Genomic DNA, 52,526 nt, shown 5'->3' with positions numbered 1-52,526 from the left:
CGTCCATAGAACCTCCGTTCTGTGTCGCGCATAAAATAGCGGTCCAAGCACGGAGGTCTCTCAACTACGATGTAGAACACGTCCAGTCCTCCACCGTAGGTGGAGGTTTACTTACTTCATAAGCAAAGGCCCAGCTGGCAACAGCCGGGCCTTTTCGCGTCTGGGGGTTGCACTCTGTCCAGGCTAACCGAACCAAGAAGCTGGAAATTGTCATACGAATTGGTTATGCCGTCGCGACATGTTTGTGGAGGGTACCGATATGAAAAAGCGTATTTTGTTTACAGGTGGCTCAGGTAAGGCAGGGCGGCATGTTGTGCCCTGGCTGATCAATGCCGGATACGACGTGCACAATATCGATCTCGTGCCGCTCGACAGCCCAGGCGTGACCAATCTGATCGTCGACATCACCGATGCGGGACAGGTTTACAACTCGCTCTCCATGCACCGGGACTTTCCGGACCTCGACCACGGCAAAGGCCCACAGCCTTTCGACGCCGTCGTGCACTTTGCCGCCGTACCACGCATCCTGATCAAGCCTGACAACGAGACCTTCCGCATTAATACGATGGGAACCTACAACGTCATTGAGGCAGCGGTGAAACTCGGCGTGCGCAAGATCATCGTAGCATCGAGCGAAACGACCTATGGCGTCTGCTTTGCCGAGGGGCATCGTGATTTCCACCAGTTCCCGCTGGAGGAAGACTATGATGTCAATCCGATGGACTCCTATGGCTTGTCCAAGGTTCTGAACGAGAAAACTGCACGGGCTTTCGCGGAACGCTCCGGTGCGGACATCTATGCGTTGCGTATTGGTAATGTCATCGAACCGCACGAATACGCGGAGTTTCCCCGTTTCTTTGCCGATCCTGCGATCCGCAAGCGGATCGCCTGGTCCTATATCGACGCGCGCGATCTAGGACAGATCGTCCATCTCTGCATCGAAAAGGACGGCATGGGTTACCAAGTATTCAACGCCTGCAACGACACCGTTTCGGCCAACACGCCATCCCGAGAACTGGCTGCGCGCTTCTACCCGAATGTCCGTTTTGCCCGCGAGATCGGTGAGTTCGAAGGGTTGCTTTCCAACCGAAAGATCCGCGAGGTTCTGGGCTTCAAGGAAGAGCACGACTGGCGGAAATACGTAGCGGCCGGCTAGGGCGTATTGAAGTCCGTCGTCTTGTGGTCGCAATATAGCCGACCCCAGCGTCGGAACTGAGCAATGCGCGGCTGGTACAGGATGCAATCTCAAATAGCCCGGTGATGGTCAGCGGGCTATTGGTTGAGGGAAAATCGTGATCGCCGTCCTTGCGGTCTACCCTGATGGCTCTCGAGGGCAAGCCGGGGCAACACGCACGATCTCCTCGCGGCTTGCCTCCGGCGTCCACACGCCGCGGGCGCCGCCAAGCAGAGCGCACCCGGGGACAATGCGCTCAGGTGATCGTCTTCACGATCCGGAATTTCCGCTTTTCCAGCTCTGGAAAATAGGTCTCGACATCGAAGTAGCCCTCCGGCGCATAGACACCCGGTTTCTTCGGATATTTGAGGATCAGTTGCGCTGCGATGGAAGCGTTCATCGAGGTGCAGGCGTCGAGATAGCCGTCATACATCGGATCGGGCGTGACGATCACGTCGCAGCGGACGGTACATGGCTTGCCGTTCTTGCGGCCGTGTCCGATGGCGAAATGGATTTCATGGCTCTGCTGTTCGGGGATCCGCTCGCCGCTTTTCTCGATGTTGCGCTGTATGATCTTGGCGAGAACATCCAGCGGCTTGACCGCAACGCCATTGATCTCGATCGGGTCATTGAAATCGCCAAATCCGGCTTTGACCAGTCCGACCCAGGCTTCATGCTCCCGATGCGGAAGGTGCAGTTTCCAGGTGAATTCCTGGATGCCCTTTTCCGAAATGCCTTCGGCAAGCGGTACCGTAAGCTGTTCGGAATGCGGCGAATACATGAATTCGCAGCGGCCCCACGGCTCGGGCAGGTCGATGACTTCGACGCCGGTCATCGGTTCGCAGGTGACATGCTTTCCATCGAGGAATTGCGTCGAGGGATGGGCATATTCGGCAAGCACGGTGGAGACGGAATAGGGCGGTACCAGCACAGGGTTCTCGTCGCCGACCAGTTCGGCGGCCCAGTAGAGGTTGATCCGGTCAATTTCGTCGAGTTCGTCGGCGACCGCCCGGCAGATGACGTTGGACATGCCGGGATCTGCTCCAATGCCGGTGACGGCAGTCATGCCGGCGGCCTTGAAGCGCTCGTGCTCGGCAATCTGCTTGACAGTGAAGGTGCCGAGCCCGCCGAGGTCGACATAAGGCACCCGCGCCGCAAATGCCGCTTCGAAAATCACCATCTGGTGACCGGCCAGCGTCGGTACGCAGTTGATGCAGATGTCGGCACCGGAGATGGCCGCAGCTAGCCGCGCAGGATCCGTGACATCGAGGTCGAAAAGCTCGAGCCTGGCATCGCCGAGATCGGCGACCAATGCCTCCATGCGCGGCCGCGACGTATCGCAGATGCGGATTTTCGTGATGTCGATGATGGCGCGATCCGAAATCAGGTCGCGGACGATGCCTGCCCCCATGAAGCCAGCGCCGCCGAGGATGGTGATGATCATTTGCTTGTCTTCCCTAATTTTACAACTGCTGGCGCTTGACCTCCATATGCTCCTACGGAGCATATGGAGGTCAATTCAGCAAAATTAGGTATGCTTGCGCCCGCCGGTTTCGTAGAACCACTCATCCGGGTAAGGATACCACCAGCCCTGCCGCACCGGCTTGTGGTCGATGATCACCATTTTCGTTCGGCGGAATGTGTCCAGGCCAAGCCGGGAGAGTTCGCGGCCCAATCCGGACATTTTCCAGCCGCCGAAGGGCAGGGCGTCGTTGTCGATCAACGGATTGTTGACCCAGACCATGCCGGCCTCGAGCCGCTCGGCGGCTTCCATGGCCTCTTCGAGCGAGGTGGTGAACACCGAGGCGCCGAGACCGAATTCGCTGTCGTTGGCGCGCTCGATCGCTTCATCGAAATCACGCACCTTGCAGATCGCGGCGACCGGGCCGAAGCACTCTTCGCGCATGATGGCCATGTCCGGGGTCACGTCGATGAGGATGGTGGGCTCATAAAACCATCCGACAGGTTGATCGGCGGGTATCTTTCCACCAATAACAGCCTTGGCTCCGGCCGCTATCGCTGCATCCACGAGCCGGATGACTTTTGCGCGCGCGGCCTCGCTGACCAAGGGGCCGATTTCGGCTTTTTCGAGCCCATTGCCGACGCGTAAACGTTGCGCCTCTTTCACAAAATTACGCACGAATTCGTCGTGGACTTCATCCACGACGAAAAAACGTTCGGCAGATGTGCACACTTGGCCGGAAAGATGGAACGCCGCCGTTACTGCTCCGGCAGCCGCAATTTCGATGGGCGCGTGCCGGGTGACGATCAACGGATCGGAGCCGCCGGCCTCGATAACCGCCGGTTTCATCTGCACCGCAGCGGCGGATGCGACAGCCTTGCCGGCTGCCACCGAGCCGGTGAAGGCGACTGCGTGGGTAAGGGGGGAGGCGATCAGCATCTGCGCCACATCCGCCCCTCCGGGGACGCAGGCGATCAGCCCCTCTGGAAGCGCCTCGAACACTTCCATGAACTTCAAGGTCGACAAGGTTGTCGCCAGAGCCGGCTTGATGATGCAACCGTTGCCGGAGGCAAGTGAAGCGGCAACCGTCCAGCACATCAACAGGATGGGGAAATTGAACGGCATGATGTGGACGGAGACGCCGACCGGCTCATAGCGCGCATATTGAAACGAGCCGGTCTGGGTCGTTCCCGCGATTTTTCCCGCCTCATCACGCGCCATTTCGGCAAAATATCGAAAAGCACCGGCGCAGTTGGCGACTTCACCGATGGCTTCGGGATAGGGCTTGCCCATTTCGCGAACCATCAGTTCAGCGCAGATACGCATGTCGGTGGCTTCAATCTTGTTGGCGACGCGATGCAGGATAGTGGCCCGCGTCTTGGCATCCATCGCCTTCCACTGCTTCTGGGCGGCTTTGGTTGCCTTCAGTACTGCCTGGAGCTCATCGCCGGTTGTTTCAGCGATCCTTCCTTCATGCGCAAGAGTGGCGGGATTGGTGATGTCGATAACCTTGCCCGTTGCGTCCACGTAGTTCGGGTGCTGGTAGAAGACAGGCTTTTGCGGATCGAACATTGGATTTTCTTTCGGGTAACGGACAGGGTTCTCACCCCGCTTTGACGGGGCGAGTTTATTTGCGCCAAGATCGTGATCAGCGGATCATGTAGACTTTCTTGATCGTCTCATGGACGGTGCAGACACCCTTCCAGTCCTTGGGGAAGAAGGCGGCAGTATCCGGCGTGATCTCGATCACCTCGCCGCTCTCGTGCACATAGGTGCTGCGACCTTCGAGGAAATGGCAGAACTCGTCGCGTGTGACGTGGCAATCCCACTTGCCCGGCGTGCAGATCCAGAGGCCGCACTCGCTTTCGCCATTCGGACCCTTGTGGATGAATTTGCCGGAGACATGGGAAACGCCCTCGATCATCGTCGGGATGGTGCCCCAATCAACGAGTTCGGCCTGTTCGAGCGGCTTGCGCATCAGCGGGGTGGCAGTCATTGGTGTTTCCTTGTTTTCATGAGCGGGCCATGAAGGCCTTGGACAGTGTTTTGGTGATGATCGAACGACCGGTCCAACCATTCGGGAAATAGACCATCGATCCGGCTTTGACCGGAATTTCCTCGCCGTTGTCCCTGACATAGACGCCTTCGCCGCCCAGGAAGTGGCAGAACTCGTCATGGTCGAAGACGATTGTGCGTTCGCCGGGCGTGCAGGACCAAATTCCGCACTCGCCCTTGCCGTTGTCCATCGCCGCCAGCACTTTCAGATGAACGCGCGGCGTCCCGGATATGGTGGCAGGGCTGACGCCCAGGTCTTCCATTTCGACTGCATCGTAATCGGCCCAGTTCGGTGTCTTCATGTGTAAGCTCCTCAAGCAAGCATGTAGATGTTGCGCATGGTCTCGTGGACCGTGCACTCGCCGGTCCACCCGGCCGGAAACATCACCGCTGTACCAGCTTCGACGTCGATGGTCTCGCCGCTTTCCGACCTGTATGTCGCGCGACCCGCTACGAAATGGCAGAACTCGTCACGCGGAATAGAGAGCTTCCAGCGTCCGGGTGTACAGACCCATATGCCGGTCTCAGGCTGGTTGTTCGGTCCCTTGAACAGGAGGCGGCCGGTCGAATGCGATTGGCCTTCCGCGCAGTCGGGTTGAGCGCCCCAATCGACGAGGTCATCGAAGGTGGTGGCATCATGAATGTGCGGAGCGGAGGATTTTAGTGTTTCAACCATCATACTTCCCCGTCTTTACGAGTTCATCGAGAATGCCCGCAGCCTTTTCGGGGCCGTTACGTCCCTGCATGTGGGCCGAAGTCGCGGCGAGCCTGGCCTTCATCTTGGGGTCGTTGATGCAGGCATCGAGCTTGGCCGCCAGATCGGCGTCGGTCCATTCGTAGCGCGGCATCTTGAAACCGTGGCCGGTCTCGTCGACGCGGGTCGCATTGTCGTGGCCGTCCCAGACATAAGGCATGATGATCGCCGGCTTGCCGAAATAGAGGCACTCAGTGAACGAGTTGTTGCCGCCATGGTGGATGGCCGCATCGATCTGCGGGATGACCGATGGTTGCGGAAACCAGCTGTCGATTTTCACATTGCCCGGAAGATTGTCATACTGGTCCTTGTAGTCTCCGACATTGACGAGTGCCCGGTAGGGCAGCTTGCCGATCGTCTCAATGAGGCGCTTCAGCAGGTCAGTATCGCCGGCACCCAGCGAACCGAAGGAGATGTAGATGAGCGGCTTGTCGTTGTTGGCGGCGAAGGTCGGTACCTCGTAGGGTTTTTCCTTGCGGACGCAGCCTTCGAGATACTGGAACTGGTTGGGATCGAGCGGATGTCCGCGTTCGAATTTTACCGGTTCGGGATAAAGAAGCAGGTTCATGAAGGGAGAGGCTTCGAAGAACTGGCCGATGGGATAGGCTGCCTCGCCCGTTCCCTCGAGGAAGGTATTGAAGTCCTCATGGATGGGCCGAATGACTTCGTTAAAACGGGCGCGATAGGCCTCGTGGCCGGCGTGATCGTCCTGACGGCAACCCGACAGATGCGGCGGGATCTTGTCGTCTTCGATTTCATTCTCCGAACAGGAGATAATGCGAACCCACGGCTTGCCGTATTGCTTGATCGCCGGAAATAGGATGACGTTGTCGACGCAGATCAGGTCCGGCTGGATTTTTGCCAAGACGCCCGGCAGGTCCTTCTCGGCCCATTTGGCGCTGTCAACGATGGCGGTCCAGCAGTCCTTCACATAGTTGTCGATCTGCTCGTAAGGGCTCTTGCGGAAGTTCGGGATGTGGCCGTTGATGAAGTCTTCCCAGAACTTGGCCATTTGTTCGGCCGGCATCGGTGCCGAGAGATTGACCGGATGAGCCTCGAATCCATAGCCCTCATAGACAGACACGAAGCCCGGATCAGAGAGAAATACCGCCTTGTGGCCGAGTGCCTCAACGGCCTGGGCGATGCCGACGGAATTCAGCGCCGGGCCGAATGCTGCCTCCGGGAAGAATGCGATGGTTTTTGACATTATGGTCCTTCCTCAAATCAGTAAAGTCGGCCCTTGGCCGTGTTGAATGCGAGCGCCACCGGCTGACCTGGCGCATAATTCTGCCCCTCGGATGCGGGGATGCGGAGCTGGACGGGTTGAGCGGATGCCGGGCTGGCGATGTGCAGCACGCGGTCGAGCCCGTGATAGGCAATGTCGGAGATCTTGCCGCGCAGGCCGTCGCCGGATGACGAAATCGACATGTGTTCAGGTCGCATGGCAAGCGTTGCCTTACCTTTGGGATGAATGCCGGGCATCGGAAATGTTGTGCCATCGGCGGTGAATCGGCCCTCGCCATCCACTTCGCCATCGATAAAGTTCATGATGCCGATGAAGTTTGCCACGAAACGATCGGATGGCGTTTCGTAGATTTCTTCCGGAGTGCCGACCTGCAAGAGCTTGCCATCCCTCAGGATCGCCATGCGATCGGCCATCACCAGCGCCTCTTCCTGGTCGTGGGTGACGATGATGAAGGTGATGCCGGCTTCATGCTGCAGGCGCTTGAGTTCGAGTTGCATGCGTTCGCGCAGCTTCTTGTCCAGCGCGCCGAGCGGCTCGTCCAGCAGTAGTACCTTGGGTCGCTTGACAAGCGCACGAGCGAGCGCCACGCGCTGCTTCTGGCCTCCGGAGAGTTGCTCCGGTTTGCGATCGGCGAAGTTCGTCAGATCGGTTGAGGCAAGCGTTTCGTCAACGCGGCGTTTGATTTCGGCCTTCGCCAGGCCTTCCATCTCCAGCCCGTAGTTGAGGTTCTGGCGAACCGTCATATGCGGAAACAGGGCGTAAGACTGGAACATCAGGTTGAGTGGCCGCTTTTCCGGGGGCAGCGGCGAGATATCCTTGCCTGACAGCAGGATACGGCCAGAGTTGGGGCTCTCGAAGCCAGCCAGCATTCTCAGAAGGGTGGTCTTGCCGCAACCGGAAGGGCCGAGCAGGGCGAAGAACTCGTTTTCCTTGATATCGATGCTGACATTGTCGACTGCGGTCACCGGTCCGAAGTTCTTGGCGACGGCATCGATCTTCAGCAATGGCTGGGGATTGGTGGTGGTATTCATGAAAACTGTTCCCGGTTCAGCCATTGGGAAATGAGCAGAGCGGTGGCGCTGACGCCCATGACGAGGGTTGCAAGTGCGTTGATCTCCGGCGTCACGCCGAAGCGGATCATCGAATAGATCTGCATCGGCAGCGTGATCGAGGAGCGGCCGGCACCGGCGGTGAAGAAGGCGATGATGAACTCGTCGACCGAGAGCGTGAAGGACAGCAGCGCCCCTGCAATGATTGCCGGCAGAATGACCGGAAAAGTCACTCGCCAGAATGTCGTCCAGGCCGAGCCGCCGAGATCGCGCGAGGCCTCGACGATCGAATAGTCGAAGTTCTTGAGCCGCGCGCGGACGACCGAGCAGACGAAGGCGAGATCGAAGACCACATGGCTTATGACGATCGTATGCAACCCGAGCGTCAGATTCAGCCGCGACAAGAAACTGAGCAACGCAACTGCCAACACAATGTCCGGGATGACCATCGGGGCGAAGGCAAGTGCTTCCAACGAATTGGATTTCCGCCGCCTTGCTTCCATTCCTAGCGCCAGCATCGTTCCCAGCACTGTCGAGATGAGGGTGGCGAATATGGCGACGACAAGCGTGTTCCAGGCGGCGCGCAGGATTTCGCTATTGCCGAACAGTGATACATACCATTTGGTAGAGAAACCGGACCAAGTGGTCGGCAGGCCCGATGCATTGAATGAAAGCAGCACGAGTACCGCAATCGGCAGGTAGAGGAAGCCGAAGACCAGCACCAGCGTCAGCCGGCCGTAGAGTTTTTCACGGGTCTTACGCATCTTCGCGTGCTCCCTTGGTCTCGCCCGAGGCATGCGACGTCGCGCGCGCCTGCAGGAGAAGCAGCACGATCATGATGGCGATCAGCGTCATGCCAAGTGCTGCGCCGAACGGCCAGTCATTGGCCGTAAGGAACTGATCGTAGACGAGGTTGCCGATCATCTGGAACCGCCCACCGCCGAGAAGCGCCGGAGTGACGAAATTGCCGATCGACAGCACGAAGACGAAGACGCCTCCAGCTGCGACGCCGGGCAGTGTCAGTGGCAAGGTGACCCGCCAGAAGGTCCGCATCGGGCCGGCGCCGAGGTCGCGTGAGGCTTCCATCAGTTCCGGATTGAGGCGGCTGAGCGTCGAATAGATCGCCAGGATCACGAAGGGCAGGTAGTTATAGACGAGGCCGGTGATGACGGCGCCCTCTGTGTAAAGCAGCGAAAGGGGTTCGCCGGTATAACCCAGCCATTTCAGCAGATTGTTGAACAGGCCCTCCCGATTGAGCAGCACGATCCAGGCGTAGGTGCGGATCAGGTAGTTGCTCCAGAACGGCAGGACGGCGAAGAACAGCAGGATCGGCTGCCAAGTTCGCGGCGCCCGCGCAATCGCATAGGCGGCGGGATAGGCAATAAGAATGGCAATCAGCGTGGTGGTCAGCGCAATCCGCGCGGAGTTCAGAAAGATCTTCGCATAAAGCGGATCGACGACGCGCTGGAAGTTCTCGAACGTCAAGACATAGTCGATGCCCCCGAACATACCGCGCTGGAAAAATGCATAGGCCAGCACCAATATGCAGGGCAGCACCATGAAGATGATGAGCCAGGCGATGGCCGGGGCGGCAAGCCAGTTCGGTTTGGTGGCGTTAAAGGACATGCTTTGCTGGGTTCTGTTTGTTGGCGCATCTCCACGAGTCATCCTCGGGCTTGACCCGAGGATCCAAGGTCTAATGATGCGTTGGGTGTGTGTGGTTCCTAGGGTCAAGCCCGAGGATGACTCGTTGATTGTTTTGTGCGGTGTCCTGACCCCGCGGTTGCGGGGCCGGCTAGATCGCCAAGGACGCTTAGTTGGCAGCCTTGATTTCGCTGACGGCGCGGGAGTAGTCCTTCATGCTCGCGCCGAGATCGCGCAGCAGTTCGTACTTCGCCAATTCCGCCGGGCTCATCGCCATGTTCGGATATTGCTTGGCAAGCGCCGGATCGAGGCTTTCCATCGCCGGCTTGTTCGGAACCTTGTAGAGGATGTTCTGGGCGGCCCAGGCATGGTTCTTGGCGTCGAGAATGAAGTCGACGAACTTCATTGCGGCGTCCTTGTGCTCGGAATTCTTCATCACCACGATCGTATCGACCCAGAGATCCGAACCTTCCTTGGGCACTACGTACTTGATGTCCTTGTTCTCGGTGATGCCGTAGTTGCACCAGCCATCCCAAGCCTGAACGAGCTGTGCTTCACCGGAAACGAGCTTCGAAAAGAAGGTCGTATCGTCATAGGCGAGCAGTGTCTTCTTGGCTTCGATCAGGACGTTCTTGGCTTGCTCGATCTTGGCCGGATCTTTTTCGTTGACGGAATAGCCGAGCGACAGAAGGCCTGCGGCCATCAGCCAACGGTCGGTCGCCAGCATGGTTGTCTTGCCCTTGAGCGCAGCATCAGGTTTCAGGAGGCTGTTCCAGCTGTCGACCGGCGTCTTGACGAGGTCCGACCGATAGCAGAGGCCGGTGCTACCCCAGGTATAGGGAACCGAATAAGCATTGCCGGGATCGTAAGCCAGCGCGGCAGCTTCCGGATAAAGGTTCTTGATGTTCGGGATTGCCGCGTGGTCGAGCGGCTCGACCATGCCCTGACCGTTCAGGATCTCGGCGAAGGGCGAGGAAACGAACACCACGTCGTAGCCCTTGCCCTGGCTGGCCATGAGCTTGCCCATGATTTCTTCGTTGGTGGCGTGATTGACAACCTCGATGGTCAACCCTGTCGCTGCCTTGAAGCTGTCGGCGATGTCCTTCGCCATGTAGCCGTCCCAGTTAGAAATGACGAGGTCGGCGGCGTTGGATGCGGCTGCGCTCAGCGACAGGCCTGCAACCGCAGTTGCTAGGGCAAGAGCGCGCGCGGTACTGCGGCACAAGGAAATGGTCACGAAAATTCTCCCATGGCTGTCGCCGTCGACCGGGAGGTCGCGGCGGTGCAAAACCTTTATTGCCAGCGGCATGCCTAAGAGCAGCCGGCCGTCTGGCCTATATTTCTTGTTCCCAAGCGGTTTGCCGGTGTTCGGTCTTTGTGATCCGCTTCTGGATGACAGTATTATTTATAAAAAAAATACGTCAACTGTGAATCTGCATGAACCAAGTTTTTTTCTCGTTGGTCTTGCGTTGGGACTATGAAGAAGGCAGCATGAGCGTGAGTTCTAAGCTTGGGAATGTTTGTCCGAAATGGAAGAAATCACCAGCAAGGTTCGGCAGAGGCATGTCGAACTCGCGCAAAAAATACTGGACTATGCTATTGAGCGGGGGGTCCCACTGGGTGGCCGCCTGACTGAACAAACGCTCGCATCCCATTGCAATGTATCGCGAACTCCGATCAGGAAAGCGCTTCAGTTTCTTGCTGAACGGCAGATCGTGGCGCCGGAGCCTGAGGGTGGGTTTCAATTGGCGATCGAGCCGGCGTCTTTCCCGGGGCTGGAGGACGAGGCTGCACCAGCGGAAGAAACTGAGCTTTACAACGCCATTCTTCGCGATATTTCGGCCGGTCGCATCGGCGATTCACAGACAGTCGCCAGTCTGCAGCGCCGCTATGCTGCTTCCCGCAGCGCCGTACAAAATGCGCTGATGAAACTGGCCGAGGAGAATCTGGCCGAGCGTGCACCGGGCCAGCAATGGCTGATCAAGCAATTTGCCATATCGGGCGATGCGGTCGCCAAAAGCTACGAATTCCGACTGGCCTGCGAACCGCTGGCATTGACCATGCCCGGTTTCCGGCGCGATGCAGCCGCGCTGATGTCGTTGCGGCAATCGATGGAGATCCTGCGCAGCATGAATGAGTCCGACTTTGACCAAAAGCTGTTCGAGCGGACCGATTACGATTTCCACATGTTGATTGCGCGAGGGTCCGGAAACCCATTCATGTCCGAAGCGCTGGTGACGCATCATCGTCGGCGCAAGAGTTCACAACCCGCAATGCATATCAACGCGTTCCGGCTGATGCAGTCCAATCTTGAGCATATCCAGATCCTCGAGCAGATCGAGCGCGAGCAGTTCGATCTTGCCGCCGACCTGCTGCGTGTGCATATCCAGATGTCCCATTTCGAGCGACCGCGCCTGGCCGGGCGTGGCGTGCCGATTGCATTCCGTATCGCCGGTTAGAAAGTTCATGACCTGAATGACCAAGCAGAAAGTCATAGCCCTGTTTCCCGAGGCCAGTTACGGCGCGGCGCTGAACTGCATCGGTATTGCGCAGCAGTTGCGCGGGCAGGGCGCCCGGCCAGTGTTCATCTGCCATGAGAATTTTCGCGGTGTCTTCAGCGAGTACGGTTTTGCTGAATACAGCCTTGCTTCCGGCGCAGGCGACGGTCAAGTTGACTGGAACGCCTTCATCAACCGCCACAAGGGTGCTTTCCAGCAGTCGCCGCTCGAGCAGATTTCGAGCTATGTCGCGCCTACCTGGGATGCGATCGTCGACACCGCAATCCGTGCGGAAGAGCCGCTCAAACGGTTGATCGCACAGATCCGCCCGGACGCGATCGTGCTCGACAACGTCGTGATGTTTCCGGCAGTCGCCAATGCGGGTGTTCCGTGGGTGAGGGTGGTTTCCTGTGCCGAAACGGAGATACCGGATCCGTTGGTGCCGCCTTACCTATCGGGTTGCGGTGCGAAGAAGGGTGCGGACTGGGACGTTTTCGAGGCGCGCTATGCTCGGGAAGTCGCGCCCGCGCACCGGCGGTTCAACGGTTTCCTCGCGGAATGTAGCCTCAAGCCATATCCAGCCGGGCAATTTCTGGAAGCGTCCAGCCATCTCAATTTGTTGCTATCTCCGGAAATCGTCCGCTTCGAGCGCAAGCAACCGCTTGATCCCCAGAAGTTCGTCTATCTCGACGGCTGCGTACGCAACGAAGCCCCCTATCCAATGCCGGTATTCGCCGCCGGCAATGACAAGCCGCTGGTGCTCACCAGTTTCGGCAGCCTGGGTGCCATGGATGTGGCGATGATCAGGCGAATGATCTCGGTTTTTGCCACGCTGCCCTTCCGTTTCATCGTCAACGCGGGGCCGTGGCGTGATGACTACAGCCATATTCCTGATAATGTTCTGCTGGAGAGCTGGTTTCCCCAGCCGTCCGTGGTGGAGAAGTCCACCGTCTTCATCCATCACGGCGGCAACAACTCTTTTTGCGAGGCACTCTACTACGGCGTGCCGTCACTGGTGATGCCCTATTGCTGGGATGGTCACGACAATGCCCGGCGTGCGGAGGAGACCGGCACCGGCCTCAAGCTCGACCGCTATCGCTGGATGGAAACAGAGCTTGCGGATGCAATTGCGTCTTTGGCCGGTGATAAGGCGATGCATACGCGTCTGAAGGACAACAGTCTTCGAATGCAGGCCGCTGCCGGTGTTTCGAAGGCGGCAAAGACCATTCTCGACCTTCTCTGAAAGGGTATTCAATATGCAGGACAAGCTTTTCATCGACGGCAAGTGGGTTGCTCCGGTCGCTGGGGGTGTACTTGATGTCACCGATCCTGCGACTGAAGAAGTGTTCCACAAGATCCCGGCGGCGACTGTGCCCGACGTAGACAAGGCGGTGAAGGCTGCCCGCGAGGCGTTCGACAACGGACCATGGCCGAAGATGAAGGGTTCGGAACGGGCACGTATTCTGCGCGCGATTGCCGACAAGATCGTCGAAAAGAAGGATTTCCTTGCGCGGCTCGAAGTGCGTGATAATGGCAAGCCGCTGCCTGAAGCAGCTTGGGACATGGATGACGTTGCCGGCTGCTTTCGGTTCTATGCCGAGCTGGCTGAAGAATCCGATGGAAAGCCGGACGAGGTAATTCCGCTTGGCGATGCACGGTTCAATTCCAGGGTGATCCGCGAACCGCTTGGTGTGGTCGGCGCGATCACGCCCTGGAACTATCCGCTGCTGATGGTTTCCTGGAAGGTTGCACCTGCGCTCGCCGCAGGCTGCACGGTGGTGCTGAAACCCTCGGAACTCGCCTCGCTGACCACTCTGGAACTCGGTGCCATTGCTGAGGAAGTCGGTCTGCCGAACGGCGTTCTCAATATTGTCACCGGATTGGGACAGGATGCGGGGGCAGCGATTACCGAACATCCGCTGATTGACAAGCTGGCTTTCACCGGCTCAGTCGCGACTGGCCGCAAGGTGATGATCGCGGGCGCTCAGGATATCAAGAATGTCAGCCTCGAGCTTGGCGGCAAGTCGCCCTTCGTGGTGTTTGCCGACAGCGATATCGAGGAAGCCGTTGAATGGATCATGTTCGGCATCTTCTGGAACCAGGGGCAGGTCTGTTCGGCAACTTCCAGAGTGCTGATTGAAGAGCCAATTTACGGCAAGGTGCTGGCCCGGCTTGTCGAGGAAGCGAAAAAGATCAGGATCGGCAACGGCTTGGATGACGGCACGTTGCTTGGCCCGATCATTTCGCGCGGCCAGTACGACAAGATTCTTGCCGCCATCGAGCGTGGCAAGGCTGAAGGCGCCAAGGTCGCCGCCGGCGGCCAGCGCCCGGCAGAGCTCAATACAGGCTACTTTATCGAACCCACGGTGCTGACCGACATGAGCGAGGACGCCTGGGTCTGGAAGGAAGAGATCTTCGGGCCAGTGGTTTGCGTCAAGCCGTTCAAGAACGAAGCGGACGCAATCCGAATGGCCAATGACAGCAAGTACGGCCTCGCGGCCGCAGTCATGTCGAAGGACCTGGCACGCGCAGAGCGTGTTGCCCGTGCGTTTCGAGCCGGCATCGTCTGGATCAATTGCTCGCAGCCGACCTTCACCGATGCGCCATGGGGTGGCTACAAGCAGTCGGGCACCGGTCGTGAACTCGGCCGCTGGGGATTCGAAAACTATCTGGAGGTCAAGCAGATCACCGGGTTTGCGAGCGACGAGCCTTGGGGCTGGTACATCAAGTAGCTAGATCGCAACCTTGTCAAAAGCCATACGCGCCTCGCGGATCTGATCGTGATGCCTTGCCGACCAGTCGACCAGTGCCACGAGCGGTTTCATGAAGGAGTGGCCGAGATCAGTGAGTGCATATTCTACGGCAGGCGGCTGGGTCGGGTAGACGGTGCGGTTGACATAACCATCGCGCTGCAGGTCCCGTAGTGTCTGGGTCAACATGCGCTGGGAAATATCAGGAACGCGTCGGCGCAGTTCACCGAAGCGCTGCGGTCCATCCATCAGTTCCAGCATCATCAAGATGCTCCATTTGCCGCTTATCTGATCCATGACGTCGCGCACTGGGCAATTGGCGGCGGTGAAGCCGTATTTCTCGAACGCTTCAGTACGTGATTTCGGCATGCCGATCTTCTGCATTTCATTCATGGGTGGTTCCTTCGAGGTAACCAGGCAACAAAAAACTGCCGTCTTTACAAACGTTATTCCGTCTCTAGATAAGAGTAGGTCTCGAAAAGAGACCATATCTCAATTGTCGAATTTCGCAAGGCGATCGCCTGCTCGAAAGGAACGGAACCATGTCCCAGAAACTTCTCGTCACCGGTGCTTCAGGCCACCTTGGTCGCCTCGTTCTCGATGATCTGCTTGCTCGTGGCGTTGCGGCAGGCGACATTATCGCGACCACCCGCGAGGTCTCGAAACTTGCCGACTATGCCGCCAAAGGCATCGACGTGCGGAAGGCGGACTACAACGATCCTGCAAGCCTTCAAGTGGCCTTCAAGAGCGCTGACCGACTCGTATTGATTTCCACGGATGCGCTCGACGACAAGGGAACCCGCATCAAGCAGCATCGGGACGCCGTAGCTGCGGCGAAGACTGCAGGTGTCAAGCACATCATCTACACGTCACTGCCGAATGTGGAGACGTCAAAGGTGATTTTCGCAGCCGACCACCGGCTTACGGAAGAGGCAATTGAAGCGACCGGGCTCGGCTACACCTTCCTGCGCAACACCTGGTATCAGGAAAATCTCTTGAGGAACCTGCCGCAGGTGCTTGCCACAGGACAGTGGTACACATCCGCCGCCGATGGCAGGATCGCCCATGTGGCGCGGGCAGACTGCGCCGCAGCGATTGGGGCAGTGCTCGCTTCGGGCGTCTCGGAGAAAGCGACCTATACCCTGACGGGCAGTGAGGCTCGCACGACTGCGGAAATTGCGGCGCTGGTGACCGAAGTAACTGGCCGGAAGATCGACGTGATCCAGTTGACGGATGAGCAGCTTGCCGATGGCATGAAGGCCGCAGGCGTCCCAGGCTTTCTCATTCCGACCCTTGTCAGCTTCGAAGTGGCTGCTCGTGCCGGCGATCTATCCGCCCGGACGGAAGACGTGGAAAAGCTGACTGGCAAGAGGCCCACGCCGTTGCGAGCATTCCTCGAAGCCAACAAATCCGCCTTGCTTAGCTAGTTTTCCGTCGAAGTAAGGGCACGACTGTAAGCAGCGCAAGAACACCTGAGATGGACGTCAGCGCATAAAGCCAGAAGGCGGCGGTCATGCCGCCTTCAATGCCGCCCGGCGTGACCAGGCCGGCCGAATTTGCAATTACGCCGGCGATGGCCGAACCGAAGGCGGCTGCGAGCGACGGGACCAGATTTATGGCTGCCGTCGCCTTGTCAGCCTCCGGTCCTTCGGAGAGGGTCATCACCATGGATACAAGATGTGCCCAGCCAAGGCCGATACCGACACCCATGCCGAAGAGCAGTATGCAAACAGCTGTCAGGATGCCGATGTCGGCGTGAGGGTTGTCACGACTGATTGCAAATGCCAGGCAGGTCATCGAGGCAAAGAGCACGATCGGGCCGAACAGAATGGCGCGCCGGGCGCGCTCCCCCTGCCATGATGCTGTCCACATGCCGGCGACGGCCCAACCTGTCGCTACCAGCGCCACAATATAGCCGGCGACCAGTGGCGGTGTGGCGTGCATGGTCTGCAGGAAGTAAGGGATGTAGATATCCGAATTCAGCCCAATGATCAGCAGGAACATTGCCAGATAGGCCTGGGCCAACGGATGGGTGAAGACCGTCGCCAGTCGGGGCAGTAACCTCGATTCGGACCGTCTCTCGCAGAGCACGAGCGCGACCAGCGATGCAATGCCGCCCATCACGAGCGCAATGCGCATTACCGTGCCCTCGACATTGCCAGCATAGGACATAGTCAGGATGCCGGCGAGGATGAGCAGGATCTGGATGCCGGGCAGGGCCTGCTTTTCCCGCTCGTCCTCTCCAGGCGGCAAGAAGTATGGCGCGAGCAGGGCCATCAGCACCGCCAATGGAATGAGAATGAAGAAGGCCCAGCGCCACGCGCTGTCATGGGCAAACCAGCCGCCCAGCGTCGGCCCCAACAGGGTCGAAACGCCCCAAAGTGCGCTATAGAAGGCCGAAGCAGCATTCTGCATACCTTCCGGATAGACGAAGCGGATGAAGGAATAGGCGAGCGTGACCAGCAATCCGGCGCCAAAACCCTGTACGAAACGTCCGATCAGCACGACGACCATCGATGGCGCCAACCCGACGATCAGGCAGCCGAGCGCGAAGATCAGGGTGCCGATGACATAGACCTGCCGAAGGGTAACGCCTGCCGGCCGAATGACTATGGCGACGCCGCCGAGCACAAGAGCGGCAACGAACAGCGATGTGGTCCAGGCCAACAGGCCAAGACCACCAATATCGCGTACCATGGACGGCATCAGGCTGGCGGTGACGTAGAACTCCAGCGCCTCCAAACCGACGCCCGCGCCCAATAGCAGCGTCGCACCAAGCCATTTGCGGTGAAAGAGTGAACGTATTCCGTAGGCGGGCTGCTGGTCTGTCGTGCTCATGTGTCACATTCGGCTGACTTTTCTGTCGCACTGTTAGGAACTATTTCGGCGTCCGACGCAATGCCCTCAATGCGTGTTGACGTCGATCAGTTCGCTATTCGTATTCGGCTCCGTCGCTCTCGGGCTCACGCCTCCTGGCTCAAGCCGTGAGCGGCTTATCCTTCAGGCGGTTTGCAAGGCGGCAGATATGTGCAGCTCCTATGCCACAGCAGCCACCGATCACAGTTGCACCCGCCCGGGCCCAGCGGGCGGCAAAATCGGTATAGGCGTCCGCAGTGAGATCATCCCGCGTTGAATGCAAAGTCTCGTTTGCGGCGCCGTCGTCGCTTTCGGTTTCGAACGCATTGGCGTAGACGCCCAGTTCAAGCCGGGACTTCGCCGCATCGCGAATACGTGCTGCCGTAGCGATGGCGGCTTCCATAACCTCCGGCTTGCTGCAGTTGAACAGCAATACAGCCACGCCCGCGCGCACCGCCCATTCGGCGGCGTCTGCGACCAGTTCGCCCGAGCGCAGCCGGGAGGTTTGGTTTTCGATCCCTTCGTCGCTGTCATCGAGCGTAAAGGAAATCCAGAGCGGCTTCCGAGTGTCTGATACCGCCGTCCGGACGGCTTCCGCTTCTGCTATGAGGCTCAGCGTTTCGCCAAGCCAGACATCGATATGCGGCTGAAGTCCAGCCACGAGCACGCTCAAATAGTCCTGAACCCGATTAGGATCAAACAGCTCCGGCTCATAGGAGCCGAAGATCGGGGGCAGGGAACCAGCGACCGTTGCTTTGCGATCGGAAACGGCATCGGCGGCTTGACGTGCCAGCTTGCCGGACAGGTCGATCAGGGCAGGCCCTTCAGTGCGGAAACGCTCTTCGCCAATGTGGAACGGCACCAATGCATAGCTGTTGGTGGTGACGATATCAGCGCCCGCTGCGATGAATTCGGTATGGACCTGCCTGACAATGTCGGGAGAGTTCACCAGTGCCAGCGCCGACCATTCGGGCTGTCTGAGTTCTGCACCCAGACGCACGAGTTCGCGGCTCATGCCGCCATCAAGTATTCGGATATCTGCCATGATCATCCCTCCAGAGCCGTGTCGGTTTATCAAGGCTGATCGCGGCCTACAACCTTCAGTTATGGTTGTGTTTGCTTTTTGCGCAAGTAAACGGATAAGTATATGCAATATAAGTAAATATAGACGGTATGAATAAAATATGCTGTTATCGCCGAAAGGCTTGGCGATGACCTTAAGCGCTGGCCCCATATGAGCAGCACTGGGTACAAGCAGCGGTTTTATGCTGCCAAACAGGCAGCATTTGGTTGTGTGGTAACTCCGCTCCGATGACGTTCAGCAAACCCACGCAAGATCTTCACCAATATTGCGCACAGAGATCGAGGGGACAAATATATGCCGACACATAGGTTTTCTTCCAATACAACAGTGGGCCAGGATACTGTCGCAGATGATGAAAAATGGATCGTGGATCCCGGTGTGACGATCGATGTAGCCGACGACAATGCATTCTTCGGGGGTAAGGAATTCACCAACAATACTTTTAAAATTGAAGGCACTGTGCAGACGACCGGTGCCTTCAATACGTTTTACCTTCTCGCGAGCCGCAGTTGGGTCACTGTTGTTGCAGGTGGTGAAATCGACTCGATCAAAAGTGCAGTGTACACGCGCGGCGACAAGGCAACGCTGATCAACAACGGTGTGATCGATGCGGTCGAGTTCGGAGCGAGGTTCCTGGGCGATGACGGACACATCAACAACTCTGGCTCGATTACGTCAGTTGGAACTGCGGTCGGCATCAACGGTGTGAATGGCGAAGTCGAGAACTCTGGAACATTGAGCGGTCGGGTCGGCGTCTCCAACAATGCCCCGTCGGGTGTGTTTGATCTCCTCAATAGCGGTACTATCGAAGGCACGAAATACGCCGTTGTCGGCGGCAATGCGCGCGAAACACTGGTCAATGAGGGGCAGATCATTGGCGACGTTTATCTGCGCAATGACAACGATACGTTTATTTCCCGTGGGGGAACCGTGACCGGTAGTATTTCCGGAGGCAATGGGGACGACACCTATCGTATCGACCAGGCTGGGTTCACGCTCGTCGAACTGGATGGAGGTGGCACCGATAATGTCGTCAGCTCGGTGACATATACACTGGCGGCCTTTTTCGAGGAACTGACACTCTCAGGCACCGATGTTATCGACGGCACAGGCAACGAGTTGCGCAACGTCATCACCGGCAATGAAGCCAGGAATATCCTGAATGGCCTCGGCGGTGGGGACAGAATCTCAGGCGACAAGGGTAACGACAAGCTCATCGGCGACGTCGGCAACGACAGACTAGACGGTGGAGAGGGTGGCGACCGGCTCAGCGGCGGCGTGGGTAGAGATATGCTGTTGGGAGGAAGCGGAATTGATCGAATATTCGGTGGAGTTGGTAACGACAGGATTACCGGCGGTACCGGAGACGATGTGCAGACTGGTGGAGCGGGGGGCGATACTTTCATATTCGCCGATGGTTTCGGCAAGGACACGATCAATGACTTCGCCGCGAGGGGCGCGAACCACGATCGGATCGACTTCCGCGCGGTGAGCGCCTTCTCGGATTATGCCGATGTCAGACACAACATGCACCGCGTTGGCGCCGACGTCGTCATTTCAGACGGTCTAAACGAGATCGTCCTGAAAGATACCAAGGTGTCCGAGCTCTTCGCCGGTGACTTTCTGTTCTGACGTGCTTGAAGTGCACGAGCGACCAATCTCCGATTGCGGCATGCTCATGCTGCGGCAAAAAAGTCGAGGAGTTCGAACGGATGGAATAGCCCGCTTCGTTGAACTTTTGACGTGATCATGTGTTCCTATGAGAGGTGACAACTGAAGGAGGCGTTCGTCATGGAAAGGATCAATACGGTAAGTGGGACAGGGCCCGTTTACGTGGACAATCAACCCATCGGTCACTGTGCGTTCGAGATCAATGTTTACAAGGACAGCACCGGTCGGATCACCGGCCGTGGGCATGTGATGGGCGAATCCGGTCTTCTCGGCAAGATCTACTATGGCCAGAACGTGGAGATCTCGAAGAGCGAGGAAGGGGAGCGTTTCAGGCTGTCGACAGGAGACTGGTCGCAGGGCGACAGAAAAATCGAGGTCGAAACGGGGCCGGATATTCACAACTGACATCCTTTCCCCGCCGAGGGCACTTCCAGCCTTGATCTTCCCTGACAGGTTGAGAGGCGGGTCGGTTTGCTTGCTTCTCACTTGCCGAAGCGCGATGTGGAGTGGACTCTGGAAGTGATCGAAAAAATGGTCGCTGCAAAAACTCGACGACCCTTTCTGTGATGCAATACTTCTTGCGGTTGATCCAAATAGTGCCCATCTGGGGAAGACCTGCAGCGCGATCTCTGCTAGTTAGGGGCGCCGCGACAACGGTTTCCGTCGATCGTTTTGCCAGAGGATGAAGGTATTTTCAGCGTTTTGAAGACAATCCGGTTCAGGAAATCGCGTATCGATGCTCTCGAGCTCGGTGCGATGCAGGCCGTGTTTGTTTTCCTTTTTGCACTGGTCTGTGCCGGTGTAGGTCTGGCGGACAATCGCGCCGCCTCGAGTTCTAGCGGTATCTCGGCCGCCATCCAGCCGGCCCATTCCGCAATGCCTTCAAACAACGACGCTACGCGGGCGGTTCTTGTTGGGGATCGGCGTCAAGGGGCGAAACTGCGTTGGAGCGGCCCGCTGGATGCATTCTTGCCGGCGCGGTTCGAAGCTTCCAAAGACGTAGCCGGAGGGCTACCCGTCCGAATTGGATTGATTTCAGAAATACATTTTGCAAGTTCTTCTGATTTTCAGGCGCGCGCGCCGCCTCGCTTGACCAGCTGACTCTCATCACTCGGAGCATCTCTCCGAGATTGGTCAACGCGTACTCGCCAGCTGTCGCAGCAGTGCGGGCATGCCGTGCATCTAGGAATATGTTGGTATGAAAAACTCCCGTTGGACGGTGGGTGCTTATCTCGTCGTCATTCTGATCGGATTGCTCGTCGCACTTCCGAACATCGTCTCGAATTCAACGCTTGAACGCTGGCCGTCTTGGCTGCCTGACAAGAAAGTGTCGCTCGGTCTGGACCTCAGGGGTGGATCGCACCTCGTGCTTGAGGTCGACCGTGCCGAGCTCGAAAAGGAATGGCTGCAAAACCTGATTCAGGAAGCGCGCGGCGCAATGCGCTCAGCCGGGGTCGAAACAACCTCCATTCGCCGCGACAACAATGTCGTGGTCGTGACGCTGAAGAACGCGGCGAAGCGCGACCAGGCAATTACAGAACTTGGTAAGCTCTCCACCCAGGTCACATCAGGCGTGGCAACGCCGGCAGCCGACCTAGATATAGCGGCAAGAGGCGCAAATACCGTATCCATCAAACCGTCTGAGGCCGGCATCGCGCACCGCATGAGCGGTGCGGTGGATCAGAGCCTCGAAATCATTCGCCAGCGCGTCGATCAGGTCGGCGTTGCCGAACCGACAATCCAGCGCGTCGGTGCAGATCGCGTCCTGGTGCAGTTGCCGGGCGAACAGGATCCGTCAAACCTTCGGGCGCTGCTTGGCTCGACGGCGAAAATGAGCTTTCACATGCTCGGGCAGGAGGGTGCGCGCGGCGTGTCCATGCTCAAGGACGAGGAGGGCCGTACATATCCCATCGAGGATCGTGCCCAGCTTTCCGGCGATCGCCTTACCGATGCCCGTGTTTCCTTCGATCCGAACAACAACCAGCCGGTCGTGAGCTTTCGCTTCGATCAGGCCGGCGCGTCGCGGTTCGCGGAAATCACCCGCCAGAATGTCGGAAATCCCTTTGCGATCGTCCTTGATGGCAAGGTGCTGAGCGCTCCCGTTATCCAGGAACCTATCACTGCTGGCTCAGGACAGATCTCCGGTTCGTTCTCGGTTACCGAGGCCAACACTTTGGCAGCACTTCTTCGTGCTGGCGCTCTGCCTGCCAAACTGACAGTCATAGAGGAACGCACCGTTGGCGCCGACCTCGGCAGCGATGCGATCGAAATGGGCATCTATACCGGCCTTGCAGGCTTCGGCCTCGTTGTTGCCTTCATCCTGGCGCTTTACGGGGCGTGGGGACTGCTGGCCGTTCTGGCGCTTGCGCTCAACGTCGTGCTCACATTCGCTGGCCTCACATTGGTGGGCGCAACGCTGACATTGCCGGGCATCGCCGGGATCGTGCTCGGCATTGGCCTAGCGGTCGATGCAAACGTGCTGATCAATGAACGCATTCGAGAGGAAGTTCGCAAGGGCAGAAGTGCGTTTGCTGCCATCGATGTCGGTTTCAGCAAGGCCTATTCCACCATCATCGACAGCAATGTAACGGCGTTGATCGCCACAGTGCTGCTCTTCTGGTTCGGCTCCGGACCCGTGCGCGGATTTGCAGTTACCATGGGGTTGGGCATCGCGATTTCGATGTTTACAGCCGTATCGGTGGTTCGCGTCGTGATGATCTTCATCGCGGGCCGCTACAAGCTGAAAAGCATCAACATCAAACCGTTGTTGCCGTTGCGGCTGATCCCGGATGGTACGACGATCGACTTCATGAAGGCGCGCCTGTTCGGTATCGGCATCTCGGCCTTCCTGTCGATTTCCTCGGTCGTTCTCTTCTTCACGCCCGGCCTGAACTACGGCGTCGATTTTCGCGGCGGCATCCAGATCGAGGTGTCGACCGAGAAAGCAGCCGACCTTGCCGCATTCCGAACCGGATTGGACGGTCTTGGCCTGGGTGAGGTGGCGCTGCAGGAGTTCGGCGATCAGAACCACATTCTGCTGCGCGTAGAACGTCAGCCGGGACCAGAGACTGCCCAAACGGAAGCAGTGCAGAAGCTCAAGACCGAAATCGCCAAGATCGACGCGACATCAAAGATTGAACGCACCGAGGTGGTTGGGCCGAAGGTGAGTGGCGAACTGGCCACGGCAGGCATTCTGTCCGTGATCCTCGCCAGTCTCGCGATGCTGATCTACATCTGGGCGCGTTTCGAATGGCCGTTTGCGGTTGGCGCCATAGCCACGCTAATTCTCGACGTGACAAAAACGGTTGGCTTCTTTGCTCTCACCGGGCTGGATTTCAACCTCACGGCCATTGCCGCACTGCTGACGCTGGTGGGATACTCCGTCAACGACAAGGTCGTGGTCTATGACCGGATGCGGGAGAACATGAGACTGTACAAGGCCATGCCGTTCCGCGATCTGATCAATCTCTCTATCAACGAAACTCTGGCGCGCAGTCTCTACACGTCGGGCACAGCGTTCCTGGCCTTGTTGCCAATGGCAATCTGGGGCGGCAGCGCTGTCGAGAGTTTTGCTGTGCCGATGGTGTTCGGTATCTTCATCGCGGCTTCGTCGTCGGTGTTCATCGCCGCTCCCATCTTGCTGTTCCTTGGCGATTGGCGGACACGCCGCCGGAAGGCAGCCGAGCTCAGGGCCGAAGCCCAGCCAGAACCGGCGTAAGCGGACTTCGGATAAACTCACATGCAGGCGACGCCCGTCGAATTCATTTCCCGGGCGTTGCCGCCATTGTCGACCGCGGCAACCACTTTGGTTTGCCAGGAGTCGAGATCGATCTGGAGTTGTGGGTCAGGCCAGCGATACTGATGACCCAGAACAGACGGCGCAAGATGCGAATTTCCCCCTGTGTTGCCGTAACGCCCTTGATTGCAAGTTTTTTTTGATATTCTAATATTGAGCGCATACGCTTGATTGGCTTGAGATTCGGAGCCAGAGTGCGGATGTCGGCGATTTCTGCATCGGATGTCGTTCTACCATTGGTTCGAGTACGAGGAACAAACATCAGCGAACGATTTGGAATTGAGCAGTAGTTTTAAGGGGGAAACGAATGACCAATTACCGTGAATTTGCATGCGTGACCGCGGTCGCGCTTCTACTTGGAACAAACACAATGGCTGCAGACGTTTCTCCGCTGCTGGTGCCCAGCCAGGAGCCGGCGGAAGTGCAAGACGCCTGGTCGTTTGCGGTCTCGCCCTACTTCTGGGCTGCAGGCATGTCGGGAAAGACCAAACAGTTCGGCCTGCCCACCGTCAAAATCGACGCAGATTTTGGTGATATCTTCAACAATCTGGATTTTGCTTTCATGGCCGCTGCTGAGGCGCGCTACGACCGCTACAGCGTCATCGGCGATTTCATGTATGTGAAACTGTCTGCGGACGGCCATACTCCATTCGGAGTTGTTGCGAACGATGTTGATGTCGACAGCACAACATTCGCGGGACTGCTCGGCGCAGGCTATGCAATTGTCGACGACCCTTCCGCGCGCCTCGATATTGTCGGCGGTGTCAAAGTGTGGTCGGTCGACACATCACTTTCGTTCAACGGTGGCCTTCTCAATGGACGCCAGGCTGACGACAGCGCCACTTGGGTGGATGCGATGGTCGGCTTGCGCGGCAAGTATAATATAACGCCAGAGTGGTTCCTGTCGGGTTGGGGGCTGGTCGGTGCTGGTGGTGCAGATATCGATTGGGATGTCGCTGCGGCCGTAGGCTACCAGTTCAACGATACGGTTTCAGCAATTGCTGGATATCGAGCTGTCGGCGTTGACTATCGCAACGACGGCTTCGTCTTTGACGCCGTGCAACAGGGACCGATCTTGGGTGTAACCATGAGGTTCTAAGTTGAATTCATACTCTGCCGGCACGTGCACTTTGCGCTCGGGCCAAGGAGTAAATCCGCTCTCTTCATCAAGGCGGATTTTTGTGATCGCTTAGGAATTTTGTGCAGGTCAATTGTAAAGAGCCGTTCGGTCGCCACCAAGCGGCTCTTTTGTTTGGTATCTTGTTAACGCGATGAATGCCCCAGCCTTAGCCAGGCCTGTCCTTCAACCAACGTCCGATGGTCGTTCCCAGCCCATCGTGATAAGCGGCCGGACGTTCAGAGCGTCTCCGGTCAAAACTCTCTCTTTGGCTTTCAACGCGCGTCATGTAATGATCAAGGTCGCTGATCTCGATGAAAGTCGCGGAATTTGGCCTCTCCGCATTGACTACCTCGGCAATTGCGAGATGTTCCTCCGCACTGGTGAGATAATCCGCGCTCCCGTATATAAGCAAAGTGTCGATTTTCAATTTGGCCCATAGTGCGGGCAAATCGAGCGCGGCAATTTGTTGCAGATAGACATCCGCGGTGGGAATTTGCATTTCTTCTTTACATTCCGGCCGAAGCTGAACGATATCTTCTCTCGCGTCTCTTTCAATTAGAAGACGATGCATACACCACTGCTTGACCTGCATTTGGCGACCCAACGCCTCCGGTGCGGTGCCGGCAAGTTTCAGCTGACGTCTGCGGTTGATCAATTCGTATTCGAACCATGTCGTCCCGACGGTCTCCATCGCCACGATTGCTCTGACCGGGGCTTGTGCTGCTACGAGAGGTCCCACAATTCCACCAATGCTGTGTCCGACGATAAAAACCCTGTCGGGATCAACATAGGGCTTGCTCTTCAATTCGTTCAGGCCTCCGATATAACCGCGCTTTTCTGCATCCAGATCAATCGTCGCGCAGGGCGGGCCTTCACTGTCGCCCATGCCGCTCTTTTCAACCCGCATGGTCACAAAGCCCTGTCGCGTCAACGATGAAAGCAGTTGACGATAGACTTCTTGGTCGTCGAGCGGAGACTCCATGCTGTAACAGCCGATGCCCCCGACGAACAGGACAGCGGGAAACCGTGTCGCCTCTCTCGGACGTGTCGTGATGGTGCGCCTCTTGGTGCCGTCTACTACGACTGCCTCATAGATCGTTTCAAAATCGCTCGACTTCTCCAGGGGCAGTCCAATCAAAGGGACGTCTTTCGAAATTGGATGACCGTCGCGCAGGAGGCTTATCTTGAGAACATCCCCCTCGCGTTTCGGCTTTATCGCCGCAATAACGTCTTCTTGCGAGCTGATCTCTTTACCATCCACTGAGACAACCATATCGCCGGAACGCAAGTCCGCGTCAGACGCGCTCGAGTTCTCGATCACATGATCCACGCGCACGGCGGGCCCACCGCTGGTTTCTTTGCTTTCGACAGTCTTCATAGCGATGCCCAAAAAGGGGCGGCGTGCCAACTCCTTGGCTTCCGCCGGCAATGCATAAGTCAGGCACGAAACCAACATCAAAGCAAAAAAACGTAGCATTATATTTCCTCAGGATTCTGCGCTTGAAAAGCAGGACGAAACGGTGGCTCGATTTATTTGAATAGCTTTTGTTTTGTTCGTGAGTGGTTTCCGGTCCCGTGCTGCAATCCGGATAGATTGCAGCTGATTGAAGCCGATCTAAACGGTCTTCCGCATCCTACGCCTGCTGCGCTCTTGAAATTCGCCGCATGGCTGCGATACTCCCCTCAAGGAGCCAAAACGATGACGCATCACTTGCGAATTCTGGCTGCGTTGCTGACACTGATACTCATCAGTGCCGGCCTGGCTGACGACGGGCGCTGGTATGCTGGGGCTTACTCCTTCTCCGACGAGCTTGGCGGCTTCCGTATAGTGTCAGTCACAGGCTCAGGTACACAAGCCGATCCGATCGAAATCAACGAGGAACTCTACTCGGCCAACCCCGTTACTCTGGTGATCAGAGCAGCAAAACCAATTCGACCTAACACGTCTGCAGTAGGTGCCTTCCACGTACGCGTTGTCGCTCGGAACAGTAGCGGATTGGCCTGGATCGAGTTCGAATTCGAGCTTGAGGAAATTCTCGGTAAACCAAGCGACTTTTATGACGGTCTGTCATTTGGTCAGGCCAACCCCAATCCAAACTTCATTTTGTCCAACCGGTTTGCCCGTTTCGAGAACCGCTTCGAGAGATTTGATCGGCTACGCTTCAGCAGCGGCCACGCTAATCCCCTAGACCGAACAGTATTTGGCTTTTTTATCACTGACGTCACGCCGGATAACGAGTTCTACCTGGTGCAGGACCCGCACATACCTTTCTCCTGAGGTACGTGTCATGGCGGAAACGCGGTCCCAAAGACCGCTTCGCCTTGATCCTATCGGTATATGCGTGATACCTTAAATAGAGCGCAAGGACTTATGGAGCCGCCGCAGTAGCGGCGAAACATGGGATGAGACTTGTCAGCACTTTATTTCTGGGAATTTTGTTTGGGATCTCGACCGCCGCGGCGGGGCCGTTGCATGACGCGGCCAGAGATGGCGACAGTGCGCGCGCGGTCCAAGCGATAGACAAGGGGGCAGCGATTGCCGAACCGGACGAAACCGGCGAGCCGCCGCTGCTTATTGCTGCGCTTGCCGGGCACAAGGATATCGTGGTGCTCCTCCTCGACAGAGGTGCCGACATAGAAATTCGAAACAAGGGTGGCCTAACAGCGCTTCATGCTGCTGCCTACGGCGGCCATCTCGATATTGTCGAGCTGCTGATATCGAAAGGTGCTGTCATCAACGACGAAAAGAACTTCTACCACATGTCGCCGCTGCACGCCGCGGCCGAGGAAGGTCATGCCGACATCGTCGCCTTCCTGCTCGCCAACAAAGCGGACATTGAAGCGAAGGAACGCAACGGCTACACGCCGCTGACACAAGCCGGGTGGCGCTCCCATTGGGACGCAGCCGTCATATTGTTGAGGGCCGGCGCTGTTTGCCAGAAAGAGGAACTCGTCGGCGAGTGGCTCTACGGCGAATGCATGAAACGGAAATAGAACGTCCTGGCCCACAAGGAGGGATGGATCATGTTACATCGAAGGAAGTCAGGTCTTGCAGCGTCCGTCATCGCTGGGGCAGTGATCGTCTTCGCGTTTGCTCCTGCTGCAATGGCCGAAGACCTCGTGAATACCGGTTATTTCGGAGACGTTGCGATCAAAGGCTATGATCCGGTGGCATACTTCACCGATAACAAGGCCGTCGAGGGCTCGCCGGCCCATACGTATCGATGGTTGGGTGCTGAATGGCATTTCGCAAGCGCCAAGAATCGCGATCTCTTCATCGCAAATCCGGGCAAGTATGCCCCTCAATATGGGGGGTATTGCGCAGATGGCGTATCGTTCGGCACGGTCACGACCAACATCGATCCCCAGGCATGGCGGATCATCGATGACAAGCTCTATCTGAGTTACGATCCCGGTGCCGCCGATGGGTTCGAGAAGAAGCCGAGCAAGGTCGTTGATTCCAAGAAACACTGGTCGGAGGTCCAGAGCACGCTGATTTCCGACAAGCTGCAAAAAGACTGGCAACATGCGTCGGCAGACTGATTGTCATGGGGTCGACGGTTGTCATGGCGCTGGGGAGAAGAACTTCAGCGCCTGCGGGGTGACTTGGACATATTTTGCTTCAGGTTGCCCATTGTCCATGTTTCGGTAAATCTGGCCGCACACCATGCGATCCAGGAAGTAGCCTGTAAACTTCTCGCAGACCCTGTTTCCATGCAGTTCCACCGTTCCGGTGATGTTGGTGTTGGCGCTGCGGTAGGCGGTGTTTCCCGCGTTATCGAAGAACTGGACAAAAGCCGTTCCGTTCTTGTGCTTTCCGTTCCAGGTCTTGTCGTTTATCAGATCACGCAGGGCATTCTCGCGTACCTGATCGGCCTCCTTGCCGGCAAATCCGAAAGGCCAGTTCGGAATTCCTGCCGCCCGCAACCCTTCCAGATGATGTTTCAGGTCGTCCTCGCGCCAATAATCATAGAGGTAGCTGTAGTAGGTGAGGTTGCTCTCGGGGAAGAGCGCAAGAAGCTTTGTCTTCTCCTCGGTGGCGCGATCTTGATCTCCTTCGAAACTATAGGCAGAAGTCAAGTATTCCCGTGCGGCCTCGGCATTCGGCAAAGCGTCACGCGCTCTCTCTAGCAGCGGAATCGCCCGGCTGTTTTCCCGCGCGGTGTAGAACACGATGCCCGCCAACAACCGAAAACTAGGTGAAGGTGTAGGATCGAGCCGCAACGCCCGTTCCATTTCGGTGACTGCTTCGTCGTGCTTTCCCGTATAGGCTAAAATCAATGCCAGATTGCCAGATGCCTCGGCGCTGTTGGGTTGCGCCTCCACAGCGCGATTTGCTGATTCACGCGCTTCCGCGACACGTCCGTCGACAAGTTGAAGAAGCGCGAGGACGGTGTGAGCGCGCGCATTGTTGGGATCCAGCTTGAGCGCTTGCCCGGCCGCGTCATATGCAATCTTGCGTGCCACCGCCGCTGACCACAGGAAATTGTAGTCGTTGCGCCAAACATCCACTGCGACGCGCGCGATGCCGGCATGTGCGTCGGCAAAGTCTGGATCGAGATCGATCGCCTTTTGATAGTAGGATAGCGTTCGGCGGTAGGTGTTAACATCGCCGTAGGTTAGGCCTTCATGTTCCGCTCTGATGTAGTAGTCGTAAGCCTCGAGATTGTCAGTTGGCATCCGCTCGATCTGATTGCGCTCGCCTTCGGTGAGTTCCACTTCCAGCGCGGAGATTATTTTGCCTGTTACATCGTCCTGAACTGCGAACAGATCGGCATATTGGCGGTCGTAGCGTTCAGCCCAGGTGGAAAGCCCCGTCAGCGCGTCTATGAGTTTGACATTGATGCGTAACCTCGGGCCCGCCCGCTGCAACGTGCCCTCGAGCACATAGTGAACGCCGAGTTCAGCCGCTACGTCCTGGATACTGCCCATGTCACTTTTCATGGCGAAGACCGAATGTCTGGCAATCACGAAGAGCCCCGACACTTTGGATAGCTCGGTGATCAGGTCGTCGGTCAATCCTTCCGCCAGATGATCCTGTTCTGAATCGCCACTGACATTAATGAAGGGGAGCACCGCTACCGAAGGCTTTTCGGGAAGTGGATAGGCGAAGCGTTGGATGAGTTTCGGCGCCTGGGTGAAATCCCAAATCGGCTGCCAATAGACCGCAGCGCCAGCAAAAATCAGCAGCACAGCGGCAACAGCGGCCACGCGCCGAGGCAAACCTTTCCAGCGAGTAGAGGATGAGTGAACACTACCAGGTTCGCCGACGACCCGATATACACGGATAGGCTCGGCAATGCCCCGCACCTTCTGCCTTCCCAATGAGACATAGCCGAGGTTTAGTTTGGTCTTGACCTGATCATATGTTGTGCCTGAAATCGCAATGCCGCCTGGCTTGGCTAGGGTCTGCATGCGAGCGGCAATGTTGACACCATCCCCATGAATGTCTTCGCCTTCGACCATGACGTCGCCAAGATTGACTCCGATGCGAAACTCAAGTCGAGCCGACGCCGGAACCGAAGCATTTCGCAAAGCCTTCTCGCGCTGAATCTCGGTTGCGCAATGCAGGGCATCGACCACACTGTGAAATTCGACAAGCAGCCCGTCGCCCATCGTCTTAATCAGCCGGCCGTGATGTTCAGCGATTTTAGGGCCAATGAGCTCATCCAGATCCGCCTGAAAATAGTGGCGAGTAGCCTCTTCGTCGATCTGGCTTAGACGACTATATCCAGCGACGTCAGCGATCAGAATTGCTGCAAGACGACGCTCCATTCCTTCCTCGCGCGCGGCGATGATTATCCAACATCATACCGCAAGTTAACGGGCGAAGCCATGAGGCTTAGAATACAGCGATGATCATCGCTGCAATCAACCAGTTCCCATCGCGAGCGAAGGCTAATCGATTGGACGTCAGTCGTCCGAAAGTGCGGGCACATTTGGGTTCAATAGTGGACGCCCCTGTGTGATATTCGACCGCCTGTCGGCAAACGCAGGCCTTGTCAGCGTCGTTAGTTTGTTGCGCGAGGCATAAAGCCCGTGCGTAGTGCGTGCGCCCAGTCAGGCCGGTTGTTGATTTCAGCCCGGCGTGCGGCGGCTTCGTGGTCATAAGTAAGGGCAAGGAACATTACCGCGGGATCTTTACCGTCTGCGACATCAATGAGTGCATAGCGGGCATGTGGTGTACCGGATTCTGAAACATGAGCCTGCCCGGTGGGGTCAAAGTAAGCAGGACAGCCAACGCTTCCAGGATTTATGACAGTAGTTCCACCAGGAAGTCGCACTAGATCCGGCCGATGACTATGGCCTAGCAAAACGAGTTTTGCCTCGGACGGCCCCAGGCGCCTGACGATTTTGTCGATTGGAGCACGCACCAGAATACCCGATACCATGTCGTCCAGCACATACCGATCATCGTAAGTCGGCGTGGCATGAAAGCCGACAACGCCGGGGGCAAACTGAAGGCTGAAGGGGAGCTGACCAAGAACTTTGCGCTTAGCTTCGCTTAACTCAAGAAACGCGAACCGGTCGGATGCATCTGTCTTAGTTGAATCGAAAGCCGCGACCTGACGATCGTGATTACCTCTTACCGTCGGCGCACCAAGTCGTTCGAGGCGCTCAAATGTTTCACGCGGCCATAAGGGGCCGGAAACACAATCGCCAAGATTGACGATCAAGTCAGCTCCGCGGCTGCTGACATCATCAAGCACAGCTTCGAGCGCTGAGATGTTTCCGTGAATGTCGGCGAGAACAGCAATACGCATAAGCGGAGCATACTACCCTCGATATCCACATGCAATTGGAGGAGGTTGAACCGGGTGCGGACAGGCGACGATCAGGAACTTGGGCACTTGGACGCGGTTGTGGCCAGTCGGTAGACGACGGCCGTAAAGGTGACGGTGATGGAGACCGGTCCAACGCACCTGAATAAGCGAATGGCGGGTTGAGATGGCATTCAGTAAAGGCTATCTGGCCGTATCTGCAAGCGGACCCTCCGCGAACACAAGGCGCATTCCTGCATGATCCCAGATTTCCTCGTCACCCATTCCGGTGGCTTCCACGCCGATGAACTGCTGTCCAGCGTCATCCTGACCCGGCTTTTCCCGAAGGCACGTCTCATCCGGAGCAGGAAGCCGGAATGGATCACACCCGGCGCAGATCGCATCATCTATGACGTAGGCGGTGTCTATGACGCCGCAGAGCGGATTTTCGATCACCACCAGCGCGGCGCGCCACTGCGCGACGATGGCCAGCCGTTCAGTTCCTTCGGATTGATCTGGAAGCACTATGGCTGTGATTATCTTGCCGTTTCGGGTCTGCCTGAAGCGCATGTCGAGGCGGTGCACGCCTCTTTTGATGCCAGCTTTGTGCTGCCGGTCGATCTGGTGGACAATGGTGCACTTAGCCCCGCCGTTGCCGGACCGCTGGCGGGTCTCACTTTACCGGCTTTGCTCGAAACCTTGAAACCCGTTTTCGACGAAACGGATCCCGAAGCCGATGATCGAGCGTTTCAGGCGGCCTTGGCCATTGCCCGCAGTTTCGTCGAAGCCAGGATAGCCGGCAGCGCAGCAAAACTTCGGGCCGAGGCGATTGTGCATCAGGCCATCGAGGATACAGGTCAGGGGCGTGTTCTGGAGCTCCCAATGGGAATGCCCTTCCGTGCGGCCATTGTGAAGGCCGGCGCCGATCACCTGCTGTTTGTCGTTCATCCACGTGACAATGATTGGTGCCTGACCGGCATCCGCCGCGCGGACGAGGGGTTCGAGCTTCGGGCCGATCTGCCTGCAGCCTGGGCGGGTTTGAGCAATCGTGATCTGGAGATGGCTTGCGGCGTAGAAGGTGCGAGTTTTTGCCACAATGGCCGTTTCATCGCAGCCGCCAGGACCCGCGAGGCTGCTATCGCCATGGCCGAGTTGGCGGTAAGGGAGGCTATCTCCATCGGCCTTTGAGTGATGCTGCGCAAAGTTCCCGGCACCAGGGGGCCAGCATAAGCCCCCATCAAAATCGAAATGCGTGCGCCCCTCATGGCATGAGCTAGGGCAGGGCAAGACTGCGAACTAACCACGCACAAAACAGCCGGGCTCACCGCCTGGTACGGCCGCGCCACCACACCCGCAGAGCTGCTCCACTTCATCGCGGGGTGGCTTTACGTTCTTTTAGGGCAGGGGAATCGTGTGCCATGTGCCAATCATATGCCCGACACACGCGCAAAACCTCGGGAAAAGCCGTAAATATCAGTAAGTCAATGCAAATGACTTACGCCATCTGAGTGCCGGTATTATGCTGATTTTATTTATTATTTGTGGTGAGAGCGATGGGATTCGAACCCATGACCTACTGATTAAAAGTCAGTTGCTCTACCGGCTGAGCTACGCTCTCCCTGGCAGCGGATTCTTGTGCTGCGGAAGTGGGCGATACATATGCGAAGCGCCTTTTGCCGGTCAACCCTATAATGAACTATTTTTCCAATTCCCTGCGGCAAATTTGCGTTCAAGAAACTGTGACTGGCGCCCAGATGGGTGTTTGGCTAAACAAACCAGCGCATTGCACGTTTGCCGGAGTTGTCGTTGGCCGTTACAGAGATCACCTATTGGAGTGCGATTGCCGCGGGCGCGCTGTCGTTCCTTTCACCCTGCGTTCTGCCGCTGGTGCCGCCTTATCTCTGTTACATGGCTGGTATTTCCGTCGAGGAATTCAAGGCGCCCGATAGCTCCGCTCAGCCCGACCGGACGCCGCGCCGGGCTGTCATGCTGGCCTCGCTGTTCTTCACGCTGGGTTTTGCCACCGTCTTCGTTTCGCTTGGCGCAAGCGCCACCACCATCGGCATGATGCTGCGCCAGCATATGGTGCTGCTCGCGCAGATCGGCGGCGTCATCATTATTGCCATGGGCCTGAACTTCCTCGGCCTGTTGAAGATCCCCTTCCTGTCGCGGGAGGCTCGGTTCCAGTCGGGTGGCCAGCCCGCCACGTGGACTGGCGCCTACATCATGGGGCTGGCATTCGCATTTGGCTGGACTCCCTGCATCGGGCCGATTCTGGGCGCAATTCTTGCCGTTGCCGCTTCCCAGCAAACCGTTGGCGATGGCGCCATGTTGCTGTCGATCTATTCGCTCGGTCTGGCGGTGCCCTTCTGGCTCGCAGCGGCGTTTTCGGGGGCATTCATGGCTTTCCTGATCCGCTTTCGCCGTCACCTCGGTCTGATTGAAAAGGTGATGGGAACGCTTCTGGTGCTGACCGGGCTTGCGTTTATTTTCGGTTTCATCGGTGATGTCGCCATCTGGTTTCAGCAGACCTTTCCGATTCTGATGAAAATCGGCTGAGACGCTTTCGGCGGGCGTAATCGATGGCGGAAATTTCAGCACTGGTGCTGCCGTTCTTTGGCCTGATCCTGCTTGGCTACGGGGCTGGCAAAGTTCGCAAGCTTGGGGAAGAATCGCTCGGTTGGCTCAACTTCTTCATCATTTACATTGCCCTGCCGGCTTTGTTCTTCAAGATCATCGGCCGCACGCCGGTTGAACAACTGACCCGTTTCGACTTCATCCTGACAAGCCTTGCGGCCACTTATTCGGTGTTTGCCGTGGTGTTTGTCTCGGGCCGGGTCTTCAGGCGCAATCCGGTCGGCGAATCGACTCTGCAGGGCCTGGCGGCTGCCTATGGCAATATCGGCTATCTCGGCCCTGGTATCGCGTTTGCTGCATTCGGCGAAGCAGCGGCCCTGCCGCTCGCACTGATCTTTGCCTTCGAGAATCTGATCCATTTCACCATTGCACCTGCGTTCATGGCATTCGATGGCCATGAGAAGCGGCCACCGCTGGTGCTGGCGAAGGACGTGTCGCTGAAAATCGCGCTGCATCCGTTCATCCTGGCGACGCTCGCCGGATTTGTCGCGGCTTTTACCAGATTCGAGGCGCCAATCGCGCCGCAGACGATGATCGACAATCTGGCGCAGGCCGCCGCACCCTGTGCGCTGTTTGCCATGGGTGTCACGCTGGCTCTTCGCCCGCTGAAGCGCGTACCGGAAGAGATACCGTACATCGTGCCGGCAAAACTGATCGCGTTGCCGGTCGTGATGTATCTCTACATGAGCGCTTTTGGTAATTTCCCGGCCGTCTGGGTCGAAACGGCCTTGTTGCTGTCGGCCTTGCCGACCGCGACCAATGTTTTTGTCATTGCCCAGCAATACGATGTCTGGCGGGAGAGGGCGTCGGCCACCGTGCTGATCACGACGATTATCTCGGTGTTGACTGTCTCGGCTTTGCTCTACCTGCTGAAATCAGGCGTGCTTCCGATCGATCTTTTTCCGTAGGAAGTCCGGAAAACCTCTCAGGGCCCGGCCAGGCGAGACGCCTTCCTGCATCAGGAAGTGCCTAAGCGGCGCAACGGAGGAGAGCACCTGCAAACCCGCGGCCCGGAGCATCTGTACCGGCAGGAATCCCGACAACAGAGAGCGGTTGAGCAGGTCGATGCCCGCTGTCCGGGTCAATATGTCTGCACGCCTGCGACGGTCATAGGCGTCGCCGATCGAAAGATTGCGGCCAGCCGCTTTTGCCTCGCCTGCCAGCCCTACCGCCGTCTCTATGTCCCTGAGGCTGAGATTGAGGCCCTGCGCGCCGATTGGCGGGAAGACATGAGCGGCTTCGCCAATGAGAATGGCATTGTGCTTGCCGAAGTGCTTGGCTGTCATGGCGGAAAGCGGCCACGCCTGTGGTCGTGTTTCGATCCGCACCTTGCCGAGCATGGATTGCATGCGTGTTTCTATGCGGCGGTTGAGGGCTTCATCGGTCATGTCGACCAGAGCTGCCGCTTCCTGCGGAGTAACAACCCAGACAAGGCTCGAACGTCGGCCGGATAGCGGCACCTGGGTAAACGGCCCTGTTGCAGTATGGAATTCCGTCGACGTATTGTTGTGTGCCAGATCGTGGCTGAAATTCAGCACGACCGCCGTTTGTGGATAGTTGGTAACATGCACGTCGATACCGGCAGACTTGCGGATCAACGATTGCCTGCCGTCTGCACCAACGACTAGTCCGGCCTGGATCCTCTCGCCATTGGTGAGCGTCAGTTCGGCTTTTTCACCGCCGAGCACTGCGTTGTTGACGCCGGCGGAAATCACTTGAAGGTTCGGTTCGGCAGCCATCGCCTCGTTCAGGATGGCCAGAAACGGCGCATTGGGAATGTTCTGGCCAAATGCCTCCAGGCCGATTTCGCTGGCGCGAAAGGCGACGGTGGGCGCACGAAGCAATCGGTCGGTGCCATCGATAATCTGCATCGTTGCAAGTGGCGTTGCATGCTCGCTCACCTTGTCCCAGATTTCCAACGCCTTCAGGAAGCCAATGGAGTTTTCCATGAGTGCCGAGGTGCGTGCATCGTTCCTGATAGTCTCGGGGGTCACGAGCGCAGTCCGGAAGCCCTTGCGTGCAAACGACAAGGCTGCGATCGATCCGGCAAGGCCGCCGCCAATCACTGCAATTTCAAAAGCTTCCATGGGTAATACTCCGCGCAATTTTGCACCGAGTCTAGTCCGTCGGTGGGCAAAAAGCCATGGGCCGAATTGGCGCAGCCAGCGTGACGATCAATCCTGACGGCCACCTTGCAAAAGCCTGAGATGCGTCGGACGGTGACCAAAAGGCCTAGTCATGGGCTTGTCGATGTAGAAACTGTCATCCTCCAAGTCATCCAATTCCTCCGCTTCCGGGACGGCATCGTGAAGGATGGTGATAGCCGTGGCCTCGAGCCGCCTGCCGAGAGAGTAAGGCGATCGAACAGCCGAGACCGCCGACAGGGAGCCGATAATGCGGTCGCAGACGCTTGGAGTGGAGCGCAGGGGAAGCAACAGCATTTCATAGTCCGCAGCGCTTACCTGGTCTGAAATGCCTCGCACATCAACCAGCATCGGGACCCGGGTTGCGAGAATGGTGTCGAAGGACAGCTTCATTTTGTGCAGGTCGCGGGTGCGCCAGAATCGCAGGAATTCCTCACCGCGAACTTCCTGGCCGAGCACCTGACAGACGCGCGTGCCCGCAAGCCTGAACCGCACGTGGCCATCCATGCCTTTTTCGAGAATGAAGATGTCGGGAAGTTCAGTCTTCAGCTGGGAGGGGTCTATCGCCGATCGCAGGGGAGCTGTGTCGCGACCGCGAACCCAGGTAAAGTATCTCAACAGTGTCTGTGTCGTTTTGTGACGGATTTTCATTTCGGTACGTCCTATGCCCGCAGAACAGTCGGAATTCAGGGCTTCTAGGATAGGCGACGCGAAAATCGTGCCAGGGCAGGGGGCGCCACCACCCGGATCGCGTTAAGGTTAAAATTGGGTTTCGATTGCCACGATCCGGTCCAAATGGCATGCTACACGTCATATCAGGAAGGGAAACCTTCAGCACAACTTGTCCGGTCAGACCTCCATAATGTCGATCGTGCCGTCCGCAAACTTTGCTGGACGGCATTTTTTTTGCTGATATGACCGGGCAATCCCTGCGGCTCGGAGTTTTTTGCATTGGAAAATCAGGTTGAGAATGAAGGCGCGAGGCGCGTTTCCGAACCGGTGTTCAATATCCCGGGCATTCTGGTGGCCTTCGTCGGCGCCATGGTCGCCATTCACCTTGCCCGCGAATACATCCTTTCAGCCGAACTGGACAACAGGTTCGTGATGTTAATGGCGTTCCTGCCCGCGCGTTACCTTTATCCGTTGTTCGATCAGGACGCTGGCTGGTTCGTCGGTCCCGTGGGCTATTCCTTTCTGCATGGTGGATTCATTCACCTGATTTTCAACTGCGCCTGGCTTCTCGCCTTCGCAAGCCCACTTGCCCAGCGCATCGGCAGCGTGCGGTTCGTCGTTTTGTGGATTACCTCAGCGGTGGCAAGCGCCTTCTTTCAAGCCTATGTGACAGATTTTGCCAATGTGGTGCTCATCGGAGCATCCGGGGTAGTGTCGGCGACTTTTGGCGCTGCATGTCGTTTTTCTTTACCTCTGTCTGGCACCCCGGCGATGCGCTTTTCTCAATACGCCCCCAGGCTTGGCATTATCGAAGCTTTGACCCACCGCTCTGTGATCATGTTCATCATCGTGTGGGCCCTTTCCAATGCGCTCGTCGTTTACGGCGCCGGCGTGCCTTCGAATGGCAACTACAACGTCGCATGGCAGGCGCATGTCGGTGGCTTCCTCTTTGGGTATCTGACGTTTGGTCTTTTTGATCGCAAGGCGCAGCGCTAACCTATATTAGTGCTTTTTCTTGCATTCGCCTGTTTTCAGGCGCACCATCGCTCCGTCGACGGTGGCATGCTCGGAATTGTCCTGCTCCCGAAGTGCCACCTATTTGTCGCTACCCGTGCGAGGAGGAGTGTTGCATGAGTGTGAAGGCTATCCTGGATGAAAAAGGTCGGAACGTCCTGACTATCGGGCCACAGGCCTCCGTTAGAGACGCCGCCAAACTGCTTAATGACAATCACATCGGCGCCGTGATCGTCATTGATCGCGGTGATCACATCGCCGGCATTCTCGCCGAGCGCGACATCGTTTCGGCAATTGCCCGCCAGGGCGTTGATTGTCTCGAAAAATCCGTATCATCCATCATGTGGCCAAATGTCTACCGTTGCCGCGAAGAGACGACAATTGGCGAGTTGATGTCGCTGATGAGCGCCAAGCGGGCACGACATGTGCCGGTCGAGAAGAACGGTCATCTGGCCGGGATTATTTCCATCGGCGATGTCGTCAAGGCACATATCCGCGCCATTGAGCGCGAAGCTGAGGAAATCAAAGCCTATATTGCAGGTTGACCATTTAGCGGCCGCAGAATTTCAATGGCTGCGGCCCAACTTTCATCAAAAAGCGCGGATGACTTCCTGCATCCGCCTGATCTCACTGATCTTGCTTTTGACTTCCTCATAGCCACGATCGATGAGTTCGGAGGCCCTATGGAACTCCGACAGCCCGATGTCGGACAGTCGTGGTTGAAGTGCGAGGTCCGGGGGATCACCGGCAAGGCGTGCGCGCGATATCCGATCCTGAATGATATTGAACGCCTCGACCATGACGCTCGTCACGCCGAGGTTGACGCTCTTGCCGCGGTCTCCCTCGCGTTCGAACTGGCGCTCCAACTTGTCGGCCTTGGCTGAGTGCTTCACCACCGCCGACCGGCCATAGAGGTCGTAGTGAAGATTGATTGCCACCACCAGTGGCTGCTCGTAAGCGCGGCATACCGAAACGGGAACGGGATTGACCAGTGCGCCGTCCACCAGCGTCCGGTTGTTGCTGTATACGGGTTCAAAAATCCCCGGAAGAGCATAGGAGGCACGGATTGCGGTAATCAATGAGCCGGTTTCGATCCAGACCTCGTGACCCGTACGAATTTCCGTTGCAACAGCGATAAAGGGGCGATCCAGCCCTTCAATAGACAATCCTTCGAGATGCTCCTGCATACGTCGCGTCAGCCGCATGCCGGCAAAAAGGCCGCCGCCGCCGATTGTGAAGTCGAGCAGCGCCGCCATGCGGCGCATGGTTAGCGATCGGGCGAAGGTCTCCAGTTCATCGAGTTTTCCGGCCAGATAGCATCCGCCCACCAGGGCGCCGATCGAAGTTCCGGCGATCATGCCGATTTCTATGCCTTCTTCATCGAGCGCCTTGAGCGCGCCGATATGTGCCCAGCCACGGGCCGCACCGCCGCCAAGTGCCAGCGCAATCTTCGGTTTTGGCTGTTTCGATTTTTCGATCGTTCCCGGTACTCCGGCAATCGTGCTGACGCCCTGTTCCAGAGAGACCGGTGGGTCGTTCGGACGGTGTAAATTCCAGTTCAGCATGACTTGATATCCTACGCTGGCTGAACAACTTGCATGTAAGACATTAGTTGCGCAAACAGGTTAAGGAAAATCAAAGAATCTTTCAGCCTGTACAGAATTGAAGCAAGGCGCCAAGTCTTGACTTAAGCTTTGTATACTTCCGAGGGAACAAAGTGGCGATGTTCGTCGATGGAGATCAGGCGCGGAACGCCGTCTGTAATCCGCACCGACCGATAGAAGCAGGATCTGCGTCCGGTATGGCAGGTCGCATCGTGTCCGGCCACCCTTACCTTGATAAGCAAGGCGTCCTGGTCGCAGTCCGTCAGCACGTCGACAACGGTCTGGAGATTTCCGGAAGTTTCGCCCTTCTTCCAGATCTTGCCCCGGGAGCGGCTGAAGTAATGGGCAATTCCCGTATCCAGCGTCAGCATCAGTGCTTCGGCATTCATATGGGCGACCATCAACAGCGCATTGTCGTCCGCATCGGTGACAACGGCCGTGATCAGGCCGTTGGCATCGAACTTCGGCGTAAAGGAAGTACCTTCCTCTAGCGCAAGCTTATCCCGGGAGGGGGCGTCGAATTCGATCGTCATCGATTACAGCGGACCGTAGCCGCGCAGCATCGACATGAACCGAGCCTGCTCGCGCGGATCCTTCTTGAACGCCCCGGTAAATGTGGTCGTCATTGTGGATGCGCCGAGTTTCTTGACGCCGCGCATGGCCATGCACATGTGATCGGCCTCGATCAGCACTGCAACGCCGCGTGGCCTGAGGGTGTCGTCGATAGCCTTGGCAATCTGTGCGGTCATGGCCTCCTGCGTTTGCAGGCGCTTGGCGAAGATGTCGACCGCGCGAGCGATCTTCGAAAGACCGAGTACACGACCGTCCGGCAGGTAGGCGACATGCGCCTTGCCCATGATCGGCACCATGTGATGTTCGCAATGCGAGAAAAACGGAATGTCGCGCACCATGACGATATCGTCATAGCCGGCCACTTCCTCGAACATACGGCCAAGGACTTCCTCGGCAGAATCATGATAGCCTGAAAACAATTCGCGGTAGGACTTCACGACCCGCGCAGGGGTGTCAAGCAACCCCTCGCGGTCGGGATCCTCGCCGATGTAGCGCAACAGGGTGCGAACCGCATCCTCGGCTTCTTTCTTTGTGGGTTGGTGGGGTACATCGTCCTCACGGGCGAACTTCTTCACTACTGCATCCATGAACGGCCTCTTGATTCCTTCCCGGAATCTTGATCATCTAAATCGGACTACTCGCCGCTGGCCATTCACCTGTCCCTGCAGGCATGGGTTCCGTTGGCGGGTTCCGGGGCCTCGGGCCCATCGTCTCAGTGACGGTCCTTCGGCACGGTTTCCCAAACAACAGGCTACCGATTGCTCTTGCAAATCTGTCGCCCCATCGCGACATACAATATAGTAACGGATAGTCCGTGGCAAAGGGGGGCGTTGCCTTTTTAAGGGATACGGCGGAATATCCTGCCCGGTTCGCACCGTACAACGAAATATTGCGATAAGAACTGTGACAAGCCATGGATGACATCTACAATACGAAGATCCTCGAATTTGCGGGAAATATTCCGCTGATTGGCACGCTGGCGGCGGCTGACGCGGTGGCGCAGGCGCACTCAAAGCTCTGCGGATCCAAGGTCAAGGTCTGGCTGAGGATGGATGGAGAGGTGGTCAGTGCTTTCGCACATGATGTCAAGGCGTGCGCTCTGGGCCAGGCATCATCGTCAATCATGGCGCGGCATGTGATCGGCGCGTCGCGCGACGAGTTGAAGCAGGCGCGCATCGACATGCTGGCCATGTTGAAGGACAATGGCGAGGGACCTGTCGGGCGCTTTGAGGACATGCGGTTTCTGCGCCCGGTCAAGGACTACAAGGCGCGTCATGCGTCGACCATGCTGACGTTCGATGCAGTTATCGATTGTCTTGGCCAGATCGAGGCGGCCCGCAATGTGCAGCCAGCCTGATTGCGGGCATACCGGGTCCGGGGGCATAAAGCAGAAAGGCCGCAATTGGTCCGGCCCTTTCCCGAAGACACCGCAGCGTTTGTTCGGCATGGGCTTCATCCGGCTTTACCAACTCACCCTGTCTAGCCTTGTCGGCAGTTCGTGTCGGCATATGCCGACTTGCTCCGAATTCGGTTACGAGGCGATTGCGCGTCACGGTCTGTGGGCGGGCGGCTGGATGACGTTATTTCGTGTGGTGCGATGCGGTCCCGGCGGTACTTGGGGCGTCGATCCTGTACCTGAGCGGTTGGAGAGCCGCATGCACTGGTATTTTCCCTGGACGTACTGGCGCCAAAAGCCGGTAGGCAATTGATGGCCACCTATGTCGCGCTGCTTTACTCTGTCATAATCGATCGGAAGCGTCGTGTCGCGATGGCCGATCTTCGTCGCGTCGCCGAGAAGCTCGGGTTTGGCAATACAAGAACGCTGGTCTCGACCGGCAATCTGATTTTCGAAGCCGACGATCAACCGGTAAGCGACATTGAAGCAGCTTTAGAGGCCGCCTTTGCGGCGTTCCATGGCAAGCATGTGGATATCATCATCCGGAATGCAGACAGGTGGCGTGTATTGATCGCCGCAAACCCTTTTCCTGACGAGAGTGCCAGCACACCCGATCGGGTTGTCGTGCGCGTCATGCGGCAACGTGCCGAAGAACAGGTTCTGGATCGCTGTAGACGCGTCCAGGCAAACGGTGAGCAAGTCTGCCTTGTCGATGGCGATCTGTGGATCGCATTTGCTGGCAAACCGAGCGAGTCGAAGTTGCCTGGCGTGCTGGCACCGGGCCGTATGGGCGGAATTGGCACGACGCGAAACTGGAACACTGTCAGACGGCTGGGAGAGATGCTGGACTCTCGCTGCTGAGGTCGATCCTCTCAATTCGAAGCAACGCTTACCTGGACTGATGGACGAGCGAGGCTACTGTTTTGGATGAAAGCTCCTTGATGAGCTTCCGCTTGATGGCAGCGCGGTAGTCGGCAAAGCTGGGTATGTCCATGACAAAAGAATCGGCTCCGACAATCACGTCCTTGCGATAATAGCCGGCGAGATCGCCAACGTCGTCGGAAACAACCAATGCATTAATTGTGACGCCCATCTCCTTCGCTCGCTGGCGTGCCGCTGGCAACGATGCAACTTGCCGACGTTTGGGCGCAATCGTTTCCTTCCCATCGCCGGAGACGTTGATGATCGATCTGGCTGCGCAAATCAGCGGGTTTGATAACAGGTCAAGCGCGCTCCATATACCGCTACCGATATCGGTGTTGCCGAACACGAGACGTTGGTTGTTTTCCATTGCGCGGGCGAACGGCTCCGCATCACGACGTCGCGACACGACAAACCAGTCGAGCTTCTGGGTTGAAAAATCTCCATCGCCCCAGAATACGGTCGACAGCGCCACAACCCCTGCTTTGTTCAGTGCGGAGAGTACTTCTTTATCCCGGAAAGCATCTGCTATCGCAAACTTCTGAAACGCATACTCCTGTTCAGTGATGCTGCCGGATCCATCGACCGCCAGTACAAGAGCTATGTCAACACAACTGCGTGTCTGGGAATGTGCCGTTTGCACCATAAGTAGAACAGTAGCCAGGGCGAACAGATGCTTGCACATTTTCGCAAATCCTAGTCTAGTTGTAACTGAAACCTCGTCGAGGGGGATTATGTCAGTCGTTCGCTTCCCCGGCGTTATAGCCACGTTACAGGCTCGTTAATTTCCTCCTGGGGAAGTGAGAAGATGGGTTTCGTGCTGCGCCTATTCGGCCGTTTCCAGCTGCTCGCCGCGACCGGCGAGAGCATCGCTATCGGCTCGCGGAAGCACCAGGCGCTTATCGCTATGCTGGCCCTTTCTAATGGACGGCCGATATCGCGGTCGAAACTGGCCGGCACCCTTTGGGCCGAACGCACGGAGGATCACGCACGCAACAGTCTACGGCAGGCGTTTTTCACGATCCGGCACGCCATGGAGGGACATGGCGCTGAACCTTTCATGTTCGACAATGAAGCAGGTTGGGTGCAAGACGGTGAGTTGGTCACCGATGTTCAGGCTTTGGTGGCTGCAGCCGCAAGCGGACTGCTGCCGGAAAGGCTGGATTACTATGAGGGGGAATTTCTCGAAGGTCTGAATTTTTCGGACGAAACGCTTGAAGTGTGGCTGCGCAGCGAGCGTGACCGACATCATGATCTGCTGTTCGATTGTCTTATGCGGATTGCCAATAGCCTGGAGAAATCCGGCGACAAGGAACAGGCCGTGGCGGCGGCTCGTTGCCTGCTGCGGCATGACCCCTATCATGAACCGTCCCACAGGATAGTGCTGCGCAATTATCTGTCGCGCGGCGAACGGGCACGAGCCATCCGATATTACGAAACCCTCGGCGCGCAATTCAAGGCCGATCTTGACGTTATACCCGATGCGGAGACCCGGCAGTTGATCGCTGGCATCCGCAACCCGCGGGATCCGACACAACGGAACTATCTTGCCAGCGGCAAACCCAGACTGGCCATCCTGCCAATCGTCAGCCTATCCGACCGTGGCGACGACAGCCACGTGGCTGAATCCCTCACACGAAAACTGATCGGGGAAGTGGGCCGGTTCTCTCCGATTTCAGTCGTTGCCGCCGCGACCATGCTTGCGTTCAAGGCACGCGAACATACGGTGGAAGAGATCGGAGCGCTCGTCAGCGCTGATTACATTCTCGAAATCGCTTTCCAAGGGCTAGGCGAAACTGGATGGACCCTGGCACAACTGGTTTCGGTCCACAGTGGTACGCAGATATGGAGCCGCAAGTATTCGGGCGAGAATGCAACCTCCATGGCCGGGCAGGACAGACTGGTACGCAAGATCAGCGGTAACCTCTTTCAGATCCTGATGAAACATGCCAGCGAAAGCTCCAGCGTGGATGGCGCGGAAAAGGTTACCGACGGAAATCTCTACCTCAAGGTTTTCCATCACGTTGAGCGGCCGACATTGACCGGGATGATCCGAGCCCGGCGGCTGTGCAACCGCATTCTCACCATTGATCCAGATCATGTACTGGTTCGCGAGAGCCTTGCCTGGATCAATTTCCATTCCAGCTTCAATGGCTGGCTCGGCAACCCCATACGCGCTTTCATGCAGGCGCGCGATATTGTGACGGCCGGACTGCAGATCGATGACCGGGAACCTTACCTGTTGAGTGCTTTCGGTCTGGCCGAGACCTATCTTGGCAATATCCGGGCGGGTCTCGACGGGCTGACGAGGGCGGTTGATCTGAACCCCAATGATGGAGAGTTCCACACCTGGCTGGGGATTGGACTGACTTATGCGGATCGGATCGAGGAGGCGCATGCGGCCTTCGATCAGGCAGATCAGGTCAGCCCCGATTACCATCCGATTTTTCTTTTCCGAAGCGACGCCTGTATTGCTTCGGGCAACTACCACGACGCGATTGCATTTCTTGATCGTTTCCTGACCGTTCTTCCGGAATACAACTGGGCGCGCCTGCTGCGGGCGGCCGCGCATGAAGCCATCGGGAATTCCGATGAGGCCCGGTTGGGCGTGGCCGAAGTCAGGCAGAACAACCTCCTGCTCAACGGTCGGTACATAGAGCAACTGCTGCTGGCGCGGGGGCCGTATTTTCGCGAGCGACTCTGGCCCATGCTCGAGGCCGCGGGGCTGCCCTGGTCGAAATAGATGCTGCCTTGCGGGCAGTTTTTAGCGATTTTCTTAATCAGCCGGCAATTTCTTTGCTGTCCACAGTGTGCTCATTCGAAAGACATGCTGGACAATGACATGCTGCAATTCAAGACCTCCTCAGGCACTGTATCCGTTAACAACTGGGGTTACCAACTTCAGGGCGCTGGCGGAAAACCTCTCGATCCCGGTCTTCTCGCCTCGGCGACCCATGACCTGCTCGTGATCGACGCCTCGCGCGACGGCAGCGACGCAAACCGGTTTACAGTCGACGAAATCGCCCGCATGAAAGACGGCATGGGCGGACGCTCCGTCGTCGTGTCCTATATTTCCATTGGCGAGGCCTCCGATTTCCGCGACTACTGGCAGTCGGATTGGACGGTCAACGGCCGAGCCACCGGAAGACTGACCGATGCGGCGCCCGACTGGCTGGGGCCGGTCAACCCGGACTGGCCGGAATCCCGGAAAGTGCGCTACTGGGATCAGGACTGGCAGAACATCATGTTCAACGACGACAAGACCGGCGATATCGACCACATCGTCAAGGCCGGTTTTGACGCGGCCTATCTGGATATCGTCGATGCCTACTATTTCTGGGGCGCGGAGGTGAAGCCGGGCCAGCGCCAGACTGATGATCCCAAAAACGAGAAGCAGGCGGCGCAACGAATGGTCGACTTCATCGTCGACATGACAAAGCACGCGCGCGAAACCAATGAAGACTTCTTCGTCATCCCGCAGAACGGTGCGTGGATCATCGATGCGCTCGGCTCCGATACTGCGCGCATGGAAAAGTATCTCGACGTGATCGGCGGCATTGCCGTGGAAGATCTCTACTATCGCGGCGGCAAGGACGAGAACAATGCACTGAGGCCTGACAAGCAGACTATCAAGGTCCTGCAGCGCGATTTCATCGACAACGGCATACCGGTTTTCGTCGTCGACTATATCAGCGGCAAGAAGCGGGTCGAAGCGTTCAACGAGATGGTGCTGAAGGACGGGTTCATTCCGTTTGCGGCGCCACACCGCGATCTCGACAAGCTAATTGGCACCCATGACGGCGAGCCGGCTTACATCAAGCCGAGTGAACGGGTCGACAATTTGCGCGGCTCGAACCTTGCCGAAACGGTCGATGGGCTGGGCGGCAATGACAGGATCGACGGGCGCGACGGAAATGATCGGCTTTTCGGCGGGGCGGGCGATGACCGGCTGCTGGGTGGCGACGGCAACGATCGGCTGAATGGTGGGCTGGGCAAGGATCGGTTGACTGGAGGGGCAGGAGCCGACCAGTTCGTGTTCGACACCAAGCCCGGCAAAGCGAACATTGACACGATCGTTGATTTTGAAGTGGGGCAGGACAGCATCCGGCTTGATTACAAGATTTTTGCGGGTCTCGATGATGGCCCGCTGCCTGCATCCGCGTTTGTGGTTGCGACGCAGGCGGTCGATGACGATGATCGCATCATCTACAACAGCGAAACCGGCGCACTTTACTACGATGCCGATGGCTCCGGTAGCGGCAGCCGAGTGCAGTTTGCCGCGTTGGCGCCGGGCCTTACGTTGACCGAGAGCGACTTCACGGTGTTTTGAGAAGGGATGCAGTACGAGGCCGCGGTGGCGCCTGTTTACCGATGCGGCAGGCACCATGCATTCCAAACACCTAATTAACCTGTGCCATGGTTCCGGATTTGGTGTACAATGGCACCATGACCGAGGTTCAGGCTTTGTTTGACGTGCTGCGCCAATCGGCGCAGCCGGACGTCGCGGATGCTATGGAGCGATTGGTGCGCGATGCACCCGACCGCAAGCTTAACCGTGTCAACGCGCTTGCCTTCGCTGCCAGCGAAGGCCTCGATGAAGAGCAGACGATTGCCGGTTTTCTGCATGCGTCGCGTCTGGGCCTGTTCGATTTGTCCTGGAACATCCTCTGTCCTGGCTGCGGTGGCGTGCTCGACGCCAACACGTCCCTGAAAACGGTGCATAGCACGCAGTATACGTGCGAGCTCTGCGCTGCCGGCTATGAGCCGACACTGGACGAAATGGTCGATGTGACGTTCACGGTCAGTCCGCGCGTTCGACGTATAGAAGCCCATAACCCGCACCAGCTGCCGCCGCTGGAATATTTCCGCCAGATGCACTGGGGCTCGGGGGTCGATCTGCCGGAGGACGACTACGAGGCGATCATCGACGAGTTCATTATCGAGGTGCTCGAACTGCCGCCCGGGGAAAAGGCCGTCATCTCGCTGCAGCTTCCCGAGGGGATCGCCATCGTCTTCGAGCCGGTGACGCACGCCGTGCAATTCCTTGACGTGAAGGGTGAGCCGACCAAGGAACGGCGGATCATCCCCATGGTGTTTGACCGGAATCAGGCCCACAGCGACATGTTGACGGTCCAGCCCGGGCCGGTGCGTATCCAGGTGGAGAACCACGCGGAGGTTCGGACCCTGCCATCCGTCTGCCTCGTCAACGATGCGCTACACAGCATGTTGAACCGCCGGCGACCGTTCCTGACCGCCAAACGCCTTCTCAGTAACCAGACATTCCGCGATATCTACCGGACCGATACGATCGATGTCGACCAGCGATTGAAGATCACCAGCCTGACTTTCCTGTTCACCGATCTCAGGGGCTCCACGGCGCTCTACGAACGCGTGGGCGACCTTGCTGCCTTCGACCTCGTCAGGGCGCATTTCAGTGTGCTCAACGAAATCGTCGCCGAAGAGGCGGGCGCGGTGGTCAAGACCATTGGCGATGCCGTGATGGCGACGTTTACCACGTCTGACCGGGCCGTCGCCGCTGCCATCAGGATGCGGGAAGCAATGCGTAGGCTCAACACTGAGCACGGCAACGAGGATCTGCTGTTGAAAATCGGCATCCACGAAGGCCCCTGCATTGCGGTCAGCCTCAACGAGCGCCAGGACTATTTCGGCCAGACGGTCAATATAGCCTCGCGCGTGCAAAATCTCGCGACATCGCGGGAGATCTTCGCCACCGGCTCTGTGCTCAAGGATCCGCACACATCCAGCCTGTTGACGGATCGCGGTCTCAGTCCCACGTCGCGCAATGTGGCTCTTCGCGGAATTACCAACGAAATCGCGGTATTTGCGATACCGTGAACCGGCCGCCCAGGTCAGCGTCCACGGAGGGGAACTGGCGCTATGAGCGAGACGCGGAAAATAGCGGCGATCCTGGTTTCGGATGTTGTCGGCTACAGCCGCTTGGCCGGAGCCGACGAGGACCGTATCCTGGCCCGGCTCAGAACCCTGCGCAGCGATCTGATCGATCCGACCATTGCCGTGCATAACGGCCGCATCGTCAAGCGCACCGGCGACGGCAGCCTCATCGAGTTCCGCAGCGTCGTCGATGCCGTTCGCTGTGCGATCGAGGTTCAGCAAGCCATGCTTGAGCGCAATGCCGGCGTCGCGCCGGATCGATGCATAGAATTCCGCATCGGTATCCATCTCGGCGACGTGGTGGAAGAAAGCGATGGCGACCTCATGGGCGACGGTGTCAACATCGCCGCGCGTTTGCAGACCATAGCCAAGCCAGGGGCGATCTGCCTGTCGGAGGATGCCTACAGGCAGGTCAAGTCGAGACTGGATCTCCCAGCCGCTGATTTGGGCGAAACACAGCTGAAGAATATAGCCGATCCGATCCGGGTCTATGCGCTTGAGGTTGGCGGTGATACGCCAACGAAGCCGGCGGCGACGGCATCTTCCCGCATTGCCGGAAGACCACCCGTGGCACTGGCAGCATCGGACAAGCCTTCGATCGCGGTGCTTGCGTTCAACAATATGAGTGGCGATGCCGAGCAGGAGTATTTCTCCGATGGCATCAGCGAAGACATCATCACCGATCTCTCCAAGTTTTCGGGGTTGCATGTGATCGCCCGCAATTCCTCCTTCGTCTATAAGAATGCCGTTGTCTCCATACCTGATGTTGCCCAGGCGCTGGGCGTGCGCTACGTCCTCGAAGGCAGCGTCCGCAAGGCAGGCAACAGGATCCGGGTCACCGCGCAGTTGATCGACGCCAACGACGGAGGCCATGTCTGGGCCAGCCGGTTCGATCGTGACCTCACCGATATTTTCGCCGTCCAGGACGAGCTTACGCAGGAGATCGTGGCGGCGCTCAAGTTGAAGCTTGCGCCGGGCGACCAGGATCGGTTGACGGGCGCGCACGCCGTCAATGTGGAGGCCTATGAATTCTACCTGCGCGGTCGGGTACTGGCCATGGCACACAGCCATGCAGGCAACATCGAAGCGCGCCGTCTGGTGGAAGCCGCAATCGCCATCGATCCGCACTATGCGGCGGCCCACGCGCTGATTGCGTTCACCCACGTGCTTGATTACGTCAACGCCTGGGGTACGGACCCCGAGCGCGCCCTGCAAATCGGTTTGGAACTGGCGCAACGCGCTGTGGCGATGGCCGAAGATCAGCCGGAAGGCTACTTCGGGCTGGTCGTGGCCTGCATGTGGAGCCGGCAGCTGGACCGGGCACAGGCGGTGGTGGAGCGGGGGCTTGCGCTGGCACCGAACTCCGTCGGACTGCTGATGGCGAAGGCGCATGTGCAGATATTTGCTGGCGACCCGGCTGGCGCGCTCGAGACGCTGAATGTAGCGGTGCGGCTCGATCCCCACTATCCGGAGGTGCTGCTGCAGTTTCGCGCCGATGCCCTGTTTTCGCTCGGAGATTACGAGGGGACGATCGAGGTGATCCAGCAACGGCTTGCCCGCAATCCGCGCTCGGATCTCGCCTATGCGCTGTTGGCATCGTGCTACGGTCATCTCGGACGAAAGGAAGAATGCCGGCGGGCCTGGGAACGGGTGTTCGAGTTCAATCCCGAATTTTCTGTCGAGCGCCGCCGCCGTATCCTGCCGTTCCGGAATGCAGAAGATTTCGAGCGCCGCCCCGAAGGCCTGCGCAAAGCCGGGCTGGCGGTGTGACATGCGGCGGGTTCGCCGGCGAAATCGCGAACGCATGCGGCATATCTGTCGAATGCAGGCCGGGCAGATTGTGACGTTACAGATGTTCCGGCTAGGGGCGGATTAGGTGTTTTGCGGGCTGGCTGTCGCTGTCCCAATGCTGCTCGATGAGTGTTGCTGCGCGACCTGCCTGTGTTTTGAACGTTAATGCGCGTGCCAACGCCTGACCGCGCCTGGCGATAGCCTTGGCCTCGGTGTCGTGGGTGCGCACCCATTCGATTTTTTCGGCAAAGTCCGTCATATCAGCGCATACAGGCACGTAGTGTTCGAAAGGTTTGAGCTCATCATAATACCACTGACGGAAACCAAATTGCGTTTCCACCTTGAGCACGCAACACCCGTAAAGCATGCGCACCAGAAGGTTCGACCAGGTATTGGCAAAGCCATCGATATCAATGGCGAACTTGCGTCCCAGCCAACTCTGTGGCGGTATCGGCTCGGCCACAAATCCTGACTGCCTTGCCATCAAGGCGAAGGCGGCGTCATTCTTACGCGTGCCGACGAAGCGAACATCGGTTCCGGCCATACCCTGTAGCCGCAGCACCATTCGCATCCTTTGCAGTACAGCCTGATTATCCACGTCCTCAGGTGCAAAGCTGATCCATCCGCACCCGTTCATGCGTCCGCGCCAGGCGATATCATCGGATCGTTCCTCCCAGCACGGTGCAGATTTGCCGGCTTCCAGATCATCTGCAAAGCCGAGATCCTGGAAAAAATAGGGATCCGGCAAAGCTACGTGCTGGGGAAAGCGTACTGAGGGGGCGAACCGGGCATTGGACACGGTTTCGCCATCGGATGCATTGACGGTGATCTGCTTTACCTCGGGCGGGCAAAGGCTGAGCCAGTAGGCATAGGCGCAGATCTTGCGGCACATATGCTTGGCATAGAAGGGGTCCACGGCCTTTTCTATAACAAGCGAAAATTGTTGGCCCCTTCGCTCTATCAGGACATCTTTCGGCGGATTGCCGGCGTTGGTTTGGCGGATTCTGATTGCCGGAGCCCTCGCACTGACACGGGCGAATTCCCGCCTGAAATGCCGTGCGACTTTAAGACCGGTGTAAACGCTGATGGGATTTAAATTGGTCATGCAAATCACTATTCTTGAAAATCAATTGTCGATTACGATTTAACTCTGGATCTCTTCGTGGCGCCCTGTCGGCGAGGCCGCTTCAATTCGGAAAGCGGAGACGCTCAACATCGCTGATAATTGCTATAGTTTGATGACTTTGAGAACATGCAGACAGGTGGCCTCGTGCTGGCCGAGCAGTTATCGGTGATTGAATCAAGATCATAGACGGTTGAGCGGGGCGTGCAAATGGCTGAACAGCGATATGCATTCGGGCAATTCCATCTCGATCCCGCCAGCGGAGAGTTGAAGCGGGACGGGGAGAAGGTCGCCCTCGGCCAGCGCGGAACCGCGCTGCTCAAGACATTGCTGGAAGCTGACGGCCAGCCCATCGGCAAGGATGCCCTCATCGAGGCTGCGTGGCCCGGAACTATCGTGGAAGAGGGCAATCTTTCGGTGCAGGTCGCCAGCCTTCGCAAGGTGTTGGGTCTGCGGCCGGATGGGCAGGACTGGATCGTGACCGTACCGAGGCTTGGCTACCGCCTAGTCAAGCCGACGATCGCCACGCCTGGCGATATGCATGCCGTCATTCCAACGCTTGCGGTGCTTCCCTTCGACAATCTGAGCGGCGATCCGGAGCAGGCCTATTTCACGGACGGTATTGTCGATGATATCATCACCGCATTGAGCAGGTTCAAGTCCTTCGCCGTTGTGGCACGCAATTCCAGCTTCGCCTATCGCGGCCACGACGCAAATGTGCTGCAGAGCGTGGCGAGCGATCTCGGCGTGCGCTACGTGCTGGAAGGCAGTCTCAGGAAATCTGGAGATCGATTGCGGATTTCTGCCCAGCTTGTCGA

At 57.6% G+C, this 52,526-nt stretch carries 48 protein-coding genes and 1 tRNA gene (1 of these 49 only partly in view); 25 read left to right on the top strand and 24 right to left on the bottom strand.

Translation table 11 applies throughout. The annotated features are described in order from the left end of the window. Window positions 1-259 precede the first annotated feature (259 nt). Window positions 260-1,156 carry an NAD-dependent epimerase/dehydratase family protein gene (locus tag JJB09_RS13645; RefSeq protein WP_201658866.1) on the top strand — a complete coding sequence of 299 codons (897 nt, stop codon included), beginning with the start codon at window positions 260-262 and terminating at the stop codon, window positions 1,154-1,156. A 274-nt stretch (window positions 1,157-1,430) separates the two neighbouring features. Here the strand turns inward: JJB09_RS13645 and JJB09_RS13640 are convergent, their stop codons facing one another. From JJB09_RS13640 to JJB09_RS13595, 10 genes are all read right to left on the bottom strand, one after another. Beyond that, on the bottom strand, window positions 1,431-2,618 hold the full coding sequence (locus tag JJB09_RS13640; protein WP_201658863.1) for a saccharopine dehydrogenase family protein: 1,188 nt from the start codon (window positions 2,616-2,618) through the stop codon (window positions 1,431-1,433). Window positions 2,619-2,702: 84 nt separating this feature from the next. Continuing rightward, complete coding sequence (locus JJB09_RS13635; RefSeq protein ID WP_201658860.1) at window positions 2,703-4,208, bottom strand: aldehyde dehydrogenase family protein; 1,506 nt, start codon at window positions 4,206-4,208, stop codon at window positions 2,703-2,705. 76 nt (window positions 4,209-4,284) lie between these two features. Then, entirely contained in the window at window positions 4,285-4,632 is a 348-nt protein-coding gene (locus JJB09_RS13630; RefSeq protein WP_246748705.1) for a cupin domain-containing protein, read from the bottom strand. A gap of 16 nt (window positions 4,633-4,648) precedes the next feature. Further along, entirely contained in the window at window positions 4,649-4,993 is a 345-nt protein-coding gene (locus tag JJB09_RS13625; RefSeq protein WP_201658857.1) for a cupin domain-containing protein, read from the bottom strand. An 11-nt stretch (window positions 4,994-5,004) separates the two neighbouring features. After that, entirely contained in the window at window positions 5,005-5,367 is a 363-nt protein-coding gene (locus JJB09_RS13620) for a cupin domain-containing protein (RefSeq protein ID WP_201658854.1), read from the bottom strand. Next, entirely contained in the window at window positions 5,360-6,655 is a 1,296-nt protein-coding gene (locus tag JJB09_RS13615) for a nucleotide disphospho-sugar-binding domain-containing protein (RefSeq protein ID WP_201658948.1), read from the bottom strand. The genes JJB09_RS13620 and JJB09_RS13615 overlap by 8 nt, the downstream gene beginning before the upstream one ends. A gap of 14 nt (window positions 6,656-6,669) precedes the next feature. Next, complete coding sequence (locus tag JJB09_RS13610; protein ID WP_246748704.1) at window positions 6,670-7,722, bottom strand: ABC transporter ATP-binding protein; 1,053 nt, start codon at window positions 7,720-7,722, stop codon at window positions 6,670-6,672. After that, window positions 7,719-8,504 carry an ABC transporter permease gene (locus tag JJB09_RS13605; protein WP_201658848.1) on the bottom strand — a complete coding sequence of 262 codons (786 nt, stop codon included), beginning with the start codon at window positions 8,502-8,504 and terminating at the stop codon, window positions 7,719-7,721. Before JJB09_RS13605 ends, JJB09_RS13610 begins: the two co-directional genes overlap by 4 nt. Continuing rightward, the gene (locus JJB09_RS13600; protein ID WP_201658845.1) at window positions 8,497-9,366 is read right to left on the bottom strand and encodes an ABC transporter permease; all 870 of its coding nucleotides are present in this window, start codon (window positions 9,364-9,366) and stop codon (window positions 8,497-8,499) included. The genes JJB09_RS13605 and JJB09_RS13600 overlap by 8 nt, the downstream gene beginning before the upstream one ends. A 187-nt stretch (window positions 9,367-9,553) precedes the next feature. Then, entirely contained in the window at window positions 9,554-10,621 is a 1,068-nt protein-coding gene (locus tag JJB09_RS13595) for a polyamine ABC transporter substrate-binding protein (RefSeq protein WP_343229022.1), read from the bottom strand. A 292-nt stretch (window positions 10,622-10,913) separates the two neighbouring features. Here JJB09_RS13595 and JJB09_RS13590 point away from each other — a divergent pair, with 292 nt between their 5' ends. Genes JJB09_RS13590 through JJB09_RS13580 form a run of 3 tightly spaced genes read left to right on the top strand, consistent with a single transcriptional unit; the run spans window position 10,914 to window position 14,614 of the window. Further along, the gene (locus JJB09_RS13590; RefSeq protein ID WP_201658839.1) at window positions 10,914-11,843 is read left to right on the top strand and encodes a GntR family transcriptional regulator; all 930 of its coding nucleotides are present in this window, start codon (window positions 10,914-10,916) and stop codon (window positions 11,841-11,843) included. A gap of 16 nt (window positions 11,844-11,859) precedes the next feature. Continuing rightward, the gene (locus tag JJB09_RS13585; protein WP_201658837.1) at window positions 11,860-13,125 is read left to right on the top strand and encodes a glycosyltransferase; all 1,266 of its coding nucleotides are present in this window, start codon (window positions 11,860-11,862) and stop codon (window positions 13,123-13,125) included. A gap of 13 nt (window positions 13,126-13,138) precedes the next feature. After that, window positions 13,139-14,614 (top strand): aldehyde dehydrogenase family protein, encoded by a 1,476-nt coding sequence (locus JJB09_RS13580; RefSeq protein WP_201658834.1) that lies wholly within the window; start codon window positions 13,139-13,141, stop codon window positions 14,612-14,614. Here the strand turns inward: JJB09_RS13580 and JJB09_RS13575 are convergent, their stop codons facing one another. Beyond that, window positions 14,615-15,001: a winged helix-turn-helix transcriptional regulator gene (locus JJB09_RS13575; RefSeq protein WP_246748717.1), complete on the bottom strand. Its 387-nt coding sequence runs from the start codon at window positions 14,999-15,001 to the stop codon at window positions 14,615-14,617. A gap of 173 nt (window positions 15,002-15,174) precedes the next feature. Here JJB09_RS13575 and JJB09_RS13570 point away from each other — a divergent pair, with 173 nt between their 5' ends. Then, complete coding sequence (locus tag JJB09_RS13570) at window positions 15,175-16,059, top strand: SDR family oxidoreductase (RefSeq protein WP_201658831.1); 885 nt, start codon at window positions 15,175-15,177, stop codon at window positions 16,057-16,059. On the opposite strand, the gene JJB09_RS13565 is transcribed toward JJB09_RS13570, so the two are convergent. Together JJB09_RS13565 and JJB09_RS13560 are read right to left on the bottom strand one after the other, a co-directional pair. Next, window positions 16,052-17,470: an MFS transporter gene (locus JJB09_RS13565; RefSeq protein ID WP_201658828.1), complete on the bottom strand. Its 1,419-nt coding sequence runs from the start codon at window positions 17,468-17,470 to the stop codon at window positions 16,052-16,054. The two genes, JJB09_RS13570 and JJB09_RS13565, sit on opposite strands and share 8 nt — an antisense overlap. 139 nt (window positions 17,471-17,609) lie before the next feature. After that, window positions 17,610-18,533 (bottom strand): homocysteine S-methyltransferase family protein, encoded by a 924-nt coding sequence (locus JJB09_RS13560; RefSeq protein WP_201658825.1) that lies wholly within the window; start codon window positions 18,531-18,533, stop codon window positions 17,610-17,612. Between the two features lie 333 nt (window positions 18,534-18,866). Between JJB09_RS13560 and JJB09_RS13555 the strand changes: the two genes are divergently transcribed. From JJB09_RS13555 to JJB09_RS13540, 4 genes are all read left to right on the top strand, one after another. Next, on the top strand, window positions 18,867-20,204 hold the full coding sequence (locus tag JJB09_RS13555) for a calcium-binding protein (RefSeq protein WP_201658822.1): 1,338 nt from the start codon (window positions 18,867-18,869) through the stop codon (window positions 20,202-20,204). Window positions 20,205-20,363: 159 nt separating this feature from the next. Further along, entirely contained in the window at window positions 20,364-20,648 is a 285-nt protein-coding gene (locus JJB09_RS13550; protein WP_201658818.1) for a hypothetical protein, read from the top strand. A gap of 793 nt (window positions 20,649-21,441) precedes the next feature. Then, window positions 21,442-23,961, top strand: coding sequence for a protein translocase subunit SecD (gene secD / locus JJB09_RS13545; protein ID WP_201658815.1), 2,520 nt, complete (start codon window positions 21,442-21,444; stop codon window positions 23,959-23,961). Window positions 23,962-24,409: 448 nt separating this feature from the next. Continuing rightward, window positions 24,410-25,138: a hypothetical protein gene (locus tag JJB09_RS13540; protein WP_246748703.1), complete on the top strand. Its 729-nt coding sequence runs from the start codon at window positions 24,410-24,412 to the stop codon at window positions 25,136-25,138. A gap of 187 nt (window positions 25,139-25,325) precedes the next feature. On the opposite strand, the gene JJB09_RS13535 is transcribed toward JJB09_RS13540, so the two are convergent. Beyond that, window positions 25,326-26,636 (bottom strand): alpha/beta fold hydrolase, encoded by a 1,311-nt coding sequence (locus tag JJB09_RS13535; RefSeq protein WP_201658808.1) that lies wholly within the window; start codon window positions 26,634-26,636, stop codon window positions 25,326-25,328. A gap of 222 nt (window positions 26,637-26,858) precedes the next feature. Here JJB09_RS13535 and JJB09_RS13530 point away from each other — a divergent pair, with 222 nt between their 5' ends. The 3 genes from JJB09_RS13530 (at window position 26,859) to JJB09_RS13520 (ending at window position 28,702) form a co-directional block, all read left to right on the top strand. Further along, on the top strand, window positions 26,859-27,437 hold the full coding sequence (locus JJB09_RS13530) for a hypothetical protein (RefSeq protein ID WP_201658805.1): 579 nt from the start codon (window positions 26,859-26,861) through the stop codon (window positions 27,435-27,437). Window positions 27,438-27,562: 125 nt separating this feature from the next. After that, window positions 27,563-28,153: an ankyrin repeat domain-containing protein gene (locus JJB09_RS13525; RefSeq protein WP_201658802.1), complete on the top strand. Its 591-nt coding sequence runs from the start codon at window positions 27,563-27,565 to the stop codon at window positions 28,151-28,153. A 30-nt stretch (window positions 28,154-28,183) separates the two neighbouring features. After that, window positions 28,184-28,702 carry a YHS domain-containing (seleno)protein gene (locus JJB09_RS13520; RefSeq protein WP_201658799.1) on the top strand — a complete coding sequence of 173 codons (519 nt, stop codon included), beginning with the start codon at window positions 28,184-28,186 and terminating at the stop codon, window positions 28,700-28,702. Between the two features lie 21 nt (window positions 28,703-28,723). Here JJB09_RS13520 and JJB09_RS13515 read toward each other — a convergent pair whose 3' ends face one another. Together JJB09_RS13515 and JJB09_RS13510 are read right to left on the bottom strand one after the other, a co-directional pair. Beyond that, window positions 28,724-30,934, bottom strand: coding sequence for an adenylate/guanylate cyclase domain-containing protein (locus JJB09_RS13515; RefSeq protein ID WP_201658796.1), 2,211 nt, complete (start codon window positions 30,932-30,934; stop codon window positions 28,724-28,726). A 236-nt stretch (window positions 30,935-31,170) separates the two neighbouring features. Then, window positions 31,171-31,923: a metallophosphoesterase family protein gene (locus JJB09_RS13510; RefSeq protein WP_201658793.1), complete on the bottom strand. Its 753-nt coding sequence runs from the start codon at window positions 31,921-31,923 to the stop codon at window positions 31,171-31,173. 255 nt (window positions 31,924-32,178) lie between these two features. Here JJB09_RS13510 and JJB09_RS13505 point away from each other — a divergent pair, with 255 nt between their 5' ends. After that, window positions 32,179-33,108, top strand: a complete 930-nt coding sequence (locus JJB09_RS13505; protein ID WP_201658790.1) for an MYG1 family protein — start codon at window positions 32,179-32,181, stop codon at window positions 33,106-33,108. Window positions 33,109-33,462: 354 nt separating this feature from the next. Here the strand turns inward: JJB09_RS13505 and JJB09_RS13500 are convergent. Beyond that, window positions 33,463-33,538 (bottom strand) — tRNA-Lys (locus JJB09_RS13500). 188 nt (window positions 33,539-33,726) lie between these two features. Between JJB09_RS13500 and JJB09_RS13495 the strand changes: the two genes are divergently transcribed. Then, entirely contained in the window at window positions 33,727-34,479 is a 753-nt protein-coding gene (locus JJB09_RS13495) for a cytochrome c biogenesis CcdA family protein (RefSeq protein WP_201658787.1), read from the top strand. Window positions 34,480-34,502: 23 nt separating this feature from the next. Then, window positions 34,503-35,465 (top strand): AEC family transporter, encoded by a 963-nt coding sequence (locus JJB09_RS13490; protein ID WP_201658784.1) that lies wholly within the window; start codon window positions 34,503-34,505, stop codon window positions 35,463-35,465. Here the strand turns inward: JJB09_RS13490 and JJB09_RS13485 are convergent. Both JJB09_RS13485 and JJB09_RS13480 read right to left on the bottom strand, forming a co-directional pair. After that, a complete protein-coding gene (locus JJB09_RS13485) occupies window positions 35,433-36,644 on the bottom strand; it encodes a UbiH/UbiF family hydroxylase (RefSeq protein WP_201658780.1) in 1,212 nt (403 codons plus the stop codon). The two genes, JJB09_RS13490 and JJB09_RS13485, sit on opposite strands and share 33 nt — an antisense overlap. 87 nt (window positions 36,645-36,731) lie before the next feature. Continuing rightward, a complete protein-coding gene (locus JJB09_RS13480; protein WP_201658777.1) occupies window positions 36,732-37,352 on the bottom strand; it encodes a PAS domain-containing protein in 621 nt (206 codons plus the stop codon). A 300-nt stretch (window positions 37,353-37,652) separates the two neighbouring features. Between JJB09_RS13480 and JJB09_RS13475 the strand changes: the two genes are divergently transcribed. Both JJB09_RS13475 and JJB09_RS13470 read left to right on the top strand, forming a co-directional pair. After that, complete coding sequence (locus tag JJB09_RS13475) at window positions 37,653-38,369, top strand: rhomboid family intramembrane serine protease (protein ID WP_201658774.1); 717 nt, start codon at window positions 37,653-37,655, stop codon at window positions 38,367-38,369. A 134-nt stretch (window positions 38,370-38,503) separates the two neighbouring features. Continuing rightward, on the top strand, window positions 38,504-38,932 hold the full coding sequence (locus JJB09_RS13470; protein ID WP_201658771.1) for a CBS domain-containing protein: 429 nt from the start codon (window positions 38,504-38,506) through the stop codon (window positions 38,930-38,932). A 45-nt stretch (window positions 38,933-38,977) separates the two neighbouring features. Here the strand turns inward: JJB09_RS13470 and JJB09_RS13465 are convergent, their stop codons facing one another. From JJB09_RS13465 to folE, 3 genes are all read right to left on the bottom strand, one after another. Beyond that, a complete protein-coding gene (locus JJB09_RS13465; protein WP_201658768.1) occupies window positions 38,978-39,952 on the bottom strand; it encodes a patatin-like phospholipase family protein in 975 nt (324 codons plus the stop codon). Between the two features lie 122 nt (window positions 39,953-40,074). After that, window positions 40,075-40,524, bottom strand: a complete 450-nt coding sequence (gene hisI, locus JJB09_RS13460; protein ID WP_201658764.1) for a phosphoribosyl-AMP cyclohydrolase — start codon at window positions 40,522-40,524, stop codon at window positions 40,075-40,077. A gap of 3 nt (window positions 40,525-40,527) precedes the next feature. Further along, window positions 40,528-41,151, bottom strand: a complete 624-nt coding sequence (gene folE, locus JJB09_RS13455; RefSeq protein ID WP_201658761.1) for a GTP cyclohydrolase I FolE — start codon at window positions 41,149-41,151, stop codon at window positions 40,528-40,530. Between the two features lie 326 nt (window positions 41,152-41,477). On the opposite strand from folE, the gene JJB09_RS13450 reads away from it, so the two are divergent. Genes JJB09_RS13450 through JJB09_RS13440 form a run of 3 tightly spaced genes read left to right on the top strand, consistent with a single transcriptional unit; the run spans window position 41,478 to window position 42,821 of the window. Beyond that, the gene (locus JJB09_RS13450) at window positions 41,478-41,921 is read left to right on the top strand and encodes an iron-sulfur cluster assembly scaffold protein (protein WP_201658758.1); all 444 of its coding nucleotides are present in this window, start codon (window positions 41,478-41,480) and stop codon (window positions 41,919-41,921) included. Beyond that, window positions 41,905-42,273 carry a membrane protein insertion efficiency factor YidD gene (yidD, locus tag JJB09_RS13445; RefSeq protein ID WP_201658755.1) on the top strand — a complete coding sequence of 123 codons (369 nt, stop codon included), beginning with the start codon at window positions 41,905-41,907 and terminating at the stop codon, window positions 42,271-42,273. Before JJB09_RS13450 ends, yidD begins: the two co-directional genes overlap by 17 nt. Beyond that, window positions 42,273-42,821, top strand: coding sequence for a DUF1697 domain-containing protein (locus JJB09_RS13440; RefSeq protein WP_201658752.1), 549 nt, complete (start codon window positions 42,273-42,275; stop codon window positions 42,819-42,821). Before yidD ends, JJB09_RS13440 begins: the two co-directional genes overlap by 1 nt. A 28-nt stretch (window positions 42,822-42,849) precedes the next feature. Here the strand turns inward: JJB09_RS13440 and JJB09_RS13435 are convergent, their stop codons facing one another. Then, window positions 42,850-43,566: a DUF1194 domain-containing protein gene (locus JJB09_RS13435; protein WP_201658749.1), complete on the bottom strand. Its 717-nt coding sequence runs from the start codon at window positions 43,564-43,566 to the stop codon at window positions 42,850-42,852. Window positions 43,567-43,689: 123 nt separating this feature from the next. Between JJB09_RS13435 and JJB09_RS13430 the strand changes: the two genes are divergently transcribed. The 4 genes from JJB09_RS13430 to JJB09_RS13415 all read left to right on the top strand — a co-directional run bounded on the left by JJB09_RS13430 (window position 43,690) and on the right by JJB09_RS13415 (window position 50,564). Further along, entirely contained in the window at window positions 43,690-45,624 is a 1,935-nt protein-coding gene (locus JJB09_RS13430) for a BTAD domain-containing putative transcriptional regulator (protein ID WP_201658746.1), read from the top strand. A 99-nt stretch (window positions 45,625-45,723) separates the two neighbouring features. Then, a complete protein-coding gene (locus tag JJB09_RS13425) occupies window positions 45,724-47,211 on the top strand; it encodes an MJ1477/TM1410 family putative glycoside hydrolase (RefSeq protein WP_201658743.1) in 1,488 nt (495 codons plus the stop codon). A gap of 116 nt (window positions 47,212-47,327) precedes the next feature. Next, the gene (locus JJB09_RS13420) at window positions 47,328-48,737 is read left to right on the top strand and encodes an adenylate/guanylate cyclase domain-containing protein (protein WP_201658739.1); all 1,410 of its coding nucleotides are present in this window, start codon (window positions 47,328-47,330) and stop codon (window positions 48,735-48,737) included. Between the two features lie 42 nt (window positions 48,738-48,779). Then, complete coding sequence (locus tag JJB09_RS13415) at window positions 48,780-50,564, top strand: tetratricopeptide repeat protein (protein ID WP_201658736.1); 1,785 nt, start codon at window positions 48,780-48,782, stop codon at window positions 50,562-50,564. 91 nt (window positions 50,565-50,655) lie between these two features. Here the strand turns inward: JJB09_RS13415 and JJB09_RS13410 are convergent, their stop codons facing one another. Next, a complete protein-coding gene (locus JJB09_RS13410; protein WP_210341725.1) occupies window positions 50,656-51,690 on the bottom strand; it encodes a glycosyl transferase family 90 in 1,035 nt (344 codons plus the stop codon). A gap of 228 nt (window positions 51,691-51,918) precedes the next feature. On the opposite strand from JJB09_RS13410, the gene JJB09_RS13405 reads away from it, so the two are divergent. Then, window positions 51,919-52,526, top strand: the 5' portion of a protein-coding gene (locus JJB09_RS13405) for a winged helix-turn-helix domain-containing tetratricopeptide repeat protein (protein WP_201658733.1). It continues 931 nt past the right edge of the window; the window shows 608 of its 1,539 coding nt (coding positions 1-608); its start codon is at window positions 51,919-51,921; the stop codon falls past the right edge of the window.

It is taken from the genome of Phytoamicus setariae, assembly GCF_016722925.1.
GTDB classification, from domain to species: domain Bacteria; phylum Pseudomonadota; class Alphaproteobacteria; order Rhizobiales; family Rhizobiaceae; genus Rhizobium_E; species Rhizobium_E setariae.
The sequence above is the reverse complement of the archived record's forward strand: the minus strand, read 5'-3'. Positions and strand labels throughout refer to the sequence as shown.

Coding starts and splice junctions, on each gene's coding strand:
- JJB09_RS13645 (WP_201658866.1), top strand. CDS start 260: ATGAAAAAGCGTATTTTGTTTACAGGTGGCTCAGGTAAGGCAGGGCGG.
- JJB09_RS13640 (WP_201658863.1), bottom strand. CDS start 2,618: ATGATCATCACCATCCTCGGCGGCGCTGGCTTCATGGGGGCAGGCATC.
- JJB09_RS13635 (WP_201658860.1), bottom strand. CDS start 4,208: ATGTTCGATCCGCAAAAGCCTGTCTTCTACCAGCACCCGAACTACGTG.
- JJB09_RS13630 (WP_246748705.1), bottom strand. CDS start 4,632: ATGACTGCCACCCCGCTGATGCGCAAGCCGCTCGAACAGGCCGAACTC.
- JJB09_RS13625 (WP_201658857.1), bottom strand. CDS start 4,993: ATGAAGACACCGAACTGGGCCGATTACGATGCAGTCGAAATGGAAGAC.
- JJB09_RS13620 (WP_201658854.1), bottom strand. CDS start 5,367: ATGGTTGAAACACTAAAATCCTCCGCTCCGCACATTCATGATGCCACC.
- JJB09_RS13610 (WP_246748704.1), bottom strand. CDS start 7,722: ATGAATACCACCACCAATCCCCAGCCATTGCTGAAGATCGATGCCGTC.
- JJB09_RS13605 (WP_201658848.1), bottom strand. CDS start 8,504: ATGCGTAAGACCCGTGAAAAACTCTACGGCCGGCTGACGCTGGTGCTG.
- JJB09_RS13600 (WP_201658845.1), bottom strand. CDS start 9,366: ATGTCCTTTAACGCCACCAAACCGAACTGGCTTGCCGCCCCGGCCATC.
- JJB09_RS13590 (WP_201658839.1), top strand. CDS start 10,914: ATGGAAGAAATCACCAGCAAGGTTCGGCAGAGGCATGTCGAACTCGCG.
- JJB09_RS13585 (WP_201658837.1), top strand. CDS start 11,860: ATGACCAAGCAGAAAGTCATAGCCCTGTTTCCCGAGGCCAGTTACGGC.
- JJB09_RS13580 (WP_201658834.1), top strand. CDS start 13,139: ATGCAGGACAAGCTTTTCATCGACGGCAAGTGGGTTGCTCCGGTCGCT.
- JJB09_RS13575 (WP_246748717.1), bottom strand. CDS start 15,001: ATGCCGAAATCACGTACTGAAGCGTTCGAGAAATACGGCTTCACCGCC.
- JJB09_RS13570 (WP_201658831.1), top strand. CDS start 15,175: ATGTCCCAGAAACTTCTCGTCACCGGTGCTTCAGGCCACCTTGGTCGC.
- JJB09_RS13565 (WP_201658828.1), bottom strand. CDS start 17,470: ATGAGCACGACAGACCAGCAGCCCGCCTACGGAATACGTTCACTCTTT.
- JJB09_RS13560 (WP_201658825.1), bottom strand. CDS start 18,533: ATGGCAGATATCCGAATACTTGATGGCGGCATGAGCCGCGAACTCGTG.
- JJB09_RS13555 (WP_201658822.1), top strand. CDS start 18,867: ATGCCGACACATAGGTTTTCTTCCAATACAACAGTGGGCCAGGATACT.
- JJB09_RS13550 (WP_201658818.1), top strand. CDS start 20,364: ATGGAAAGGATCAATACGGTAAGTGGGACAGGGCCCGTTTACGTGGAC.
- secD (WP_201658815.1), top strand. CDS start 21,442: ATGAAAAACTCCCGTTGGACGGTGGGTGCTTATCTCGTCGTCATTCTG.
- JJB09_RS13540 (WP_246748703.1), top strand. CDS start 24,410: ATGGCTGCAGACGTTTCTCCGCTGCTGGTGCCCAGCCAGGAGCCGGCG.
- JJB09_RS13535 (WP_201658808.1), bottom strand. CDS start 26,636: ATGCTACGTTTTTTTGCTTTGATGTTGGTTTCGTGCCTGACTTATGCA.
- JJB09_RS13530 (WP_201658805.1), top strand. CDS start 26,859: ATGACGCATCACTTGCGAATTCTGGCTGCGTTGCTGACACTGATACTC.
- JJB09_RS13525 (WP_201658802.1), top strand. CDS start 27,563: ATGAGACTTGTCAGCACTTTATTTCTGGGAATTTTGTTTGGGATCTCG.
- JJB09_RS13520 (WP_201658799.1), top strand. CDS start 28,184: ATGTTACATCGAAGGAAGTCAGGTCTTGCAGCGTCCGTCATCGCTGGG.
- JJB09_RS13515 (WP_201658796.1), bottom strand. CDS start 30,934: ATGGAGCGTCGTCTTGCAGCAATTCTGATCGCTGACGTCGCTGGATAT.
- JJB09_RS13510 (WP_201658793.1), bottom strand. CDS start 31,923: ATGCGTATTGCTGTTCTCGCCGACATTCACGGAAACATCTCAGCGCTC.
- JJB09_RS13505 (WP_201658790.1), top strand. CDS start 32,179: ATGATCCCAGATTTCCTCGTCACCCATTCCGGTGGCTTCCACGCCGAT.
- JJB09_RS13490 (WP_201658784.1), top strand. CDS start 34,503: ATGGCGGAAATTTCAGCACTGGTGCTGCCGTTCTTTGGCCTGATCCTG.
- JJB09_RS13485 (WP_201658780.1), bottom strand. CDS start 36,644: ATGGAAGCTTTTGAAATTGCAGTGATTGGCGGCGGCCTTGCCGGATCG.
- JJB09_RS13480 (WP_201658777.1), bottom strand. CDS start 37,352: ATGAAAATCCGTCACAAAACGACACAGACACTGTTGAGATACTTTACC.
- JJB09_RS13470 (WP_201658771.1), top strand. CDS start 38,504: ATGAGTGTGAAGGCTATCCTGGATGAAAAAGGTCGGAACGTCCTGACT.
- JJB09_RS13465 (WP_201658768.1), bottom strand. CDS start 39,952: ATGCTGAACTGGAATTTACACCGTCCGAACGACCCACCGGTCTCTCTG.
- hisI (WP_201658764.1), bottom strand. CDS start 40,524: ATGACGATCGAATTCGACGCCCCCTCCCGGGATAAGCTTGCGCTAGAG.
- folE (WP_201658761.1), bottom strand. CDS start 41,151: ATGGATGCAGTAGTGAAGAAGTTCGCCCGTGAGGACGATGTACCCCAC.
- JJB09_RS13450 (WP_201658758.1), top strand. CDS start 41,478: ATGGATGACATCTACAATACGAAGATCCTCGAATTTGCGGGAAATATT.
- yidD (WP_201658755.1), top strand. CDS start 41,905: ATGTGCAGCCAGCCTGATTGCGGGCATACCGGGTCCGGGGGCATAAAG.
- JJB09_RS13440 (WP_201658752.1), top strand. CDS start 42,273: ATGGCCACCTATGTCGCGCTGCTTTACTCTGTCATAATCGATCGGAAG.
- JJB09_RS13435 (WP_201658749.1), bottom strand. CDS start 43,566: ATGTGCAAGCATCTGTTCGCCCTGGCTACTGTTCTACTTATGGTGCAA.
- JJB09_RS13430 (WP_201658746.1), top strand. CDS start 43,690: ATGGGTTTCGTGCTGCGCCTATTCGGCCGTTTCCAGCTGCTCGCCGCG.
- JJB09_RS13425 (WP_201658743.1), top strand. CDS start 45,724: ATGCTGCAATTCAAGACCTCCTCAGGCACTGTATCCGTTAACAACTGG.
- JJB09_RS13420 (WP_201658739.1), top strand. CDS start 47,328: ATGACCGAGGTTCAGGCTTTGTTTGACGTGCTGCGCCAATCGGCGCAG.
- JJB09_RS13415 (WP_201658736.1), top strand. CDS start 48,780: ATGAGCGAGACGCGGAAAATAGCGGCGATCCTGGTTTCGGATGTTGTC.
- JJB09_RS13410 (WP_210341725.1), bottom strand. CDS start 51,690: ATGACCAATTTAAATCCCATCAGCGTTTACACCGGTCTTAAAGTCGCA.